At 39.3% G+C, this 57,671-nt stretch carries 54 protein-coding genes and 1 other annotated feature (2 of these 55 cut by a window edge); of the genes, 12 read left to right on the forward strand and 42 right to left on the reverse strand.

Annotated elements, in window-relative coordinates:
• Positions 1-339 carry the 5' end (the start) of a mechanosensitive ion channel family protein gene (locus QZR90_RS00455; RefSeq protein ID WP_295787475.1) on the reverse strand. The gene continues 588 nt to the left of window position 1, outside the view, so 339 of the gene's 927 nt are visible here — the first part of the coding sequence; its start codon is at positions 337-339; its stop codon lies off the left edge, out of view.
• A gap of 150 nt (positions 340-489) precedes the next feature.
• On the opposite strand from QZR90_RS00455, the gene QZR90_RS00460 reads away from it, so the two are divergent.
• Entirely contained in the window at positions 490-1,245 is a 756-nt protein-coding gene (locus QZR90_RS00460; protein ID WP_295787479.1) for an adenosylcobinamide amidohydrolase, read from the forward strand.
• A gap of 130 nt (positions 1,246-1,375) precedes the next feature.
• On the opposite strand, the gene QZR90_RS00465 is transcribed toward QZR90_RS00460, so the two are convergent.
• Positions 1,376-2,389, reverse strand: a complete 1,014-nt coding sequence (locus QZR90_RS00465) for an asparaginase (RefSeq protein WP_295787482.1) — start codon at positions 2,387-2,389, stop codon at positions 1,376-1,378.
• A 129-nt stretch (positions 2,390-2,518) separates the two neighbouring features.
• On the opposite strand from QZR90_RS00465, the gene QZR90_RS00470 reads away from it, so the two are divergent.
• Positions 2,519-3,955, forward strand: a complete 1,437-nt coding sequence (locus tag QZR90_RS00470) for an aminoacyl-histidine dipeptidase (protein WP_295787483.1) — start codon at positions 2,519-2,521, stop codon at positions 3,953-3,955.
• A gap of 239 nt (positions 3,956-4,194) precedes the next feature.
• On the opposite strand, the gene QZR90_RS00475 is transcribed toward QZR90_RS00470, so the two are convergent.
• Positions 4,195-4,713 (reverse strand): flavin reductase, encoded by a 519-nt coding sequence (locus tag QZR90_RS00475; protein ID WP_295787487.1) that lies wholly within the window; start codon positions 4,711-4,713, stop codon positions 4,195-4,197.
• A gap of 259 nt (positions 4,714-4,972) precedes the next feature.
• On the opposite strand from QZR90_RS00475, the gene QZR90_RS00480 reads away from it, so the two are divergent.
• Positions 4,973-5,362 carry a helix-turn-helix domain-containing protein gene (locus QZR90_RS00480; protein ID WP_295787490.1) on the forward strand — a complete coding sequence of 130 codons (390 nt, stop codon included), beginning with the start codon at positions 4,973-4,975 and terminating at the stop codon, positions 5,360-5,362.
• Positions 5,363-5,386: 24 nt separating this feature from the next.
• On the opposite strand, the gene QZR90_RS00485 is transcribed toward QZR90_RS00480, so the two are convergent.
• The gene (locus tag QZR90_RS00485) at positions 5,387-5,785 is read right to left on the reverse strand and encodes a MerR family transcriptional regulator (protein WP_295787492.1); all 399 of its coding nucleotides are present in this window, start codon (positions 5,783-5,785) and stop codon (positions 5,387-5,389) included.
• Positions 5,786-6,057: 272 nt separating this feature from the next.
• On the opposite strand from QZR90_RS00485, the gene QZR90_RS00490 reads away from it, so the two are divergent.
• The 5 genes from QZR90_RS00490 (at position 6,058) to QZR90_RS00510 (ending at position 11,447) form a co-directional block, all read left to right on the forward strand.
• Positions 6,058-6,885, forward strand: coding sequence for a MerR family transcriptional regulator (locus tag QZR90_RS00490; protein WP_295787495.1), 828 nt, complete (start codon positions 6,058-6,060; stop codon positions 6,883-6,885).
• Positions 6,886-7,090: 205 nt separating this feature from the next.
• Positions 7,091-8,569 carry a UbiD family decarboxylase gene (locus QZR90_RS00495; RefSeq protein WP_295787497.1) on the forward strand — a complete coding sequence of 493 codons (1,479 nt, stop codon included), beginning with the start codon at positions 7,091-7,093 and terminating at the stop codon, positions 8,567-8,569.
• Between the two features lie 202 nt (positions 8,570-8,771).
• The gene (locus QZR90_RS00500) at positions 8,772-10,157 is read left to right on the forward strand and encodes an SLC13 family permease (RefSeq protein WP_295787500.1); all 1,386 of its coding nucleotides are present in this window, start codon (positions 8,772-8,774) and stop codon (positions 10,155-10,157) included.
• Between the two features lie 209 nt (positions 10,158-10,366).
• Positions 10,367-10,927, forward strand: a complete 561-nt coding sequence (locus QZR90_RS00505; protein WP_295787503.1) for a UbiX family flavin prenyltransferase — start codon at positions 10,367-10,369, stop codon at positions 10,925-10,927.
• 4 nt (positions 10,928-10,931) lie between these two features.
• Positions 10,932-11,447, forward strand: a complete 516-nt coding sequence (locus tag QZR90_RS00510) for a hypothetical protein (RefSeq protein WP_295787507.1) — start codon at positions 10,932-10,934, stop codon at positions 11,445-11,447.
• Positions 11,448-11,814: 367 nt separating this feature from the next.
• Here the strand turns inward: QZR90_RS00510 and QZR90_RS00515 are convergent, their stop codons facing one another.
• The 19 genes from QZR90_RS00515 to QZR90_RS00605 form a co-directional block, all read right to left on the reverse strand.
• Positions 11,815-13,092, reverse strand: coding sequence for an O-acetylhomoserine aminocarboxypropyltransferase/cysteine synthase family protein (locus QZR90_RS00515; protein WP_295787510.1), 1,278 nt, complete (start codon positions 13,090-13,092; stop codon positions 11,815-11,817).
• 144 nt (positions 13,093-13,236) lie between these two features.
• Positions 13,237-14,175 carry a homoserine O-succinyltransferase gene (gene metA / locus QZR90_RS00520; RefSeq protein ID WP_295787513.1) on the reverse strand — a complete coding sequence of 313 codons (939 nt, stop codon included), beginning with the start codon at positions 14,173-14,175 and terminating at the stop codon, positions 13,237-13,239.
• Between the two features lie 282 nt (positions 14,176-14,457).
• Positions 14,458-14,723 (reverse strand) — a binding site (T-box leader).
• 529 nt (positions 14,724-15,252) lie between these two features.
• Entirely contained in the window at positions 15,253-15,666 is a 414-nt protein-coding gene (atpC, locus tag QZR90_RS00525) for an ATP synthase F1 subunit epsilon (RefSeq protein ID WP_295787520.1), read from the reverse strand.
• Between the two features lie 3 nt (positions 15,667-15,669).
• A complete protein-coding gene (atpD, locus tag QZR90_RS00530; protein ID WP_295787525.1) occupies positions 15,670-17,094 on the reverse strand; it encodes a F0F1 ATP synthase subunit beta in 1,425 nt (474 codons plus the stop codon).
• Between the two features lie 31 nt (positions 17,095-17,125).
• Positions 17,126-17,992, reverse strand: a complete 867-nt coding sequence (gene atpG, locus QZR90_RS00535) for an ATP synthase F1 subunit gamma (protein ID WP_295787530.1) — start codon at positions 17,990-17,992, stop codon at positions 17,126-17,128.
• Between the two features lie 3 nt (positions 17,993-17,995).
• A complete protein-coding gene (gene atpA / locus QZR90_RS00540) occupies positions 17,996-19,531 on the reverse strand; it encodes a F0F1 ATP synthase subunit alpha (protein ID WP_295787538.1) in 1,536 nt (511 codons plus the stop codon).
• Between the two features lie 2 nt (positions 19,532-19,533).
• Positions 19,534-20,100 carry an ATP synthase F1 subunit delta gene (gene atpH, locus QZR90_RS00545; protein WP_295787544.1) on the reverse strand — a complete coding sequence of 189 codons (567 nt, stop codon included), beginning with the start codon at positions 20,098-20,100 and terminating at the stop codon, positions 19,534-19,536.
• A gap of 4 nt (positions 20,101-20,104) precedes the next feature.
• Positions 20,105-20,596 carry a F0F1 ATP synthase subunit B gene (gene atpF / locus QZR90_RS00550; protein ID WP_295787550.1) on the reverse strand — a complete coding sequence of 164 codons (492 nt, stop codon included), beginning with the start codon at positions 20,594-20,596 and terminating at the stop codon, positions 20,105-20,107.
• A gap of 66 nt (positions 20,597-20,662) precedes the next feature.
• Positions 20,663-20,920, reverse strand: coding sequence for a F0F1 ATP synthase subunit C (atpE, locus tag QZR90_RS00555; RefSeq protein WP_295787554.1), 258 nt, complete (start codon positions 20,918-20,920; stop codon positions 20,663-20,665).
• 72 nt (positions 20,921-20,992) lie between these two features.
• Entirely contained in the window at positions 20,993-21,664 is a 672-nt protein-coding gene (gene atpB / locus QZR90_RS00560) for a F0F1 ATP synthase subunit A (RefSeq protein ID WP_295787560.1), read from the reverse strand.
• A gap of 173 nt (positions 21,665-21,837) precedes the next feature.
• On the reverse strand, positions 21,838-22,188 hold the full coding sequence (locus tag QZR90_RS00565) for a hypothetical protein (protein ID WP_295787565.1): 351 nt from the start codon (positions 22,186-22,188) through the stop codon (positions 21,838-21,840).
• A 63-nt stretch (positions 22,189-22,251) separates the two neighbouring features.
• Entirely contained in the window at positions 22,252-22,458 is a 207-nt protein-coding gene (locus QZR90_RS00570; protein WP_295787570.1) for an AtpZ/AtpI family protein, read from the reverse strand.
• A 586-nt stretch (positions 22,459-23,044) separates the two neighbouring features.
• Entirely contained in the window at positions 23,045-24,190 is a 1,146-nt protein-coding gene (gene wecB, locus QZR90_RS00575) for a non-hydrolyzing UDP-N-acetylglucosamine 2-epimerase (RefSeq protein ID WP_295787575.1), read from the reverse strand.
• A 47-nt stretch (positions 24,191-24,237) separates the two neighbouring features.
• The gene (locus tag QZR90_RS00580) at positions 24,238-25,293 is read right to left on the reverse strand and encodes a glycosyltransferase family 4 protein (RefSeq protein ID WP_295787578.1); all 1,056 of its coding nucleotides are present in this window, start codon (positions 25,291-25,293) and stop codon (positions 24,238-24,240) included.
• Between the two features lie 24 nt (positions 25,294-25,317).
• Positions 25,318-26,676: a PFL family protein gene (locus QZR90_RS00585; protein ID WP_295787585.1), complete on the reverse strand. Its 1,359-nt coding sequence runs from the start codon at positions 26,674-26,676 to the stop codon at positions 25,318-25,320.
• Positions 26,677-26,684: 8 nt separating this feature from the next.
• Positions 26,685-26,954: an ACT domain-containing protein gene (locus QZR90_RS00590; protein ID WP_295787589.1), complete on the reverse strand. Its 270-nt coding sequence runs from the start codon at positions 26,952-26,954 to the stop codon at positions 26,685-26,687.
• A 232-nt stretch (positions 26,955-27,186) separates the two neighbouring features.
• Positions 27,187-28,881 carry a phosphoglucomutase gene (locus QZR90_RS00595; protein WP_295787591.1) on the reverse strand — a complete coding sequence of 565 codons (1,695 nt, stop codon included), beginning with the start codon at positions 28,879-28,881 and terminating at the stop codon, positions 27,187-27,189.
• A 62-nt stretch (positions 28,882-28,943) separates the two neighbouring features.
• Entirely contained in the window at positions 28,944-30,047 is a 1,104-nt protein-coding gene (locus QZR90_RS00600) for a YitT family protein (RefSeq protein ID WP_295787594.1), read from the reverse strand.
• A 182-nt stretch (positions 30,048-30,229) separates the two neighbouring features.
• Entirely contained in the window at positions 30,230-31,201 is a 972-nt protein-coding gene (locus tag QZR90_RS00605; protein ID WP_295787597.1) for a YitT family protein, read from the reverse strand.
• A 206-nt stretch (positions 31,202-31,407) separates the two neighbouring features.
• Here QZR90_RS00605 and ispE point away from each other — a divergent pair, with 206 nt between their 5' ends.
• Both ispE and QZR90_RS00615 read left to right on the forward strand, forming a co-directional pair.
• On the forward strand, positions 31,408-32,292 hold the full coding sequence (gene ispE / locus QZR90_RS00610) for a 4-(cytidine 5'-diphospho)-2-C-methyl-D-erythritol kinase (RefSeq protein ID WP_295787599.1): 885 nt from the start codon (positions 31,408-31,410) through the stop codon (positions 32,290-32,292).
• Positions 32,292-32,984, forward strand: coding sequence for a GntR family transcriptional regulator (locus QZR90_RS00615; protein WP_295787604.1), 693 nt, complete (start codon positions 32,292-32,294; stop codon positions 32,982-32,984). Before ispE ends, QZR90_RS00615 begins: the two co-directional genes overlap by 1 nt.
• A gap of 218 nt (positions 32,985-33,202) precedes the next feature.
• Here the strand turns inward: QZR90_RS00615 and QZR90_RS00620 are convergent, their stop codons facing one another.
• The 4 genes from QZR90_RS00620 to dapF form a co-directional block, all read right to left on the reverse strand.
• Entirely contained in the window at positions 33,203-33,673 is a 471-nt protein-coding gene (locus tag QZR90_RS00620; RefSeq protein ID WP_295787606.1) for a pyridoxamine 5'-phosphate oxidase family protein, read from the reverse strand.
• A 194-nt stretch (positions 33,674-33,867) separates the two neighbouring features.
• The gene (locus QZR90_RS00625; RefSeq protein WP_295787609.1) at positions 33,868-34,128 is read right to left on the reverse strand and encodes an HPr family phosphocarrier protein; all 261 of its coding nucleotides are present in this window, start codon (positions 34,126-34,128) and stop codon (positions 33,868-33,870) included.
• Positions 34,129-34,230: 102 nt separating this feature from the next.
• Positions 34,231-35,970, reverse strand: a complete 1,740-nt coding sequence (ptsP, locus tag QZR90_RS00630) for a phosphoenolpyruvate--protein phosphotransferase (RefSeq protein ID WP_295787611.1) — start codon at positions 35,968-35,970, stop codon at positions 34,231-34,233.
• Between the two features lie 289 nt (positions 35,971-36,259).
• Entirely contained in the window at positions 36,260-37,090 is an 831-nt protein-coding gene (gene dapF / locus QZR90_RS00635; RefSeq protein ID WP_295787613.1) for a diaminopimelate epimerase, read from the reverse strand.
• A gap of 816 nt (positions 37,091-37,906) precedes the next feature.
• Here dapF and QZR90_RS00640 point away from each other — a divergent pair.
• Positions 37,907-39,529, forward strand: a complete 1,623-nt coding sequence (locus QZR90_RS00640; RefSeq protein ID WP_295787615.1) for an L-lactate permease — start codon at positions 37,907-37,909, stop codon at positions 39,527-39,529.
• A 445-nt stretch (positions 39,530-39,974) separates the two neighbouring features.
• On the opposite strand, the gene QZR90_RS00645 is transcribed toward QZR90_RS00640, so the two are convergent.
• The 6 genes from QZR90_RS00645 to QZR90_RS00670 form a co-directional block, all read right to left on the reverse strand.
• The gene (locus QZR90_RS00645; protein WP_295787618.1) at positions 39,975-40,439 is read right to left on the reverse strand and encodes a DUF523 domain-containing protein; all 465 of its coding nucleotides are present in this window, start codon (positions 40,437-40,439) and stop codon (positions 39,975-39,977) included.
• A gap of 26 nt (positions 40,440-40,465) precedes the next feature.
• Positions 40,466-41,371 carry an EamA family transporter gene (locus QZR90_RS00650; protein ID WP_295787623.1) on the reverse strand — a complete coding sequence of 302 codons (906 nt, stop codon included), beginning with the start codon at positions 41,369-41,371 and terminating at the stop codon, positions 40,466-40,468.
• 349 nt (positions 41,372-41,720) lie between these two features.
• A complete protein-coding gene (locus QZR90_RS00655; RefSeq protein WP_295787626.1) occupies positions 41,721-42,869 on the reverse strand; it encodes an amidohydrolase family protein in 1,149 nt (382 codons plus the stop codon).
• Between the two features lie 87 nt (positions 42,870-42,956).
• Positions 42,957-44,369: a DASS family sodium-coupled anion symporter gene (locus tag QZR90_RS00660; protein WP_295787630.1), complete on the reverse strand. Its 1,413-nt coding sequence runs from the start codon at positions 44,367-44,369 to the stop codon at positions 42,957-42,959.
• 29 nt (positions 44,370-44,398) lie between these two features.
• Positions 44,399-45,427 carry a hydroxyacid dehydrogenase gene (locus QZR90_RS00665; RefSeq protein WP_295787633.1) on the reverse strand — a complete coding sequence of 343 codons (1,029 nt, stop codon included), beginning with the start codon at positions 45,425-45,427 and terminating at the stop codon, positions 44,399-44,401.
• A 131-nt stretch (positions 45,428-45,558) separates the two neighbouring features.
• Positions 45,559-46,269, reverse strand: a complete 711-nt coding sequence (locus QZR90_RS00670; protein ID WP_295787639.1) for an RraA family protein — start codon at positions 46,267-46,269, stop codon at positions 45,559-45,561.
• A 248-nt stretch (positions 46,270-46,517) separates the two neighbouring features.
• Here QZR90_RS00670 and QZR90_RS00675 point away from each other — a divergent pair, with 248 nt between their 5' ends.
• Complete coding sequence (locus QZR90_RS00675) at positions 46,518-47,492, forward strand: LysR family transcriptional regulator (RefSeq protein ID WP_295787642.1); 975 nt, start codon at positions 46,518-46,520, stop codon at positions 47,490-47,492.
• 163 nt (positions 47,493-47,655) lie between these two features.
• On the opposite strand, the gene guaA is transcribed toward QZR90_RS00675, so the two are convergent.
• The 9 genes from guaA to QZR90_RS00720 all read right to left on the reverse strand — a co-directional run.
• Positions 47,656-49,191, reverse strand: coding sequence for a glutamine-hydrolyzing GMP synthase (guaA, locus tag QZR90_RS00680; RefSeq protein ID WP_295787646.1), 1,536 nt, complete (start codon positions 49,189-49,191; stop codon positions 47,656-47,658).
• Positions 49,192-49,295: 104 nt separating this feature from the next.
• Positions 49,296-50,504 carry an ABC transporter substrate-binding protein gene (locus QZR90_RS00685; RefSeq protein WP_295787649.1) on the reverse strand — a complete coding sequence of 403 codons (1,209 nt, stop codon included), beginning with the start codon at positions 50,502-50,504 and terminating at the stop codon, positions 49,296-49,298.
• Positions 50,501-51,310, reverse strand: a complete 810-nt coding sequence (locus QZR90_RS00690; RefSeq protein ID WP_295787651.1) for an ABC transporter ATP-binding protein — start codon at positions 51,308-51,310, stop codon at positions 50,501-50,503. Before QZR90_RS00690 ends, QZR90_RS00685 begins: the two co-directional genes overlap by 4 nt.
• 4 nt (positions 51,311-51,314) lie before the next feature.
• A complete protein-coding gene (locus QZR90_RS00695; protein ID WP_295787655.1) occupies positions 51,315-52,322 on the reverse strand; it encodes an iron ABC transporter permease in 1,008 nt (335 codons plus the stop codon).
• Positions 52,319-53,317, reverse strand: coding sequence for an iron ABC transporter permease (locus QZR90_RS00700; protein WP_295787658.1), 999 nt, complete (start codon positions 53,315-53,317; stop codon positions 52,319-52,321). The genes QZR90_RS00695 and QZR90_RS00700 overlap by 4 nt, the downstream gene beginning before the upstream one ends.
• Before the next feature lie 12 nt (positions 53,318-53,329).
• Positions 53,330-55,546 carry a TonB-dependent siderophore receptor gene (locus tag QZR90_RS00705; RefSeq protein ID WP_295787660.1) on the reverse strand — a complete coding sequence of 739 codons (2,217 nt, stop codon included), beginning with the start codon at positions 55,544-55,546 and terminating at the stop codon, positions 53,330-53,332.
• A gap of 162 nt (positions 55,547-55,708) precedes the next feature.
• Positions 55,709-56,659: a TonB-dependent siderophore receptor gene (locus QZR90_RS00710; RefSeq protein ID WP_295787664.1), complete on the reverse strand. Its 951-nt coding sequence runs from the start codon at positions 56,657-56,659 to the stop codon at positions 55,709-55,711.
• A 203-nt stretch (positions 56,660-56,862) separates the two neighbouring features.
• Entirely contained in the window at positions 56,863-57,621 is a 759-nt protein-coding gene (locus tag QZR90_RS00715) for a TonB family protein (protein ID WP_295787666.1), read from the reverse strand.
• Positions 57,622-57,630: 9 nt separating this feature from the next.
• A protein-coding gene (locus QZR90_RS00720) for a biopolymer transporter ExbD (RefSeq protein WP_295787668.1) crosses the window boundary here: on the reverse strand, positions 57,631-57,671 show its final stretch. Its footprint extends 364 nt past the window's final position; the window shows 41 of its 405 coding nt (coding positions 365-405); its start codon lies off the right edge, out of view; the stop codon is at positions 57,631-57,633.

Here is a 57,671-nt window from a genome sequence, read left to right on the forward strand (position 1 = left end):
ACCAAAGGCACCAAAAGCAGCTAATAAGGAGTTTGTCGGGAATCCAGCTGAGTTAAGCGCTGATAAAAGACCAATGGACATAACCCCATAATAGATAATCTGGCTTACAAAGGATATAACGGTATGATCATAGTTAGCACGTTGCATGACGCGGATAGAAAAATCGCGTATAAATCTTGCAATATACGTACCTATAATAAATATAACAATCCCCATGATAATACTTGGGCCATGGGCAATGAAAAAGTCTAAAATTTTATCTACATAAGTGGCACTATTAGCCACTTGTGTTTCCACCGCATTGGATACGGTGCCAGCGTCTACACTTGCTAATAACATAGTCTGTCTCCTTTACTCTTTCCAATACTTCTAGATGACAAAATAGAAAAAACAATTTATATTAAAAACATATACATCATTTTAGTATGAGTATATGTAACAAATACTCTTTTATAACTAATTATATATACATATACACAAGGAGCCTTTATGACAAAACGAAATTCCTTAAACCCTTATGCAGCACCTGACCAATTAATGGTCGGTGGCTATGTATCAACCACGCATTCAGCTTTAACAGTGGCCTTCGATGAAGTGCATTACAGTCTCAGCACTAGCCCACTAAATGGAGGCTTTCATCACACCCTCGCCTTGCGCAATCAACAGCTCAAATTTTATGTAGATAGCGAAAAGGAATTACCTGGTGGATCCGTAGCCAACTACTTAAGCCTCGAGTTTGAACAAGAAGATTATCCTATTAATTTTTGCACTGGCCTTATTACAAGTGCCTCTATGGACTGGCATGCATATGCCAAAGTGGAAGTGGACAATATCATAGTCGAAGCCATCGCTACAGCAGGCTACGACGAAACAGCTCATCGCGCAGGCGATGGCTATCATTATATTGAAACAGATGGCCACTTCGCACCATTACATACAATCAACCTCTTACTCTTTACCAATCAAGCCCTCACTGATGGTGCCATGACAAAAGCCCTCATAACAATTACAGAAGCGAAAACTGTGGCTTTAAGAAAAGCTCAAATTCGCAGCACCACCGGAGATCATATGGCTACTGGTACCGCTACAGATGGCGTCATCTTAACAATCGACACCAATGGACCTTTATTAACCGACACAGGTACGTTCTCCCAATTTGGCGACACCTTGGCCAAAGCAGTACGCCTCGCTATTAGCCGGGCCTTAGAAAATGGAGAACGTGCTAACTTAAGTACTAAAGCTTAAGTTAAAACACAAGTTGCCTCTCAGGACAAACCAATAGTGCAGCTTAAGCTATTAAAACACATAGTAAGCTAAGCCAATCATACGGCTTAAATCTTTCAAATCCTAAAAACTTAACATCTTAAAACGCAGCTTAATATGTATAAAAGAGTTCTTGCAATTCTTTTATATTATCAGTTTGACATAAGCCTAACATGAGTAAAATGCGCGCTTTTTGTGGCGTCAATGTGTCGCTCACTATAAATGGTGTCCCTAAGGACGACCCGGAGCTAACCATACCACTACCTGTGCGGGAGGCTCTCACAACAGGAATCTCTATATGACTTACTTTTTGATGAATCACTTCTGGTAAAATGCCATGGCCTAATCCGCCTAAGACCAATCCTTTAGGCTTTAGTGCTAACACACCATCCAATATCGCCGCCGGCATATCAGCATATAAAGTAAGACTTATGACTAATGGCAAATCACAAGCTTCATCAATAAGCTCATTCTCATGCCCTTTGCCCTCTTTTGCTACAGCAAATTGACTAGATGCGGTGTGCTTACGTAAGCTTTTATAATAAAATCTTGGTACACCTTCTTGAACAAAGCCCATGTGACCAAAGTAAGGACTCTCAAAAGTCTCTACCGCGGTTGTATGGGCTTTATGTACGTCACGAGCACAATCAATAGCACCATTAAGGACAACTAATACGCCTTGCTCCCAGGCCTCTTTAGATCGTGCAGTCTGTACGGCCTGTAATAAATTTAACGGCCCTTCTGCACTAATTGCGCTAGCCGGTCTCATGGAGCCCGTGCAAATAATTGGCTTATTGGTATGAACTGTAAGATGCAAGAAATACGCGGTCTCCTCCATCGTATCAGTGCCATGCGTAATCACTACACCATCCACATCAGGACGATCCACATAAGCCTGGACGAGCTGCGCCAAGCCCTGCCACCGCTTAACAGTCATATCGGAACTATCAATATTACAAAATTGTTTACTTTCAAAAGGACCATATTCAGCCAGTCCCGGAACGGATGTTACTAAGGACTCTACACTTAATTCGCCTGCATGATACCCAGTTAAATCATCTGCAGTGGCACTTTGCCCTGCAATAGTTCCACCAGTTCCTATAATAATTAATTTATTTGAATACATACAGCCTCCTCCTAACCTAAAAACTCTAATAAAATTATATCAAAGATGTATGTATTTTCACAAATCATAACAAATATGATAGTATAGAGACATGGAGTTTTTTACGTAAATTTTAAACGAGGTGTTAGTATGAGCAACAACAAAACGATTGCATACTTTGAACAAATGAATCAAATCCCACGTGGCTCTGGCAATGAACAAGCTGTCAGTGATTGGCTCGTCCAATTTGCCAAAGATCGTCAACTCGAAGTAGAGCAGGACGAAGCCTTAAATGTAATTATTCGCAAGCCAGCAACACCAGGTTATGAAAATAGACCTTCTGTTATTCTTCAAGGCCATATGGACATGGTTTGTGAAAAAAGTGATGCTTCTACACACGATTTCACAAAAGATCCTATTGAGCACATCATTGATGGCGATTGGCTTCACGCCAATGAAACTACCCTTGGTGCAGATAATGGCATTGCCGTAGCTATGGCACTGGCTATCTTAGATGACGAAACGGTGGCTCATGGTCCACTAGAATGTCTCTTCACAACATCTGAAGAAACTAGCATGGTAGGCGCTAATGCGATTAAAGAAGGTCAAGTAAAAGGCCAATATTTACTCAATATCGACACCGAAGAAGAAGGCGAATTCGTAGTCAGCTGTGCTGGTGGCTGTGGCGTAACTGTAGAGATTCCACGCCTTCGCGACAATCGCGATACACAATTCAACAAGGCATTAAAATTAAGCATTACAGGATTCTTAGGTGGTCACTCTGGTATTGAGATCAATAAAGAACGCGCTAATGGCAATCAAATCCTTGGACGCCTCCTCTACGAATTAGCCCTTCAATACAATTTCCAACTTGCTAATTTTGAAGGTGGCACGAAACACAATGCCATCCCTCGCGTAGGATCTGCTACGATTTTACTCAAAGAAGATGATGTAACAGCCGTAACCAATTGGATTAAAGCAAAAGTAAAACTATATCGCCACGAATATACACCGCAAGATGAAAATATTGACATTCTCATCAGTGATGCAGAACTATCTGACACAGTATATGGCGGTGATACTGCTGAATCCTTATTAACCTTCTTATACTTAGCACCTAATGGCGTATTCAGCATGAACCATTCGCTTGAAGGCTTAGTAGAAACAAGTAATAATATTGCCATCGTAAAAGAAACGGAACATACAATTAATGTATCTGTATCAATCCGCAGCTTATCCGATAGCTCTTTGGACTTCTTAGTGAAGAAATTCCAACTCTTAGCTAAAACATTAGGCCTGGCTGTAACTGTAGGGGAAGGCTATCCAGCTTGGGAATATGAACCAGGCAGCAAACTAGAAGAACAAGCCACTGCTATCTACGAACAAGTAACAGGGCAGAAACCACTCGTAACAGCAATTCACGCCGGTCTCGAATGCGGCCTTTTAAAATCTGTGATGCCAAATACAGAAATGATTAGCTTTGGCCCTAACATTACTCATGCTCATACACCACAAGAGCGTGTCAGCCTATCTTCTGTAGATCGCATCTATACCTATTTAGTGGCTTTACTAAAAGACTTAAAATAGAAATAGAAGTAGACCTACTCTTATATCCCTGCATGTACTGCAGTAATAAAGAGATATATACAGTAACTGAAGCGTATAATACAGTAACTGAAGCGTATAATAAATACAGTATGCGCTACAGGTCATTCAATCATAAATAAAGACCTAATATTATAAATTTACTAACATATTTACTAATACAAAAAGGCTATAACGAAGTGAAAATTAGTTCTCACTTGTTATAGCCTTTTTAATATTCTTTACTCTTTAACTAATACTTTTTGAATTTCACCTACATACATGTCGTGGAAGTCGCGTTCTGGATAAGTTTGTTCCATAATCTCTTTATCGATAAAGCCTTCCTCTACAATAGGAGCACGATAAATTTTTCGACAAATCAGAACTAAATCAGCTTCTTCAAAATAAGTGGTATCCATATCAAAACCTGGCGTTAATTCCATTTTGCCAACTTTATCTTCATCGCGACCAGAATGAGTACCAATATAAGCTAATTGACGCTTATATTCCTTGCCAAAGAAGGAAAGTGTAAAATACTCTTCACGGTCAACGAACTCTTTTGTATAACGCTGTGGGCGCACATACACAATAGCTGTTGGCAAGCCCTTATTATGAGCCCATAAAGCTCCTAAATGGCCCCAACTAGCGGTCATGGTATTAAAGCCACGCTCTTCATTGCCAGCTGTAATTAACAACCAATCATCAGAAATCATTGTCATAGGATTTAATTGCAATTCTTTTACTGAAATTTCTTTCATCATACTGTCCTTTCTCACTCAATCTAGTTTGCACCTTCTTTCAGGTGTGCGCATTTATTTTATAATTATATTGACTCTATCAAAATTGCCTCTAATTCTACTCTATACAAATAGAATATAATGGACACTATATTTGATAGGTATCCCGTCACATGCTATTATAAAATAGATACAATTAACTGAAAAGACGGCACATTTTTTTACTATAGGAACAAATTTGTTACAATTAAGCTCTATTGGGCCTTAAAGGGGGACATATATTTTGCGCAACTTATATCATCTCGCCATTGATGCAACACTTGAAATTTTAAGCGGTAAATGGAAGCTCTTAATTCTTTGCCATCTAGGAGACGGCACCTTACGAACAGGCGAACTAAAGCGACGCATGCCTGGCATATCACAACGCATGCTAACCCTACAATTACGCGATTTAGAAAAAGCAGGCATTATAAGTCGAACTGTTTACAATGAAGTACCACCACGGGTGGAGTATAGCTTAACAGAACGAGGTCTTAGTCTTCGCCACATTTTAGAAGACATGTCAGACTGGGGTGCCAATTTAATCGAAGCGCGCCGTGAAGCTGGTGAAACCATTGAAGTTATGGCCCCTTCAGATCACGGTCTAAGAGCTCATCCCAAAGAAAAGAAATAGCAGATAAAAATAGTCAGTCGCCCCTTATTTCTGATTTGCTTTCCAGTCCTCTACCAATTTAGCCGTAGCAGCATTACAGTCCTTATACACTATGTCGATTTTATAATCTAATACTTCCAAGCAAGCCTGAATTTCGGCTTGCTTTTCTAATAAGCTTTCCCTTGTTTCCACCAAAATCTCTCGCCGTGCAGCTTCAGTGCCAGTGCCTTGCAGCGCAAGCTTCACATATTCTACAATACCTTCTAAAGGTACACCTGCCTTTTTAAAGCAGAGGACAAATTCAATCCACTTGATGCTTACCTCATCAAAGTCACGAATCCCTGCAGCAGTACGCGGCACTTCAGGAATTAAGCCAATTCGCTCATAATAGCGCAAAGTATCAGTCGTAATATCAAATTTAGCAGCTACTTCTTTTATAGTCATATATATCCTCTTTCCTTTATTATGTGTTAAATATAGTCTATCTATTATACTCTTAGTATAAAGCTTTGAGTTAACTCTAAGTCAAGAGAACATAATAATAAAATACTACGCATAAATTTCAAGCGCCTATTGTCTATATAGCTACTATACAGTTGTATAATTACTATACAGCCTTTTAGTATTTCAATATATTACAATCTTTACTGTTTCTATGCAATTTTCTGTTCAGTTTTTATCATAACTTGTCCCGTAACTTTTACAGCGAGGTATATATGGAACATTTAATTTCAATCAGCGAAATGGCCAAACTTCACGGCATTTCAAGACAAACTTTAATCCATTATGATCGCATTGGCCTCTTTAAGCCCAATTACACGGATGAACGAGGCTACCGCTACTACAGCCGCAAACAAATTCCCTTCCTTCGAAAAATATGCTTTTTAAAAGCCATGGGAATTAGTCTAAAAGATATTACAGAGTACATCTATAAGAACAATATTGAAGATAGCTTAACACTTTTAAAAGCTCGTAAACGCGAAGTTATTAAGGAAATTGCAGCTCTCAATACTATGCGTGAACGACTGCAGCAGCAAATTAACTTATTTGAAGAAACCTTGGAAGTCAACGAAATGAATCTACACGATCCTTTTATTACCTATCGTGCAGAACGACAAATTATTTATGAACCCTATTTACAACCTATTAATAAGGAAAACCTTCACCTCACCTTGATGGCCTTATGGCGCGATATTTTTGCGCATCAACTCCTCCCTTCTGCCGGCTTTGGCTCCTATTTCCCAGAGGAAGCGGTTAAAGCTCATCGTCCCTTAGATAGTGCGTCTAGCTGTATTTTCGTGCCTGTAATGCCCGTTGAAGACTCTAATTCTACCATTTTACCAGCTGGAGAATATGCCTGCCTTTATAAATACGGCATGCCTTACGAAACTAAGTATATCGACCAATTATTACAGTGGATTGATGCCCAAGGATACGAACTTTGTGGTGATGTAATCGACACTTGCCTACTAGATACTACCTTTTACCAAAACGATGAAGATGTAGATTTTTGCCTCCTAGAAATGCCCATTAAGAAAAAATAATATATTCCTTACTACAACTCTAACTGACGCAAATTGCAATTTGCGTCAGTTTTTTTATCTATAAATTCATAAATAGCATAGCAAAAGCGCCTTGACTATATAGTAAGTATCGAGATTATGCTTAATTTGTGATCACAGGACTTCACTCTAGCTATTCTTACAGAGTTAGCCCTAGAGTATTTTATTGGTATAAGGAGGATTACTTATGAGTAATGAAGTTATCGACTTACGCTCTGCCTTAGAATTACTTAAGACATTGCCTAATCAATTAGTAGAAACCGATGTAGAAGTAGATCCATCAGCTGAACTAGCCTGTGTATATCGTCATGTAGGCGCTGCCGGTACTGTAGAAAGACCTACAAAACTTGGCCCTGCCATGATGTTTAATAATGTAAAAGGTCATCCTGATGCCAAAGTTGTCATTGGCGTCTTATCTGACCGTGCTCGCGTGGCTGCTTTACTTGGTACAACAGCAAATAAACTAGGCTTTTTACTTCGCGATTCCGTAAAAAATCCAATCCAACCAATTACGATTGATAATAGCCAGGCTAAATGCCAAGAAGTTGTCTATAAAGCTACTGACCCAGATTTTGATATTCGTAAAATTGTCCCAGCACCTACTAATACACCAGAAGATGCAGGCCCTTACATCACACTTGGCATGTGCTATGCATCTGATACAGAAACAGGTGAATCAGATGTAACAATTCACCGCCTCTGTTTACAATCTAAAGATGAAATCACCATGTTCTTCACCCCAGGTGCGCGTCATCTAGGTGCATTCCGTGAAAAGGCCGAAGCTCTTGGTAAACCACTGCCAATCTCCATCAGTATTGGCGTGGACCCAGCTATCGAAATTGGTGCATGTTTTGAACCACCAACTACGCCAATTGGCTACAATGAATTAGCTGTAGCTGGCGCTATTCGCGGCAAAGCCGTAGAACTAGCCCCTTGCCTTACAATTGACGAAAAATGTATTGCCAATGCAGAGTATGTTATTGAAGGCGAGCTCATTGTAGGCCAGCGCATGCGTGAAGATATTAACAGCAATACGGGCAAAGCTATGCCAGAATTCCCTGGCTATACTGGACCAGCTAATCCAGAAGTACCTATTATCAAAGTAAAATGTGTAACAACCCGTAAAAATCCAATTATGCAAACTTGCATAGGACCATCTGAAGAGCATGTTAATATGGCAGGTATTCCAACTGAAGCATCTATTATTGACATGGTTGAAAAAGCTATGCCAGGTCGCTTACTTAATGTATATGCAGCCCGTCCAGGTGGTGGTAAATTCTTAGCTATTATGCAATTTAAGAAAACCGTACCATCAGACGAAGGTCGTCAACGTCAAGCAGCCCTTCTTGCCTTCTCTGCCTTCTCAGAATTAAAACAAGTTATTTTAGTCGATGAAGATGTAGATATTTTTGATCTTAGTGATGTTATGTGGGCTATGATTACACGCATGCAAGGTGATATTGACATTATCAATATTCCAGGCGTTCGCTGTCATCCATTAGACCCTTCTAATGACCCAACTTGTAGCTATACAATTCGCGACCATGGTATTGCTTGTAAAACTATCTTCGATGCGACGGTTCCATTTAATCAGAAAGATCGCTTCCACCGTGCTAAATTTATGGAAGTGGACCCTACTAAATGGCTTCCTGATTTTAAGGCCTAAGCCAACCAAACAAGTTTCAACCTATACATACCAAATTGGTACAACAGTATACTCATAACTTTAAATTCTAGTACTGATTGCCCTTAGAGACTTCTTTAAGGGCAATCAACATACTCATGTAGATGAAACATGGGTACTAAAAATACATACTCTTAATAGCCACTTCGGCTAAGAAATTAACTATTAATCGAGGAGTGATTCCATGTCAAAACATAAACGACTCATCGGATTAATTACAGGTCTCTTATTAGGTCTCATTGTATATTTAATCCCTATTGCCGACCTCGCAGCCCCTGGCCATATTTGTCTCGCCTTATCGCTCATGACCGTTGTATTTTGGGCCTTTGGTGTAGCTCAACCAGGCTATGTATCCGGTCTTTACTTAGTTTTATTAGCTGTCTTAGATGTAGCCCCTAAAACACTCATTTTCTCCACCTGGAACACATCTATGATGTATCTCATCATCGGCGCCTATTTAATTGCCACCGCTGTAAAAGAATCAGGTCTAGGTGAACGCATTGCATATTGGTATATATCAAAATACGTAACTAATTTCAATAGCATTATTATTTCTATTTTCGTGCTCACCTTTATCCTATCACTCTTAATCCCACATCCATGGCCTCGTGCCTTTCTCATCATGTCAGTTATGGCCGTCGTAATAAAAAGTGCTAATATGCCCAAAGAAGATGCCATTAAAATTGGCTTCACCGTATTTACAGCGTCAATTCCTGTATCCATGATTTTCTTAACCGGTGATGCTTCAATCAATCCACTAGCAGCTCAATATGCGCAACCTGTAGAAGTAGGCTGGCTTATGTGGTTCGAAGTTATGGGCGTCCCTATGATTTTAACTAGCATTGTGACGATGCTTATGATTATGTTCATGTTCAAACCAACTCAACCGGTACAGATTAACCAAGCTGATATTACCCAAAAGCGTGCTGAAATTGGGCCTATGAAGGGTATAGAAAAACGTACAGCTTTTTGGGTGGTACTAGCCATCATTCTGTGGATGACAGACTCCATTCACGGCATTGATATTGGTTGGGTAACACTTTTTATTGCAGTCATGATGGCTATGCCTAAAATTGGTGATGTTCTTACACCTGCTAGTTGGAGTGCCGTCCCTGTACAAACCTTATTATTCTTAACTGCTGCTGTTGCTATTGGCCGCGTAGGGGCACAAACAGGAATGAATGCGTGGCTAGCACAAACCTTATTGCCGTCATTCGTACCAGAGAATATCTTCATTTTAGCTGCCTTTGTTACACTCATTGCCATTGTAATTCACTTGTGCTTTGGCAGTGTTATTGCCGTTATGGGTATTGTTATTCCTGCCATGTTAGCTTTTACCGAAGCCCTAGGCATCAATCCTATTATCCCTGTTATGGTTGCTTACACAGCCATCAACGCTCACTTTATCTTGCCATTCCACAATCTAGCTATCCTCGTTGGGGCGGGGGAAGAAAATGGCATGTATAGTGAAAAGGAATGTATCAAATTCGGTCTTCCTTATACACTTGTTCTCTTTATTATTACTTGCTTATTTGAAGTCCCTTGGTGGAAAGTTATCGGATTGTGGTAGTATAACCATACCCTTGATCTTAGATTGACATACTACTATTAGCGTTTGTCTAAAATAGCAGTTGCAAAGCTACTTATCTATTAATCATAGGTCTAAGTACTACTATCAAGCATAAACTAACTTTCTATTATTCAACTTAAAACAAAGGGCCCCATAAAGCATAAAAATGATTTCAAATCTATAATTTTGTATTTATTTTGGAGGTTATTATGCGTCTTATCGTTGGTATTTCCGGTGCTAGTGGTGTAATTTTAGGCTATCATATGCTCAAAGCATTAAAACTCATTCCCCACATAGAAACACATCTTATCATCACTGAAGGGGCGGCTCTTAATTTTTCTTGCGAAACAAATTTAACACTAGAAGACGTTAAAGCCGAAGCCGATGTAGTATATGCAAATAACAATTTAGGCGCCGCTATTTCTAGCGGTTCGTACAAAACTGATGGCATGGTCATCATCCCTTGCAGTATGAAAAGTCTATCTGGTATCGCCAATGGTTACGCTGATAATCTCCTCAATCGAGCTGCTGATGTTTGTTTAAAAGAAAATCGCAAAGTAGTTATCGTTCCACGAGAAATACCCTTAAGCCGTATTCATTTAAAAAACATGAGTACACTGGCTGAATATGGCGTCTCCATCGTGCCGCCATTGCTAACGTTTTACAACAATTCAAATTCTGTGGAAAAGCAAATCCAACATATTATTGGCAAAGTTCTTATGCAATTTGGAATAGACTATAAGGAATTCGTTCCTTGGGAAGGCATGTAATCTTATGAGCACAGTAAAGCAATTCTCAAATATCCAAGAACAAGTTTCAAGCCTATCAAAACAATCTGAGCTTACGCCTACGACTCCTACAACACCTTTAAAATCACTTATTACACAACACTTTAACTTTGGAGACGCCCCTTATCATATATATGGTACAGCCACTATTATAGGGGATGATCTAATCCTCGCTATAGGAGGCAGTGAGGGACCACACATCGGAGCCGTTGCGGTAGGAACACCTTGTACTAGCTGGACCCCAGGCAAAGAGCGCACAGCAACTGCCTCAATCATCTGTGTGCAAGGACATATGGATGATACCTTAGCACGTCAAGGCGCCTTGCAATTAGCAGCAGCTCTAAATACTACGGTTACAGTAACAACTGGCATCCATTTAGATGATGCTAGCCTTGAAGATATTAAAATCTTATCTAATAATTTTAACCAATTCATAGAGCAAGTTAAAACCTGGGCTCTAAGCCTCTCTCTATATCCGACTAAGAAAAAATTGCTCATTTAAACTAATTCATCCAGCGACCAAATTGCAGAAAAAATTTCTTAACTCATCTATATTTTAAAGATTCATTATTTTATATTTTTAAATTTCTAGCATTCTATATTTTTGTCCTTATTACACAACTCTTTAAAAATTTCCTATACAATATGTTTCCTATAAAGTTCCTATTACACTTTATTCCATTTAAAATTCCTATTACAATTTATTCCATTACAAAGCGAAACGGTAACCTATCCAACGACTAGGTTACCGTTTCTTACTATGTTAAGGAGAGTTTCGTATTAACTTAGAAAGTCTCTAGATTAATACCATCTATTAGTACCACCAATATTGTGGATAGGTATAAGGTGTTGTATGAGCTACGACCGTTTTATACGTGCTCCAAAGCTTGTGCCAAATCATCAATTAAATCCTCCACATTTTCAATCCCTACAGATACGCGAATCATATCTGGACTTACGCCAGCAGATTTCTGTTCTTCTTCATTTAGCTGTGCATGAGTTGTACTCGATGGATGAATTACTAAGGATTTAGCATCCCCCACATTGGCCAAATTAGAGAATATCTGTAATGCATCAACAAACTTAATGCCTTCTTCCTTACCGCCTTTTATGCCAAAAGTAAAGATAGAGCCAACGCCTTTTGGATAATATGTATCGGCTAAGGCTTTATATTTACTAGTTGCCAGCTCTGGATAATTAACCCAGGCTACTTTAGGATGATTTACTAAGAAATCAATAATTTTACGCGTATTTTCTACATGTCGTTCTACACGTAAGGACAAGGTCTCAATGCCTTGAAGAATCAACCAAGCAGCCAATGGAGTTAAGGCAGCTCCTGTATCGCGCAATAATTGAGCACGCACTTTCACAGTAAATGGAATTGGTAAATCGCCATATACTAAGCCATTATAATGTATATCTCCAGCAACAAAGTCAGGGTAGCGACCACTGGCTTTGTAATCAAATTGACCACTTTCCACAATAACACCTGCAATCGTAGTTCCATGACCACCTAAGAACTTAGTAGCGGAATGAACAACTACATCAGCACCATGTTCAAACGGACGAATCAAATATGGCGTGCCAAATGTATTATCAACAATAAGAATAATGCCATGCTTATGGGCAATATCAGCCACTGCTTTAATGTCGATTAAGTTAATATTGGGGTTGCCTATGGATTCAATGTAAATAGCCTTAGTCTTATCATCAATACCTGCTTCAAAAGCACTTAAATCATCAGGATCAACAAATTTAGTGGTAATACCAAAACGTGGTAAAGTAGCACTAAATAAATTATATGTACCACCATACAAAGTAGAGGCTGCCACAATATTATCACCTGTACCTGCTACATTTTGAATCGCATAAGTAATCGCCGCTGAGCCAGAGCCTACGGATAAGGCCCCAGCACCACCTTCAAGAGCGGCTACACGCTTTTCTAATACATCGTTTGTTGGGGTACCAAGACGAGAATAAATAGCCCCTGGATCGCGAAGTGCAAAACGGTCAGCAGCTTGCTGTGCATCTTTAAATACATAGCTAGTAGTTTGGTGAATTGGCACCGCACGTGCGCCTGTTTCGTCGATAACTTGACCTTCATGTAATTGAATTGTTTCGAATTTATACTGTTTGTTGTTGCTCATAATTAATCTCTCCTCTTTCTCAATAGGCTTCTCACACCTAATATCAATCTGTCTAGCCTCTCCGGATCTCTCAGGTCCCTCATTGAAGCATATATTTTTACCCTTTACTTCTCCCCCAACGTGTCCTTACGGATTACTACGATACTATGTAATTTGTGTCTTCATTTTTTGAATTTGTTCAATAATATATGGTGTTTCCTGATACACATAGTAATTTAACCAATTTGTAAATAATAAAGTACCTGTAGAGCGCCAGCGCACAATCGGCTCTTTAGTAGGATCGTCATCTGGATAATAATGTTCTGGTACATCAATCTCTAAGCCCAAGGCTACATCACGTTCATATTCTCGCTGCAAAGTGTCACGGTCATATTCAGAATGGCCAAATACAAAAATATGCTTATTGTCCAAGCTTCTCACCACTGAAGCTCCCGTCTGCTTAGAATCAGCTAAAATTTCTAAATTTTCATTAGCTCTAATTAACTCACTACTCACCGTTGTATGTCTTGAATGAGGCATATAGAAAACCTCATCCATCCCCCTAAGAATCATGGGCCGTGAATTATGTACCTCATTTTCAAAAACTCCAAAGAGTTTCTTTGGTAGCAATTCCTTATCAATACCAAAGTGATAATAAATACCAGCCTGCGCCCCCCAACAGATATATAAAGTAGAGTACACATTAGTTTTGCTCCACTCCATAATTTCTACGAGCTCTGGCCAATAGTTTACTTTCTCAAAAGGCATTAACTCTACAGGTGCCCCGGTTATAATCATGCCATCAAAAAACTCTGATTTTATATCCTCAAAGGTTCTGTAAAATGATGTCAAATGCTCCTCTGATGTATTAAGGGCTTTATGGCTTGCCATGTGCAGTAAGGTAATGTTTAATTGTAATGGCGTATTACTTAAGGCTCTTAATAATTGTGTTTCCGTCGTTTCCTTAGTAGGCATCAAATTGACTATTAAGATTTTTAAAGGCCGTATATCCTGTGACTCCGCTCTTACAGAGTCCATAACAAATATATTTTCCTTTGCCAGTTTTGCAATCGCCGGTAAATCCTTTACCACTGTAATAGGCATTCCATCACCTCCCAATTCCCTTATATATCACTACTCGTTCATCCCAAATCTCTTTTTTCTCAAGTTGTTTTTATAACTTTCAGTCTTTTTCTCCTGTCCTTTTGGTTTATTATTCTTCTCATACCTTTTTAATTTTCTATTGCTCAAATTCTTTTTTGAATTCTTCCTTTTTCTACTCTCCCTTTTTCTGCTCTCCCTTTTTTCTCAACCCCTATGGCCTCAATCTTCTACCTATCGCCTCCTAATTTGCTATATAAAAAAACGTCCTCACTCATCAGTATGAACAAGGACGCTGTATAAACGTGTTACCACCTTGATTTAAGTATATTTCACAATATACTCCTCAACCAGTACGACTTATGAATATAAATGACTCCATAAGTTTATACTGTGGCATTATAACGGTTGCATCCGCCGAGACTAAAGCTTGCGCATTCCACCTCGGTTACTCCAAGACCATTTTCATCGCATTCCCTTGCATCCCCTTTCACCTTACGGGACTCTCTGTAGCAGTTTCCTGCGAATACTTATCTCTTCATCGTCTTTACTGTATGCTATTATCAAACCATCACACTATGTGAGCTTTGCTTGAACTGCACTAGTTGATTTACTTGATGTAGTAACTATACCAATGTGACCTTCAAGTGTCAACACTCATTTTACTTCATTCCACTCACAAAAGACTTGAAAACTATCGTAAATAATATAGTACCATTTTTACAAAAGACTCTATTTTTAACTTAAAACACTGTATTAAAGGCATTCTTTCTTCAGTTGAATCTTGAAATACTCTTCATAGGTATAGGCATAAACTATAACAACTGATTAAGAACAACTATATTCATGTACTCTCACTAAGAACAAAACCTAATAAATTCACCAAGCACAAAATTCAATAAATTGGCAAAACAAAAAGGACTGCACAATGCAGTCCTTTCTTTATGTCCATTGACTTTTATAGTAAATTCACTACTAATAATTCGTCGTTCTCCCCATCACCTAAAGAGATCACAAGTTACAGACACGCCTATTAATCAACTAGCCTCCATAAAAAAGCTAATTAATTCAGTCGCTGTCTTATACTTTATGTTTTGCCTCAATACGCAAGAGAGCGCGTTCTAAAGCTAAGCGTGCGCGATCAAAGTCTACATCTTCATGATGACTTTTTAAACGCTCTTCCGCTCTTTCTTTAGCCCGTTCAGCACGATCTACATCAATTTCACTAGGCAGTTCACAATTTGGTGTAACAATGTTAATTTCATCTGGCTTTACATCCATAAAACCACCAAAATTAGCAAAGAACAATTGCTCCCCTTCTACAGTATCAATGCGAAGTAGGCCCATGTCTAAAGCAGCAACTAAATTGGCATGTCTTGGTAAAATCCCAAGCTCCCCATCTTTAGTGCGTACTACAACGAATTTAGCATCGCCAGAGAATATGGTGCTATCAGGAGTAATCACATTTAAATGGATTTTGCTTTCGCTACTCATGAATTATTCCCCCTTCTCCAACAATTCCTTTCCTTTAGCAACGGCTTCATCAATGGTACCAACCATGTAGAAAGCATTTTCAGGTAAATTATCATGTTTACCTTCAAGGATTTCTTTGAAACCACGTAAAGTTTCTTTTAATGGTACATACTTACCAGGGGAACCAGTAAATACTTCAGCTACGAAGAATGGTTGACTCAAGAAACGTTGAATTTTACGTGCACGAGCAACTGTTAATTTATCATCTTCAGATAATTCTTCCATACCAAGGATGGCGATGATGTCTTGTAAATCTTTGTATTTTTGAAGTACTTCTTGTACGCCACGAGCAATTTTGTAATGTTCTTCACCAAGTACTAATGGGTCAAGAATACGGCTTGTGGAGTCAAGTGGATCCACCGCTGGGTAAATACCGATTTCAGCGATTGAACGAGACAATACTGTAGTTGCATCCAAGTGAGCAAATGTTGCCGCTGGTGCTGGGTCAGTTAAGTCATCGGCAGGTACGTATACAGCTTGTACAGATGTAATGGAACCTTCTTTTGTAGAAGTAATACGCTCTTGCAATGCCCCTACGTCATTAGCCAAGGTTGGTTGATAACCTACGGCAGATGGCATACGGCCAAGCAAAGCGGATACTTCAGAACCAGCCTGAATGAAACGGAAAATATTATCTACGAATAACAACACGTCTTGCTTTTGAACATCACGGAAGTATTCCGCCATAGTAAGACCTGTTAAGGCTACACGCATACGAGCTCCTGGTGGCTCATTCATCTGACCATATACTAAGGCAGTCTTAGAAATAACGCCAGATTCCTTCATTTCGTTCCAAAGGTCATTACCTTCACGAGTACGTTCACCTACACCGGAGAATACGGAGTAACCACCATGTTCTGTAGCGATATTATGGATTAATTCCATGATCAATACCGTTTTACCTACGCCGGCACCACCGAACAAACCGATTTTACCACCTTTTACATAAGGGGCAATAAGGTCAACGACTTTAATCCCTGTTTCAAGGATAGTTGTTTCTGGTGCTAAATCGTCAAACTTAGGCGCTGGACGATGAATTGGCCATTGTTCATCTGCTTTTACAGGTGTGTCATCATGGTCAACAGTTTCACCAAGTACGTTGAAAATACGGCCAAGTACGCCATCACCTACTGGAACAGAAATAGCTGCGCCAGTATCAACAGCATCCATACCACGAGTAAGGCCATCAGTGGAGCTCATCGCTACGGCACGTACGGTATCATCACCTAAGTGCTGCATAACTTCAACTACAATGACTTCTTCCTTACCTTGGTCATCGACTTTTTTAATGTTAATTGCGTTGTAAATAGCTGGTAAGTTCCCCGCCGTGAAGAGAATATCAACTACCGGTCCAATAACCTGTACAACTTTACCAATATTATTACTCATTTAAGAGGTCTCTCCTCCTTTATAGTTCTACCTATTGCAAGGCATTCGCGCCGCCGACAATTTCAGAAATTTCATTCGTAATGCCAGCTTGACGTAATTTATTGTATTCCAAATTAAGGGTACTAATCAATTCACCTGCATTGTCCGTTGCGGAGGTCATTGCCGTCATTCGAGCACCAAGCTCACTAGCGGAGGCCTGCAACAATGCATTGTATACTGTAATCTCTAAATACTTAGGCAAGAGCTCACTATAAATAGCTTGTGCGCTAGGTTCATAATAATATAACTCTTGCATTTTTGAATCATCTTGCTCTGGGCTTGTAACTGGCAATAAGTCTACACTTTGCACTGTTTGTGTTAAGGAGTTAACAAAGTGAGTGTATACCATTACTACCTTATCTACTTTGCCTTCTAAGAAAAGCTTAGTAGCATCATTTACAATACGCTGTGCATGGCTATATTCTGGTTTATCAGAGAAGCCATAGTAGGACTCAGTAATCGGATATTTTTGATGAGTTAAATAATCCATTGGTTTACGGCCTACAGTAATAGCTTCGTAATTAGCTCGATCCTCAGATTCAACAAGTCGAGTAAAGTATTTAGTTAGGTTACTAGTATATGCACCGGCTAGGCCTTTATCAGCACCTATAATAATGTAAGCGGTGCGCTGTACTTCTCTTACTTCCATAAGAGGGTATGCAGCTAATTCAGCAGCATCCAAGCTACCTGCTACATTATTTAAGATTTGGCCTAACTTTTCTGCATAAGGCTCCGTAGATTTTGCTTTTGTCTGTGCACGGCGCAATCGGGCAGAGGCTACCATTTTCATGGCCTTAGTAATCTGCTGCGTATTTCGTATACTTTTTATACGCTTACGTAAATCCTGTGCACTGGCCATTAACTACGCCTCCTCTGAAATCAAGTGATGGGTATCCCCAAATGACTCGATACATTCCTTAATCGCTTGTTTTAATTTTTCTTCTGTTGCTTCTTCTAATTTCTTAGCAGTGGCAATATCAGTCAAAATATCACTATGATTGCTGTGAATATAGCGTAATAAAGCATCTTGGAATTCAGATACATCAGCTACTTCAATAGATGCTAAGTATCCATTAATACCTGCATATAAGCAAACAACTTGTTCTTCAACTTTTAAAGGAGAATATTGTGGCTGTTTTAACATTTCAGTTAAGCGTTCACCACGATCAAGTTGAGCTTTAGTGGATTTATCTAAGTCAGAACCGAATTGAGCGAATGCCGCCAATTCACGATACTGTGCAAGGTCAAGACGAAGTTTACCAGCAACTTGTTTCATCGCTTTAATCTGAGCACTACCACCTACACGAGATACGGAAAGACCTACGTCAACCGCTGGTCGAACACCAGAGTAGAACATATCTGTACCAAGGAAAATCTGGCCATCAGTGATGGAGATTACGTTCGTTGGAATATAAGCAGATACGTCACCAGCTTGTGTTTCGATGATAGGAAGTGCTGTAATAGAACCGCCACCCAATTCATCAGATAATTTAGCAGCGCGTTCAAGTAGACGGGAATGTAAGTAGAATACGTCCCCTGGATACGCTTCACGTCCTGGTGGACGACGAAGCAATAGACTCATCGCACGATAAGCAGCCGCTTGCTTAGTCAAATCATCATATACGCAAAGTACATGTTTACCTTGGTACATAAAATGTTCGCCCATAGCAACGCCAGAATATGGCGCTAAGTACTGCATTGGTGCACCTTCAGAAGCACCAGCAGATACGACGATGGTGTAATCCATAGCGCCTGCTTCTTCTAATTTTTGTACTACACGAGCTACGGTGGATTCTTTTTGACCAATAGCTACATAGATACAAATTACATCTTGCCCCTTTTGGTTCAAGATTGTATCGATAGCAATGGCAGATTTACCAGTACCGCGGTCACCGATGATAAGCTCACGTTGGCCACGACCAATTGGTACCATTGCGTCAATTGCTTTTAAACCTGTTTGTAATGGTTCAAATACAGATTTGCGGTCCGCAATACCTGGTGCAGGGAATTCCACTGGACGGTGGCCTTCAGGTTTAATATCACCTTTGCCATCGATAGGTTGTCCCAAGGCATTAACTACGCGACCAATAAGTTCATCACCTACTGGAACCTGCATGATACGACCTGTACGACGTACTTGGTCGCCTTCTTTAATTAAGAAGTCATTACCTAAAAGTACAGCACCAACATTGTCTAATTCAAGGTTGAGAACCATACCATATACGCCATGAGGTAATTCTAATAATTCGCCCGCCATGGCTTTTTCAAGACCGTAAATGTGTGCAATGCCGTCCCCTACTTCGAGAACTTTGCCCACATCATCAACGTTAAGTTCCACATTATAGTCCTGAATCTGCTGTTTAATTATGGCAGTAATTTCTTCAGGCTTCATTTTCATACTTAACCATTCACCCCAATCTCAGTTGCACCTGTTGTAAGCAAGTGTTTCTTCAAATCTTCTAAACGACGCGTTACACTAGCGTCAATACGAGTATCGCCAATTTGAAGAATAATGCCACCTACAATCGTAGGATCCACTTTAATATCAAAAATGTACTGTTTGCCTGTAACAGCTTTTAACTTGTCAGCTAAGCTACTATAAATTTCATCAGGCATTGGTTCGCTCACTATTACTGTAGCAGCGAAAATGCCGCGAGCTTCACGAGCTTTAATAATAAACTCTTTAATAGTAGACACAATATAGCGCATACGACCACGAGTGACCATGACCAACAAAAAGTTAAGAGCCAAGGCACTGATGGACTGACCAAAGATTTTAGTCAATACATCACATTTTGCTTGTGTTTCTAAGGCTGGGTACAATAAAAATTCGCCGAGTTCCGGCTGCGTATCCATAACATCCTTTACATAGGAAAGATCTTTTTCAATTTCTTCGAGAATGTTGCCTTCTTGTGCCAATTCAAAGATAGCGGTACTGTATTTATCTGTTACAATGTCTACACTCATACCATCACCCTATCGCTTTACTATCAAGCTTTTCAATTGCTTCTTTAATCAAATCCATATTAGCTTGACTATCAAGATTTTTGGCTACAATTTTACCAGCAACAGCTACGGAAAGAGTAATCATATCTTCGCGTATCTGTTGTAATGCTTTTGCTCGTTCCCGTTCAATATCGCGGCGAGCTTCTTCTTTTTCGCGTACTAATTGTTCTCTTAATTCATTAATTTGAGCCTGTGTATTAGCTTCTGCTTTTTTATTGGCTGCTTCTACAATAGCTTGCGCTTCTTTACGAGCATTACTTAACTGTTCTTCATACTCTTTTTTAGTCGCTTCAGCAGACTCTAAAGTCGCTTGTGCATTAGCCAATTCGCCTTCGATTTTGCTGCGGCGCGCTTCCATTACTTGTTGCAATGGTTTAAAAGCATATTTAGCTAAAATAGCCACTAAAATAAAGAAGTTAATAAATTGAACAATCAATGTACCGTTTACTTCTACCAACGGCGTTACCCCCTCTTAAAAATGGTTTATAACTTGCCCATCGCAATGTTCATTTTAAACAAGGGATTATAATTTACCTACTACAACGTCAGTGAATACAAGTACGATTGCAATAACGACAGCAATGATTGGAATAGATTCGATCAAACCGATGGAGATGAATAGATTAGTCATAAGTTTACCAGCCATTTCTGGTTGACGAGTCATACCTTCAAATGCTTTACGAACTGCAAGAGCATCACCAAATGCTGCTGCTAACGCTGCTAAACCAGCTACTAAACATGCACTGAATACACTTACTGACAATACAATTGCTTTTTCCATAATAAAATTCCTCCTAAAAATCTTTTTACATACAATTTAAACGGAATAAACTCTTTTGTTTGCTACATAGGATTAATGTTCATCAGCCACAGCCATGCCTAGATAAGCAGTGGTCAAAATTGTAAATACAAAGGCCTGAACAATACCAACAAAAAGGCTGAAAACGAGCCAAATAATCGGTGTTAAATAAGGGGCTAAGCTATTTAATAACTCCAATACGATTTCCCCGGCTATAATATTACCAAATAGACGGAAGCTAAGTGTTACTGGTTTTGAAATTTCTTCCATAAGGTGGAAGATAACGAAAACCACGAATGGTTGGAAAAAATGTTTCAGATAACCAACACCCTTAACACGTAAACCAATTAACCAAATACTTACTGAACTAGCTATCGCTAAGCCAAGCGTCGTATTCAAGTCACTAGTTGGAGATACTAGAATATGGGGACTTGGAATTAAGCCTAATTCGTTACTTATAAAAATAAAGAAAAAGAACGTAAATAACAATGAGCTAAACTTATTAAAATGTTCCCCTAAGGAGCCTTTTAATTGATCGCCAATAATCTCAAGCACCATTTCCACGCCATTTTGTAGGCCCGTAGGAACCATCTTGCGCTGTCTTGTAGCAAAGAACGCAATAATCAAAATAATTGCCATGGTAAGCCAAGTCATATACAATGTGTCCATGTTAAATGACAGCCCCCACATCTGAACGACATGATGAGTCCCTGCATGCATTTCCATAATATTCACCTCCTTCCGTCTATTGTTTTCTATCTGAAGGTAATAATATTCTTCTCATATTTCAAAAAAGATAGACCTTTTGTGATTAGCCTGCGCTTTAGCAAGACCCATCTTACTTTGAAATGTCAAACTGTTCGCTTCTTGGAGTAGGCCTGCACCAAAGCCTTAATAACTTAACCTTTAAGTACAGCATGTCGCTCTTCAAGAATGCGGGAGCGTATATGTTCATAGAAGGAAAATGGTTTCCAAATGAATATACCGCCCAAGTATGCAATATAATGAAATTCTATAAAAATTATATCTGCTAATACAGTAGCAATCGCCACAACACCAAATCGGATAAACATGCCAATTTTTGTTGAATTTGCTGCTGCAACTGGGTTCTTCTTGGCATCTTTAATGACTAATACCGCTAACACTACCATATAAATGATATTAGTTAAGCATCCCCAAATCCAGCCAAGAATATAATGTTCTAACTCTACAATCTCTAACAATAATGTTACTACCAATGCTGCTACCACTGTGTGCAGTAGCATCCTCTTAACAAACGTCAAAAATTGTACGAAGGCAATACTCCTCCTTAGTCACTTCACTACGCGCAGGTACAAAGAATAAAGACCTCCTATACCTCCTGTTAAGCTGCCTATGAGAGTGAACCAAGGTGATGTATCTAAGATACGATCAAGCCCCACACCAATCGCCAGACATCCTAATATAGACACGAGCAAGCTAAAGCCTGCTGACATGGCTACATTCAATGCCTTTAAAGTCGTCCGATCTATGGGTTTCATTAAGATCACCTGCTCTTTGATGAATTAAACAGACAACACAAGGTATAAAAAGTCAGTTCTTGTCACATATGAATGTCTTAAAATAGAGCCAAACCTACTGCTTTACTTTAACACTTATTAAATTATAGCATTTTTCGCACTTATATCACCAATGCAACTATAACATGTATACTTTTACCTTGAATTGTGTACATCAATTTAACAAATAATATTCAAAACCTTGAATATATGCATGTTTACATGACTTATAAAGTGATTATACAAAATTTTTTTGCACTTTACAACAGATTTTTGTCCTTTGTAAAAATACCCAACTATTCCAAAAAGTAATATATAAAATGAATTCTCATCACATTTTAGAATAACTTGACGTAAATGAATATAATCTCCGCCCTCTTTCCGTATAAGCTTAAAATATATCCAAAGTTAGCATATTTTCTATATTTTAAATATTTATGTAGTATTTCCGGAAAATTTCACAGCCTAGAAAAACAAATTACCCCCTGTAACTCTCATCAGGAGCTACAGGGGGCTTTTCTTCTCATTCAATTGTTATCAAATTGTTAATTATACTAGCTAAAGCAAACTAATAGCCAAAGCGGCTAGGCCTCTTGCCACTTTCTAAGAACTCGTATCGCAAGGCTTCAATAATGCGCTGTGAAGCGATACCATCGCCATAAGGATTTATGGAATTAGCCATCGCTTCATACGCATCAGCATCAGCTAACAAGCGGTAAGCTGTAGTATATACCGTCTCTTCATCAGTGCCTACTAACTTAACAGTACCTGCTGTGACTGCTTCTGGTCGCTCCGTTGTATTGCGAAGAACAAGCACAGGCTTACCTAAAGCTGGCGCCTCCTCCTGAATGCCGCCGGAGTCAGTAAGCAACAAATAAGACCGCGCCATCAAATTAGCAAAAGGTTCATATTCTAATGGATCAATTAAGTGAACTCGTTCAACTTCACCTAACTCTTCTTTTACAATTTGACGCACTTTAGGATTGCGATGCACTGGGAATACCACTTCAATATCATCAAAAGCGTCTACCAAACGACGAATCGCCTTATAGACTTGTCGCATTGGCTCGCCCAAGTTTTCGCGGCGATGTGTAGTAACAAGCACTACGCGACGACTTTCATAATCTAAATTATTTAGTAACTCTTCATCAAAATGATAGTCCTCTTTTACAGTAGTTTGCAACGCATCAATAACTGTATTGCCAGTCACATATAAATGAGCAGAACTAATATTTTCCTTCATTAGATTTTTTTCTGCACTGGAGGTCGGCGCAAAATGATAGGATGCTAAAGAACCAGTCAATTTGCGATTCATTTCTTCTGGGAATGGAGAGTAAATATTACCTGTACGCAAGCCCGCTTCCACGTGACCTACAGGAATTTCTTGATAAAAGGCTGCTAATGCACCAGCAAAGGTCGTAGTCGTATCGCCATGAACTAAGACCACATCAGGCTTAGCATCAGACAATACATCGCGAAGCCCTAGCAAGGACTTGCTCGTTACATCATATAAAGTTTGACCTTGACACATAATATTTAAATCATATTGTGGTGTAATATCAAATAAATTGAGCACTTGATCAAGCATCTCCCGATGCTGTGCTGTTACTGTAACGATAGCCTCCATATCTGGAGCTGCTTCTAGAGCTTTAACAACAGGTGCCATTTTAATGGCCTCTGGTCGCGTTCCAAAAATCGTCATTACCTTTAACATAGAATCCTCCCGCGCACACCTTCGCTCTGGCCAATTAACTCAATTGATTAATTTTGCCGATTAGAAGTGGCTGCCTTTTCTTTATTAATTGCCTCATCTTTGGCAATCATTCCTAATTTAGTTGCTATAAATACGCATACACATAGGATAGCTAATACTAGTGCTACCCCAATAAGCCAATTTACTTTTGCTAATAAAATTGCTACATAGCCTAAGGCTGCTGTCACCGCATACATTAAGAGCACCGCTTGCTTTTGAGACAAGCCTAATGCTAATAATCTATGGTGCACATGACCTTTATCTGGTTTAAATACAGGACGTCCATTAATTTTACGACGTATAATAGCAAAGGTCGTATCTAGAATAGGCAAGCCCAAAACAATAATAGGCACTACCAATGAAATAGTAGCTGCTGTTTTAACTGCGCCCATAACGGAAATAGCCGCCATTGTATATCCTAAAAGCATACTACCTGTATCGCCCATGAAAATCTTAGCAGGATTAAAATTATATTTCAAAAAGCCTCCCGCTGCGCCCGCTAAAGCTAGAGCAATGCAAGCTAAATCAACTTGCCCCATTTGCCATAATACAGTAAATATAGCCAAACAGGAAATAAATGAAATCCCTGCAGCGAGACCATCTAAGCCATCAATTAAATTAACAATATTTGTAAATCCTACAATCCAAAAAATTGTCAAGGGTATGCCAAAATAGCCCAAGTACAATAAATGTCCCCATGGATTAGTAATAAACTCCACTTGATTCCCAAACAGTACAATCATGCTAGCCGCTAAAATTTGACCACAAAGTTTAGTCTTAGGGCCTATCTGTTTTACATCATCCCAAATGCCAACGCCCACTAGAATAACGGATCCAATGATAAGACCCAAAATAGCCTTTACATCTTGTACTGTATATAACACGGATAAGATATAACCAATAAAAATGGCCAATCCCCCCATGCGAGGCATCATACCATGATGCACTTTGCGCGCATCGGGCTTATCAACTGCCCCGATTTGTATCGCCAACCGTTTAATTAGCGGTGTAATCGCAAACGTAATAACACAAGCTATTACAAATGCCCACACGTACACCGTCATTCTCGCACCTCCTCGTGCTAGCTCTTAGTTTGTTAGACTGCGTATTGGAGCAGGAATTCGCCCGCCCCGTTTAATAAACTCTTCAGCACTGAATGGACTGACTTCAATAATCGGGCAATAACCCAATAAACCACCGAACTCAACCATCTCACCAACAGTCTTACCAGGAACTGGAACCAACCGCACTGCTGTAGTCTTATTATTTATCATCCCAATAGCTGCTTCATCAGCAATAATCGCTGAAATAGTCGCTGCTGAAGTATCGCCTGGAACAGCAATCATGTCAAGGCCTACGGAGCAAACACAAGTCATTGCTTCCAGTTTATCTAAACTCAAACTGCCTACAGCAACTGCATCAATCATACCGCGGTCTTCACTTACAGGAATAAAAGCGCCACTTAAGCCACCCACATGGGATGAAGCCATAAGTCCACCTTTCTTTACAGCATCATTTAGCAAAGCTAAAGCTGCTGTAGTACCATGAGCACCACAAGACGTAATGCCCATTTCTTCTAATACATGCGCTACTGAATCGCCCACTGCTGGCGTTGGAGCCAAAGACAAATCAATAATGCCAAATTTCTTATTTAAGCGACGAGACGCTTCTTGTGCTACGAGCTGACCTACGCGAGTAATTTTAAAGGCAGTGCGTTTAATCGTCTCTGCCACTTCATCAAAAGATTTACCGCGTACAGCCTCCAAGGCATGTTTTACAACGCCTGGACCACTAACGCCTACACTAATAGTCGTATCGCCTTCTGTAACACCATGGAAGGCCCCAGCCATAAATGGATTGTCTTCCACAGGATTACAAAATATAACAAGCTTAGCACAGCCTAAGGCATCTTGATGTGCTGTTAATGCTGCTGTTTCTTTAACAATCTCGCCCATCTGTGCCACTGCATCCATGTTAATACCAGCTTTAGTAGAGCCTATCCCTACGGAACTACATACAATATCAGTAGTTGCTAGGGCTTCTGGTATAGATGCAATTAAACGGCGGTCACCTTCCGTATAGCCCTTGCTCACTAAAGCAGAAAAGCCACCAATAAAATTGACCCCTACAGTCTTTGCCGCTCTATCTAAGGCCTTGGCAACCGACACATAGTTAGTCAAATCACTGCCTGCAGCCACCAAAGAAATCGGTGTTACAGCGACGCGCTTATTTATAATAGGCACGCCAAATTCGCGTTCAATAGCTTCCCCTGTGGCTACTAAATGCTCGGCCTCCTTAGTAATATGGTCATAAATGCGATTGCAAAGAGTCTTGCCATCCACTGCTGTACAACCTAGTAAACTAATGCCCATTGTAATCGTTCGAACATCTAGTTTATTATCGTGAATCATGCGATTCGTTTCTAAAATATTATCAATACTTAGCATGAAAACACCTACCCTACGCGATGCATGCTAACAAAAATATCAGCATGTTGTGCTTGAATCTGTACGCCTAAGGATTCTCCTTCACCAGCTAATTCTTGTTGAACAAGAGCTAATGAATTCTTGTCATCGGTTTCGCACATCATAATCATATTAAACATACCATCTAATATGGTCTGGTTAATAGATACAATATTTACCTCATTTTTAGCTAACACAGCTGCTACGCGCGCAATAATCCCTACGCGGTCTACACCCACTACGGTTACTACAATTTTCATATACTTCACCTTTTCTCTCTTTGCCTACAAAACCGATAGGTGTTTTTATACCTACTGCTTAATTTAGAGATTCTTAAATAATAAAATATTATAGCATTTTTAGACCGCTACTGTATAGCATTTTTACGCTACACTGCACAGCTGTCCGCTTCATAATTGACCTTTAACAGGTTAGATTATTCCGCTTTAAACCTTAACAGTTTTACTAATCTGGCAAGCAATCATAGCTATATTAGCTAATCGCTTCATCCACTAATTTTTGCCCTTCCACAAGTAACTCCTCTACAGCAGCTTCACCATTAAAGCTTTCTGCATAGATTTTGTATAAGTCCTCAGTACCTGATGGACGGGCCACCAAGAAACTAGATTTTGTGCCTACACGGACACCACCAATCGGGTAATCATTGTATAAGGAGGTAGTACGAATCGATTCAATAGGCTCACCGCCCAATTCAGTAGCTTTCACATTAGATGCTTGTAGAGCACTCAACTTTTCCTTGCTTTCTTTAGAGCAAGCCGCATCAAAGCGCTTAAACACTGGTGCCCCATAGGTGCGTGTCAATTCTTCATAATGAGCTTCAGGGCTTTTTCCTGTAACCGCTAAAATTTCTAGTGCTAATAGAGCCATAACCATGCCATCTTTGTCAGTAGTCCAAACTGAACCATCTTTCATCAAGAATGATGCGCCTGCACTTTCTTCCCCACCAATGCCGATAGTTTCCTCAAATAAAAGGGAGGAGAAATATTTAAATCCTACTGGCACTTCATATACAGGAATCCCCTGGGCTTCACAGTAACGATTCACTAAATTAGTAACAACAGCTGTTTTCCCAAAGCCTTTTCCTTCCCAAGGACGAGTCTTAAATAGATACGCCCCTGCTACAGTTAAGAAATGATTTGGTGGAATAAGTCCATCAGCTGTAACGATGCCATAACGATCATAATCAGGATCATTGCCCACAGCCATATCATAGGAGCCAATTTGAGCAATCACATCCGCCATGGCATACGCAGAGGAGCAATCCATGCGAATCGCGCCATCATGGTCATAGGTCATAAAGCTAAAGGTTGGATCGTATTCACTATTTATAATAGTAAGCCCTAAATCATAGGTTTCACTAATAGCTTTCCAGTAATTAGCGCCGCTGCCTCCTAGAGCATTGACCAATACTTTTAACTTAGCTTTTTTAATGGCTTCAAAATTAATAACGCCATCTAATTCTTTAACATATTGTCCTTTAAAATCATAGGCCCAACGCAAATGCGGGTCAGCCTTAGCTTTACTGATTTTCTTAATCCCTTGACCTTCTTTAGCAATATATTCATTAGCCCGCGTTTCAATCCACTTAGTCACCGCTGTATCAGCAGGACCGCCATTTGTAGGATTATATTTGATGCCCCCCTGATCTGGAGGATTATGAGAAGGCGTAATGACAATGCCATCAGCATAGCCCTTATTACCTAAATGCCCTGCATATTGTACTGCATTATTCGCTTCTAATCCTTTAGCATCTTGCAATGTTTTATCAATAATTTGATTATACCGAATGATGGCTCTCGACACACTTGGTGTCGGTACAAAGTCCTCTCCTTCATCAACAGCAGCTACCACACCATTGCCTGCTAATACTTCAAGCACAGTATGCAGTGCTGGCGTAGATAATGCATGTGTATCATGACCTACAAAACATACACCAGTAGCTCCAAATTCTTTTCGGCCATCACAAATAGCCTGTGTAATAGCAGCCACATGCAATTCATTAAAACTACGTTCCAAGGATTTACCACGATGACCAGATGTACCAAAGGAAATGCGTTCCCCCTTCACCTCAGGGCGAGGCACTAAATTATAATACGCCTCAGTTAATGTAGCCACATGAATACAATCTTCAGGACGCACCTTTTTACCTGCTAACTCACTAATCATCAATGTTCCTCCTACTACTTAATATATTCTCTCTTCTGAAATAATTATTGCTTAGGTTTCCATCAGCGATTTGTCTGATTACGACGATTGCGTATTCGAGCAGACCGACTTGGACTTGTAGGTCTGTTACCAGCCATTTTATGTATCATAGTACGCGCCCCCACATCAGCCACAGTATGAACGCCTGCGTCAACTTGACCGCTTTCTGCTAAGGCAAGTGCTGTTGGCAGCGCCTGTGCCTGTGCATCTACTAAGTCAGCTTGCTCACGCGCTTCGCGCGCTTTATCAACTAAGGCTTTATCAGACTTAAATGTAAAGCCTTGCCCAATGACTTCTGCCACATCGCTAATCATAAGAAAAGCTGAAGGATCTTCTCTTTGAATGGCCTCTTTTAATTTACTCACCTGCATGAGCCCTACTACCACTAGAATAACTTGTTTCTGTTGATGTGTATAGGCACCTTCACCATTTAAAATAGTGGCGCCACGACCAATTTTATGTAAAATAAGATTACAAATTTTATCAGACTCACGCGACACAATAAAAATAGCTTTGCGCTGTGAAAATCCTACAATTACCTTATTGGTTAAAAATGCAGAAATATAACTACTAATCATAGTAATGGCGGCTGAGTCCACACTGATAATAAAGGCAGCTACTACTAAAATCATCATATTAATAGATAATAAAACACTGCCTATTTGCATACCATAATATTTGCGAATAATCAATGCAATTGGGTCTAAGCCCCCTGTATTGCCGCCAGCACGATATACGATACCAAGCCCTACGCCACTAAAAATACCACCTAAAATAGAACCTACTACAGGGTCTCCAGATAAATTATAGGCCGATAAAAAGTGAAGTTGGTCAATAAAATAGGATGACACAGCGGTCCCAAAGACAGTCATAAACACATGCCAACCGCCTAGCCAACGATAGGCAGCATATACTATAGGTATATTTAAAATTAAGTTCATAACCCCAATAGGAATACCCGTAATATAGTACTGAATCAAGGCAATCCCGCTAATACCGCCACTTACCAGTTTATGGGGCACTAAAAAAGCATCAATACCAATAGAGAACATGATAGTTCCCAATACAACCTTAATTAATGAGAAAATCTTAATCTTCCACTCTTCTGACGTCCATCGTAAAGTCATAGGGCCTCCTTTAATTGGCTCTTACAAACTAACTCAACACGCTCAATCTCTTCTGTCTTGCGAACTATCTCCCCGGTACTGCCAACTGCTCTAAATGTTTATATCCTTATAACCTAATAAGCTTCTAATAAGCGCCTCCTTAAACTGCAGAATTCTATTTTACTGTAACGGCGCTCCCAACGCTATTTCACTTCAATGGAGCGCTCCACTTCAATAGACTCCTCTACGGATTGACTTGTAATTTTAGGTTGGCTATTTAAATCAGCCTTTTCCAATATATCTTTTACTACTTCAGGGCGCACATTAGGGGCTACAGGCATAGTAAAACCTTGACCTATCACCTCAGCCGCATCAGTAATAATCATAAATGCATTAGGATCTTCTTTTTCTACATTATCCTTTAACTTAGCCACTTGCATAAGTCCTACGACAACCATGACAACCTGTCTCTGCTGATGTGTATAGGCCCCTTCGCCATGTAAAATAGTCGCCCCTCGCCCCATATTATTTATAATTAATTCGCAAATTTCATTGGGCTTACAAGAAATAATAAAGGCTGCTTTTCGTTGGTTAAATCCTACTACTACTTTGTTTGTTACCATGCCCATAGCATAAATACTAATCAAGGTAACAGCGGCTGATTCCACACTGACTACTATAGCGGCAGCAAATAAAATTAATACATTAATACCAAAAATAATACTGCCCATTTGTAGACCATAATATTTTCGTATGATTAACGCAATAGGGTCTAAACCACCTGTATTGCCACCAGCGCGATACACTACACCTAAACCAAGACCACAGAATATACCTCCTAATAGAGACCCTATAATAGGATCTGTAGTCAAATGATAGGACTCCATAAAAGTCAGAGCATTAATACACAGGGAAATTACAATAGTCCCAAATATCGTAATCCCCACATGCCAACGACCGAGCCAACGATAGGCGGCATATAAAATAGGGATATTCAATAGCAAGTTCAAAGTACCTACTTGAATACCAGTCAAATAATATAGCATCAACGCTACGCCGCTGAGACTACCACTTACTAATTTATGAGGCACAATAAATGCATCAATCCCTATGGCAAAAATTATGGAACCAATCGTTGTCATTATTAATGCATATATTGTTCGCTTCCACTGCATGGATAGGTCCTCCTAAAATTGAAATTTCTCTTCTAATAGCTTATAATTTTAAATAGCTTAAACTTGTTCGTATACAATATACAGATACTATATACGTCCATCTTAACCCAAGCGTTATATAATTTCAACTAGGAAAGCAAGTAAAACGAAAGCAGTTTATATAGTCCTAATAGATACACTCAATTACAACGATAAAGGAGACCCTTATGGAGCAATTAAGTTTCAGTAAAATCAACATCGGCCTCGCTATTTTAGACAAACGAGAAGATGGATATCATAATATTGATACTGTATTCCAATCCATCTATCTTGGTGATTCCATCTATTTTGCGAAACATCACTCTGTGGTATTCTCTGGCATGGCCCCTGACTTGCCACCATATATGCAAAATATGATTCCCTATGATGATACAAATTTAGCTATGAAAGCCTTGCGCGCAGTTCAAAAATATACTGGTTGTCAGTCCGGTGGCGCCATTCATCTCATGAAGCGCGTCCCTCCTGCTGCCGGCCTTGGCGGCGGCAGTGCTGATGCAGCAGCCATGTTATTAGGTCTAAATAAATTCTGGGATCTTCGCCTCACTGAAGCCGAACTTATGTCACTAGCTGATGAACTAGGCTCTGATGTGCCATTTTTAATGAAGGGCGGTACCGCTCGTGGTACGGGACGCGGCGAAATTCTTGAGTACTTACCAACTGGCGAGCCCCACTGGCTTCTCGTAGTAAAGCCAGAGCTCTCTGTTTCAACAGCCGATGCGTATGCACGCTTTAATGGCCAATCCAAGGTGACTAGCCATACCATTGATAAAGTAGTAGAAGCGGTAAAAGAGCATCGCATCCGCGAAGCTATGGAGATTAGCGGCAACACCTTTGAAGAACTTCTCTTCCCACTTCATCCAGAACTACAAGAATGCAAAGACTTTTTCATTCAACGAGGCTATACTACTATCATGACCGGTAGCGGCCCTTCAATGATTGTATATTTACCAACAGCCCGTGAAGCCTTGTCCCTTCAAGAAGAAATCAAAAACCAAGGGCATACATGGCTTTCACTTATCACCAAAACCCATGGTAAGGAGGCTTTAAAATAATGTCAAAAGATTTAGGTCGTTTACAACCCATTTCACTGACTTCGTATAAACCTTTACGCGAAGTCGTTTGTGAATCTTTGCGACAAGCTATTCGCGATGGCGTATTCAAACCAGGCGAACGGCTTATGGAAATCCCACTTGCAGAAGAACTTGGCGTAAGCCGCACACCAGTGCGCGAAGCCATTAGAAAATTAGAGCTTGAAGGTTTCGTCGTTATGATTCCTCATCGCGGCACCTATGTAGCTGACATCTCTTTAAAAGATATTGCCCAAGTATTTGAAATTCGCTCTGCCTTAGAAGAGCTTGCGGCGGTTCTTGCAGCAGAACGCATTACGCCAGATGAAATTGAATATTTAGAGCGGATGCTAGTAGAAATCGGCAATTACATGGAAGAAAAAGACATCGACAAAGTGGTAGAAGCCGATATTAACTTCCACGAAGTACTCTACAAGGCATCTCGCAATGAGCGCTTAGTAGAAATCATTCATAATCTGCGCGAACAAACCTTACGCTTCCGCACCATGTCTATGAACCAGCCAGGGCGACTTGCCAAAACTTGGGAAGAGCATCGTTTACTTGTAGAAGCTATTGCAGAGCGTAATGCAGAACAAGCCCGTGAAATTGCACGTATGCACATGGAGCATTCTGAGCAAGCATTATTAAAAGGTCTTCATATTGATCACAAAGCCTAATTTAGATTTAGATTTAGATTTGGATTTAGATTCATAATTCAGTTCGTAGTTAGATTCACAATTAAATACTCAAACAAAAACCATGTCTCTACATACGCCGTCTAATCTAGACGCCACTGAAGAGACATGGTTTTTTTTACCACTAAAGATAAGTTTTCCTTGAGAAAGATACTTTTCTGAAAGAGACATGTTGTTCTTTAGTGAGAACACTTTTTTAACTATAATTGAGCTTTACAACTAAGTTCCGTGCTCACTAATTTTATAACTGCCACCCCTTTTAACATAGCTGGCTCATAATCCCATTTATATTGCCCTGTATATTGCTCCATAATCAAATTTAAGGCATGTTCCTTTTCTACCATCTCCTCGACTAAGCTAGCTTTAGCTTCCCCAATGATACTAAAGAAAGTAGAGGAAAAATCACAAGCAATATCTGCTGGCATAAGTTTCTGACCTCCATCGAGCTCATAGGCAGCATAACCAGTGGCTTTAACTAAATCCACCTTGCGACCTACTGGTGCACCATGGCAATAAAATACATCTTCTCCATTCACTTCTTCATAAGCAAAGTGAAGTGGCACAATGTAAATGCGCTCTCCATCGCGAAGTCCAAGGCGAATGGCCTTACAACTCTTAATCAACTTTACAACTTCCTGTTTGTCTGTAACTGCTCGATCATGACGACGCATAGCAATTCCTCCTTCAAAACTTAGTACACCTAAACCCTAAATAGCCTAATCTCTAAGGCGCTATATTCACAAAAAGCATTTTATGCATATCTTCTAAGACCTAATGATATGCACAAAATGCTTTTGCATTTCTACCCGGTGGCAGATTACTATATGTATTTGTTTAGCTTTCTTAAAAAGCGACTTATGAAAACTTAGTCTTTGTGAGTTGTTAAAAACTCAGCTAATGCTGCTACTGCTTCTGCTTCATCAGCGCCTTCTGCAGAGATAAGCACTTCTGCACCTTTAGTAGCACCAAGAGTTAACACAGTTAAAATAGATTTAGCATCAGCTTTTTTCTCACCGATGGAAACTGTAATTTTAGAAGCAAACTTAGCCGCTAATTGCGTAAACAAAGTTGCTGGACGAGCATGTAAACCGGATTCGTTAGTAATAATAACCTTTTTTTCTGTCATAAGTCATTCCATCCTTCCGAAATATAAGAATATTTGTATATTCTGAGTATACTGTTTATTTTAGTATAGGTAACTAATTTTGGCAATAAATAGTTTTTTAAATTACAGGGTAATACCTTTTTCTTCCAATGTAGCACGGGCATAATCAGAGATTTCTTTTGCCGTACTCATTTGCAATGCTTTCGCTGCCATGAGCTTACATTCTTCTACCGTTACGCTCCGCACAATGTCTTTAATCACTGGAATCGAAGAGGCACTCATACTGAACTCATCAAGGCCTAAACCAATTAAAATCATAGTCGCCAATGGATCCGCAGCCATTTCACCACACATTCCTGTAATGTGATTTACTTTATGGCTTGCGTCAATGGTATTTTTTATAAGTCGCAATACAGCTGGATGAAGCGGTTGATACAAATGACCAATCTTTTCATTCATGCGGTCTACAGCCAGTGTGTATTGACATAAATCATTGGTACCAATACTAAAGAAATCTACATGAGGTGCAAACAAATCAGCTGCTACAGCCACAGAAGGAATTTCCACCATAATACCTACTTCTAAGTCCTCATTAAAGGCAATTCTTTCAGCGCGAAGTTCTGCTTTAGCCTCTTCTAATACAGCATTAGCGGCTTTAACTTCTTCAATAGAAGCAATCATAGGATACATAATTTGTACCCCGCCAAAGGCACTAGCACGAAGAATCGCTCGCAACTGAGTTTTAAAAATATCTGTCCGGTCAAGACTAATGCGAATCGCTCGATAACCTAAGAATGGATTGAGCTCATTTGGCAATTGCAAGCATTTTAATTCTTTATCGCCCCCAATATCCATGGTGCGAATAATTACTGGATTGCCATGTAAGCGTTCCGCCACTTTTTTATATACTTCAAATTGCTCATCTTCAGTAGGTAACGCATCATTTTTCATATATAAAAATTCAGTTCTAAATAAGCCAATCCCTTCAGCACCTAAATGACAAGCATGACTAGCATCTTCTGCTTTCCCTACATTGCCAAATAGTAAAATTTCCTTACCATCCTTAGTTACAGATGGTAAATCAGCAGATTGTTTTAATTCTTGTAAATGAGCTCGATAGGCCTTTGCTTCTTCCGCATATTTCGTAAACTCTTCCTCTGATGGGGCTAATAGCACTTCACCCTCAGTGCCACGCACAACTGCTTTAGTGCCATTTACGAAAGAGTCTATAGGCCCAACCCCCATAACAGCTGGAATCTCAAGGGTTCTCGCCATAATAGCAGCGTGACTCGTAGGACCACCACTAGAAGTTACAATCCCTTGCACCACTGTCTTATCTAAAGAGGCTGTATCAGATGGAGTTAAGTCATCGGCTACTAAAATAACTTCACCAGTAAGATGAGCTAAACCACGTGGACTCATGCCAAGTAAATTGCGAAGTAAGCGATCGCCAATATCCTTGATATCTGCGCCGCGCTCCCTCATATAAGGATCATCCATAGCTAAGAACATATCAGCAAATGTATTGATTTGTTGCTCTGTAGCTGCTGCGGCAGACACATGACCACTAGTAATTAAAGATTTTATTCCATCACTTAAGGACGGATCTTGCACAATTAATGTATGAGCTTCAAATATAGCCGCTTCTGCATCACCCATAGTAGTTCTTGCACGCTCTTTGATAGATTCTAATTGCTGAACAGTCGTTTCCACGGCTGCCTCTAATGCGGCTACTTCACGTTCGACTTCACTTTCCTCAATCGTTGTATTTGGCACAACAATTGCTTCTTGTTTGTATACATATACAACACCTGCACCAACGCCACGAGCGCCTGAAATTCCTGTGAGTTTTTCCTGTGTCATAAGCTACCTCCGCACCCTTCACGAGTGCTCAATAAAATCACCTAGTTATTACATTTACCAACTTCACTCAATCCTTAGTATCCTTAATCTTTACTTCTTATATTAACCCTTAATAGAGCTTGTAGCATAAAGTAGCGAAAGTATAGAACATTTCTAAAGGACCATCTCCTAATAAAAGATATATTCTAAAAGATCTCTATCAGACGCTTAATGCTAACTAACCTCTATTAACAGTTTAATGCTAAACACTCTTTATCAAACGCTTAGGCTTAATCCAAGCTAGTGCCTGTTAAAAGTCTAACTCTGTTTCAAATACTTCTGCTGCAGGCCCTGTCATAAATACAGTACCATCTGCTTCATAACGAATACGCAAAGTGCCAAGATATACGTCTACATCTACTTCGCGATTAGTCAAACCATTTTCATGCGCCATAATGACACTAGCACAGCAGCCAGTGCCACAAGCTAAGGTGGCTCCTGCGCCGCGTTCCCAAGTGCGCACTTTAATATGATTTTTATCTACGACTTCCACAAAATTCACATTAGTACCGCGAGGGAATAACTCATGTTTCTCAAGCTTTGGCCCTAAAGTAGTTAATGGAACAGCCGTTACATCATCCACAAATACTTCTGTATGCGGCACACCCATAAGAACAGAGCTTACTTCATATACTTGTTCTTCTACCTTTACAGACACATTTTGTACCTTTGGTAAGTCCACGTTCATTGGAATTTGAGCAGCTTCAAAAACAGGCTTACCCATATCAACTGTAACTAATGTTACCTTACCATCTTCCACCGTCAAACTAGGCTTCATAATGCCCGCTAAGGTTTCAATCGTAAAGGACTCTTTAGTAATAACGCCGCGTTCATAAACATATTTAGCAAAACAACGAATTCCATTACCACACATTTCAGCCTCGCTGCCATCTGCATTAATAATGCGCATGCGCGTATCCGCTATAGTGGATGGTACAACAACCATGATGCCATCAGCCCCAATACCTGTATGGCGATCACATAAACGCACTGCAAGGTCAGAAAAATCTTTATTGGCACCAGCTTCGTCAATAAATACGACAAAGTCATTGCCAAGACCATGCATTTTAGTGTATCTCATATATATTTCTCCTTTTTCTTATGCATTAAAACTTACTTTTTATTATATCACACTACATATATATTTTATAAGAAAGAGAATCCTCTGACACGGGACATAATACGTGCGGCCGTGTGTTTTCAAGTAGGTAAAAATACATTATTTACATTAACTACTATTTCTATCCAAAATGAGAGGCATCACATCACCATGATTTTACCTAATTTCGAAAAGGGTCTTTATGAGTCCCATGCATACTCATGCATCCAACTCATATAGATTACATTTACACATCAATATATTCATTTAACACATACATGACCTTAAGAGTCAAAATTCATTTTTTATATACTACCACACTATTCTGCCTCTATTTTTCGAGTTTTCAATTGATTATCATTATAACCCAAATGTTTAAAATACCGGTATTATGGGAAGTTTAAAGAAATTTCATGCATTCAATTATTCATTTAAGTTATAAATACCTGAGTAAAATTCACAAAAATCGATATTTGATACTAGACATTTAACATATTTATGTTACTATTGAATAAGAGATATCTAGAATGGTAATAATACCAGTTGAGTAAACTTTACAGAGCGCTTTTTTCTCTAAAGTCTACCACTCGTCACTAGTGCAAAATTAGACTATTTTTACTATTGCATATAGTGATAACTTTGACACATACTATCTTTGAAAGGGGGCTACAGCTAATCTAGCAATACAGCGTATTGCACGTAACTTTAATAAAGTCTCAACTGTTACTATTTAACTAGTAGTCCATATTTGTCCCGGTAACATTACCATTGAGAGTTTGAAAATGAAAGGATGATCTCATGATTACAACATTATTTGCCTTATTGCCACTGTTGTGGCTCATTGTGGCTTTGGCTATTCTAAAAGTCCCAGCCTGGAAAGCCTGTGGTATCGCGGCTATCGGTACCTACATTATCGCTATTTGGCACTTTGATAGAGCCCCTGGCGTAATGTTCTCTGGCGCCTTAGAAGGCGTGGCGCTCGCTATTTGGCCAATTCTTTTAGTTATTACAGCAGCTATCTTTACTTACAATTTAGTAGTTCATACTAAAGCTATGGATACGATTAAAACTTTGCTATCATCCGTTACTTCTGATATGCGTATCCTCGCTTTACTGCTTGCATGGGGCTTTGGTGCCTTCATGGAAGGTATGGCTGGCTTTGGTACAGCCGTAGCAATTCCAGCAGCTATGATGGTAGCTGTAGGTTTTAATCCATTAAAATCGATTCTTGCTTGCTTAGTAGCTAACTCTGTACCAACTACATTTGGTTCAATCGCTATTCCAACTACGACTTTGGCTTCTTTAACTGGCCTTGACCCTATTCATCTTGGCACATTTATTTCTGCTCAATTATTTATTTTAAATATTGTAGCTCCATTTTTCGTAGTAGGTATTATTGGCGGCGGCTTTAAAGCTCTTAAAGGCGTATTTACTATTACCTTATTAGCAGGTCTTGCACTTGCTATCCCAGAGCTTATCATCAATATGACAGCTGGCCCTGAACTCTCCGTAATGGTTCCTTCCATTATCATCATGGGCGTTATCATCCTAGGTGCTAAATTCTTACCAGTAGATGATCCTGATTACAAAGTAGAAACAACTACTGAAAAAATTACTGGCTCACAAGCTTTTGTGGCAGCTATGCCATTCTTATTAATCGTAGTTCTCTTGATTTTAACATCAAAACTTGTACCAGCTATTAATGCACCATTGGCTGCTATTAAAACAGCTGTGCCAATCTACACTGGCGAAGGAGCTAAACCATATACCTTTACGTGGATTGCCACTCCTGGTATTATGATTTTCATTGCTGCCTTCATCGGTGGCGCTGTTCAAAAAGCCGGTTTTGGCGAAATGTTCGGCGTGCTTGGCAAAACTATGAAGAATCTAAAATTCACTTATATTACGATTATCTCCGTAGTTGTAACAGCAAAATTAATGACCTATGCAGGTTTAACTTCTGAAATCGCAAGTACATTAGTTGCTGCAACCGGTTCCTTCTACCCAGCATTCGCACCACTAGTAGGGGCTCTAGGGGCCTTCATTACTGGTTCTGGTACTAATGCTAACGTATTATTTGGACCACTTCAATTAGCTGCGGCTCACGACTTAAACCCAAGCTTTACTGAGCTTCCACTTTGGTTAGCAGGGATTAACTCCGGTGCTGCCGGCATTGGTAAAATGTTCTCCCCTCAAAGTATCGCCATCGCTATCGGCGCTGTAGCACCAGCACTTGATTCCTTCATCGAAAGCAACAAAGTAGAAGAAGGCAAGGCTAGCGAACTTCGCGAGAGCATCAAAGCGAATGTAATTATGGTATCTGTATTAAAATACTTCCTAATCTTCATCGTAGCTGATGGACTTATCGCCTATTTCGGTATGTCCTTCATCAATGTAATTATGGGATTACTGGGAAAATAATGCCCCTATAAATCAGACCATATAAATCAAAGTAATTGTGGGTACTCAAATTTATGAGCACCCATATTCATAAATTTATAAGTAATCGATAAATACAATCAACTACTTATAAAATACTTTATATAACAACCTAGCAAAAAAGACCCGTTGAACTTATTTACGCGCAGTACACGCAAGCAATCGCTTGTCCCTACATGGCTGAAAAGTTACAATCGGGTCTTTTTTATTTTTTCTAAATACTCTTTAATACTCTTTAATCCCCTTTATACAAAAACCTAAAGCCTCATACCAAAGCCCTATACATATATCTCCACGCATTACTAATTTTAACCATAAGATGCTTATGGTTTTGTATCTAACACTTTACACTTATACCTTTATATCCCAATTTTCTAACTTTATACCAAAACCCTTATAGTTTTATATCTAACACACTATACATAAATCAGTATCTTAAGTCCTCTATATCGAGGACTTTTATTTTATGTTCCTTTAATAATATGGCAAAAATCCCTGAGCCTTTTATACGTTTCCCTGCAAAAGTACCATCATAAATTTCGTTAACCCCACAGGAAGGACTACGGGACTGAAGAATCGCCAACTCAACTCCTTCATCAAGAGCTATCTGAAGAGCAATTTTAGCGCCTAAACGAAACTCTTGATCTACAGATTGCCCCTCTCGATTGATTACAATACCATTTACTATTTCAGCCGGCACACGTGATGTGGGCAAACCACCTAATTCTTCTGGGCAAACTGGTATCACTTGAATCGAATCCTGGGGATGACTATGCTTTATCTGGTCAAGAAAATCTGCTAGTTTCTGGCTATAATTATGACCACCATTATATTTACAATGTTCACCTAATAAACAAGCACTACAAAGTATCTTCCTTTTCACAGCCTTCATATTACCTCCCTCTATCTAACAGGCAGTTACACCATTTTCTTCTTCACAGTTATACCGTTAGCGATTAATAATCCCATGATAATAATAAGCCCTCCAAGCCATTGCACCAAAGTTAAATGCTCGTCTAAAACAAACTCGGCCGTAATAAGCCCTACTACTGGCACTAATAGAGACAATGGCGCCACCTTATGTGCTGGATATTTGGCTAGTAGCATACTCCATAAGCCGTAGCCCATAATCGTCGCTAAAAATGCAAGATATAGTACCGAGAAAATAGCCGCGCCCGAAATACTCTCAAAAGCAAGTAAAGCTAACTGTTCCTTTTCTAAATAAAATGACCCTAACAGCATTGGAATGGGCGGAATTAAACTAGACCATACAATTAAGCTCAACATATTTAACGGCTTATTTTCCGCTATCGCATTCATAGATAGTTTACGTACTGCAATATTAGACAATCCCCAAAATGCAGCCCCTAGCAAAGTCAATAAAAATGCACTTAAAGGAATATGAGTACTACCAGCCAAACCGGTAATACCACTTATGCACACTAAACCTACAGCCGCTACTACTAAGCCTAATACTTGCCTCATCTTAATATGCTCTTTAAAAAGAATGGCCATAAATACTATAGTAAAAAATGCTTGCCCCTGTAACACTACCGAAGCCACGCCAGCTGGCATTCCTATGTGAATGGCATAAAATAAGCAAGAAAATTGTCCAACCCCAACAAATAAGCCATAGGCTAAAAACCAAGACAACTTAACATGAGGGCGTTTTACAAATAAAATAGCCGGAAATGCTGCAAATATATAGCGTAAAGCCACTAAAAGTAGAGGCGGAATCTCATTTACACCCCATTTAATAGCAGCAAAGTTAAATCCCCATACAAGAATAATGAGTAATGCTAGTATTATATCTCGTAATTTCATGAAAAATCAGATCCTCCCAAATTCATTGCCAGAGCTAATCTAAATTCTATTTATAAAGATGTCCCCCCAAATAATAACAAAAAATTAATAAAGACATTATATCATACCAAGCCCCACTAGATTTTATTATATACTAAAAATAGTGCGACTTGCGGATATTAGAATATCTACAAATCGCACTATTTTTTAGGATATATTTTATTATAAATATTTTATACACCCTATATTAAAATATAAACAATGTAAACCTTTAGTTAAGTTAAGTTAGATTAAGATAGTAGAATTATTTTAAAAGATATTAATGTAATCCTAATAAATAATAGGAGGACATTGTCTATATTTTTAACAGTTAATTAAAGCTCTCCTCATATAAGTATCGAGAATTACAGTATACAATCTGCCCCTGTTTAATAGTCATTTGTGGCTCTAGTACTTTATTTGATTTAAACTCAGTTCCTTTCCAATCTCTATAAGTTTGAGTAAAATCAATCCAATCAAAAATTGCTACATCAGCCATAGCATCAGGAGATAAACATCCTATTTCGCCTTCCATCTTCATTAATTTTGCAGGATTTTCTGTAGCCATCTTAACAACTTGCTCCATAGGTATTCCCATTGAAATATATCGTGACATAAGATTTGGTAAAGAAAATATAGGTCTACGATACATACTACCTAATACTAAATCAGTACTACACATGTCCGCTATAAATCCTTGCTTCATGGCACCTAACATAATATCATAATCCCCATGTTTGCGTCCTTCTGCAGTATCAAAGATGATTCCTCGTTTTCTAGCTTCTAAAACACAAGGATATAACTTGCCATTCTCATCTAAGATTGTATTTTTAACCCCTTGATAGACATGTTCAAATATATCTCCAGGTCTCAACATATCCAGTACCTCTTCTGTAGAAACCGGAATATTAGTACAATGAACCTCTACTGGGCAACCTACAGTTTCTGCAATTTCAATAGTCTTACGTAATGGTTCAATTCCTAATCCTTCAGCCAAATCTTCACTTTGCCGAATTTTTAACCCTAATAAATTGTCGCTATATTCTTTAAACATGCGTCGAATCTTTTCTGGGTTAAAATACTTAGGGTTAATATTTTCATGATGACTAGTAGTTACTAGCCCCGCAGATGCAACATATAAAAAACTTTTTATAGTAACTTGACTTCGTGAGATAACAGAATTTTTAAATAATTGATAATTAGCTACACCAGCAGAAAAATCAATAGCTGCAGTTACACCTGTAGGTAAATATGCCGTATCTGCAGGAATCCCAATCTCAGTTCCTTCAAAAAACATATGAGCATGCGCATCAATTAACCCAGGGAAAACTAACTTGCCAGTTGCATCAATAACATGTTTTGCAGCCTCTCCATCTTCATAAGGGACAATTCGGCCATTATAAATCGCAATATCTTTTATTTTATTAATCTTATTATATGGATCAATTACATGTCCATTCTTAATTAATAAATCAAGCATTGTACTACTCCTATCACTTTATGCTCTTACCTTTTTATAAATAAAAGCTTATTAGATTTAAAATACAAATATAGCTTAAATCGTTATTTAAAATAAACCTATTAACGCCCAGTAAGGAATACCAATAATAGCATAAATTAAGAGTGCAAACACAACCATAGAAGTTCCGACTTTCCAGAAATCACTTTGCGATACATAACCAGATGCAAATGCAATCAAGCCAGCCCCATTTCCATAGTGAGTCAGCATAGCTCCATAACTAGCAAATACTGCTAATAATAGGGCTACTACAGTTAAATTGGCTTGCGTAGTTGCGGCAATAGCAAATAATACTGGATAAAATGAAGCTACAAAAGCACTATTCGATACAAAGAAATAACGAACAGCAAGACTTACCAATAGAATAATTACCGTAACAATAGTCCCATCTACAGCAGAAATATTTAATACGTCTCCCAATACAGTAGCCAACCATTTGTAAAATCCAGCAGATGCTAAGGATGCTGCTACACCATAAAAAGCACCATACCACAAGAAAATGCTCCAAGCACCTTTTGCGCCAATTACATCATTCCAATTCAATATGCCTGTCAACAAAACTAATGCTAAGAATAAAAATCCTACAACTTGCATATTCAAATATACAAAATTTAAACTAGACCCAAACATCCACCCTAATACAGCTAAAACAAAGAGAACACATAGAACCTTTTCATTGCGACTCATAGGCCCCAATTCTTCAAGGCCTTTCTTAGCTAACGGTTTAATATCTGACAAAGACTTCAAAGTTGGAGGATATAATTTATAAATAACAAGCGGTGCCAAGAATAAGAACAGACCACCTGGTACAACTGTCGCCATAAACCATGTTCCCCACGATAAATGTATTCCTAGCATCTCATTAAGCAAAGATACCGTAATTGCATTGGTAGCCATCCCTGTTAAAAATAATGCTGACGTGCCTTGTGAACTTGCATACATCAAAGTAGTTAAATATCCACCAAGCTTTCTAGGATCTTTGTTAGGTTCAGAGCCTACACCTTCAGCAATACTTTGAAAAATTGGATAGATAATTGTAGTACGAGCTGCATTAGAACCTGTAGCAGGACTTAAAATTAAGTCTGTCAATACTAAAATATAGCCTAAGCCTAACGAACTACTCCCTGACTTTAATAGCATCTGATAAGCAACACGTTTACCTAACCCAGTTTTAACAAAAGCTGTACAAACGATAGTAACAATAGCAATAAACCAAGTCATGCTACTACCAAAGCCAGACAACAGCACATTCGTTTTAATGAATAAAGCCATAATCCCTAAAATAATTAGAGTTATGATTGGTTCGGCAAAGGGCTTTAATACAAGCCCTGCCAACAAACCTAAATATAGTGATACTAAATGCCACGTTTCAGGCTTTAAGCCTTCAGGCGTTGGAATATTCCAAAAAGCTACTATCACGATGGCAATAAATCCAAGTTTTAATAGTTTACTAACGTTCATACACACCTCTATATAGAATCACTTAAGCCTTAAAAATCAAACATACCTGCTGGTTTTGAGTCTGTTTTCTTAATATCGTCATAAGTCTTAGCTGTAGCATAGTCAATATCATTAATCGGCCAAGTAGGTTTCTTACCTTGAAACACTTCCACTACTCCCATAGCAGAGAAATAGGATGCTCGATGTGCTGCCTCTTGAGTATTACCACCAATATGAGGATAAATAATTACATTATCTAGTGTTAATAATGGGTTTTTAGGGTCAACAGGCTCTTGTCGAATCGCATCTAAGCCTGCACCAGCAATAACACCATTCTTACAAGCATTATATAAAGCTTCTTCATCAACGCAAGCACCGCGTGCTGTATTTATTAAGAATGCGGTTGGCTTCATCATCGCTAAAGTCTTTTCGTTTACCATATTCTTAGTAATCGGTGTATTAGGCGTGTGTAAAGATACGTAGTCACTTTCTTTGAAAATACGGTCTAAATCACGAACAACTTCTACGCCATCTGGAAAATCAGCTGCGGGTTTATATGGGTCATAAGCTAGAACATTCATTTCCATTCCTAAACAACGTTTTGCTAATCGACTACCAATATTGCCACAACCAATAAGACCTATTGTTTTTCCATTTAAAGTGTTTTTCTTAATTTTTAGTTTTGCTTTATAAAAATCATCAACCCAAGTCTTTCTTAAATTAATTACATTGCGACTACATTCTAAAATCAATAATAGGGCTGTTTCTGCAACTGACGTACTATTTGCAACTGGCGCATACAACGCTTGTACGTTATTATCATGGCAAGCTTTTACATCAAGCGCATCAAATCCTGCACCATGTCGAACAATTACTTTTAAATTAGGATTTGCTTCAATTACTTCACGAGTAATTGGAGTAATCCGAACAATCATTGCATCTGGTTTATGTTCAATCATATCAGCTAAAACATCTGCTGTTTCAAACCCTCGACCACGAATTAACTCTATACCAGAATCTATTAATAATTGGGTGCCTTCTTCCATAATTTCCTGTGGTAATAAAACTTTCCAAGCCATAATCGTTTCTCCTCTCATTTAAAAAAGTTAGGTAATATTATAATTAAGTAAAAAATCTATTTATAGCAAATTATCATTTATATCCTAAATATTGTTATTTTCTTAATTCAGGCCTATAAATCCAGCTATAATTACGCTTTATATACATCATCAATAACTTCAAAATTCTTTGCTTCTAGTGTCCGGTCAACCCAGCTGCGGTCGATTGTCCCATTTAGAGTTTTTTGTAGTTTTGCATCATCATTAGCATGATATTTTTTAGCTAATTCTAAAATAGTTGACGCATCATTTTTAGGAATCACAATAATTCCATCTGGGTCAGCTAGTACAATATCACCTGGGTTAATACTTACTCCACCACAGGCAATAGATACATTTACTTCACCAGGACCTTCTTTATATGGCCCCCCTGGAGTTGTCCCAGTACAATATACCGGAAAATCCCATTTTCCAATTTCATCGATATCCCGAATTGGACCATCAATAATAATGCCTGCTATTTTCTTTACTCGGTATAGATATGCCATCATAACTTCACCAATCAATGATCGCGTATCGTCTTCTTCATTGGATACTACAATTACATCACCTTCGGAGCAATAATTTAATGCTGCATGAAGAGCTAAATTATCTCCGGCTCTACATTTCACAGTAAATGCTGGGCCTGCCATAATCTGCGCCTTTGGAGAACTGACCAATTTAATCCGCGGATTCATAGCACAATTACGTTCCATACAATCCCCAACATTAGATGCTGGTAATAATTTAAATTCTTCAACCACGGCTTGTTCTGGAAGCTCACGTTTTAAATAAATTCTTTTTCCTAATGACATCTCTAACATTCCTTTCTCCAATAACTTTTTTACGCTCCAAACCATAACTATAACTCATAACAACGTTGCTTTTAATTTATGATGTTATTGTAGTATGTATGAGCAACAAAAACAAACATTGTATTTTATTAATTTCAACAAATTTATTTTGTTATCTATTCATGAAATGATACAATAATATAAAATACTATTAATCTTAGAGAAAATCAGTGTTATAAACTAGTTCAATACTTTATCATTTTATACAAGGAGGATTTATGAATCTAATATCCTATTACTACTTTATTGAAATAGCCAAAGATTTACATATTACTAGAACTGCCGAACGCCTATTTATTTCACAACAAAATCTAAGTAATCACCTAGCTAGATTAGAATCTCATTATGGAATAGAGCTGTTAACAAGACGTCCTAAGCTTCAGCTAACCTATGCTGGAGAAATAGTACTATCTTTTGCTAAAAACTTAGTTAATCGAGAAAAAGAATTGACATCAATAATTCAAGATATAAAAAAAGAAGCCGAAGGTACTTTGCGTGTTGGTGGAAGCCCTATCCGAATATCTCAATCCTTACCCGCTATATTGCCATTCTTCTCACAGAAATATCCTAAAGTATCTGTTTCCATTTTAGATAAGAACTCAAATTTTTTAGAAGATTTAATTTTAAAATTTGAACTTGATCTTGCCATTGTTATGGATCCTCAAGATTCACCTTTACTAGATAATACTCTACTAATAAAAGATCAAATCTATCTCTGCTGTGATGACACTCTTTTAAAAAAATATTATCCTAATAGTTTTGAAGATATAAAAAAACGCTCCATTAATGGAGCTCAAATAGAAGATTTTATTAAAATACCTTTCTCTATATTAAATAATAGATTAGGTCACGAAATAGATAATTGCTTTAGAGAAAAAAATTTGTCCCCTAATATTTATTCTACTAGCACCTATACTCAAGTAAGCACAAGCATTGCCGCACAAGGCAATGCAGCCGCATTTGCGTCCCACATAGGACTAATCGCCACATTTCCAACACTCCCTAAAAATTTAAATGTTTTCCCTTTATTCTATAAAAACAAACCACTAATAAAAGATATATGTTTAATACATCACAACGATAAATACCTGCCTTCATATGGACATTATTTCAAAACACTCTTATTAGAATATTTTCAAAAGTTAAAAACTGTTACATTAGCACAGTCTGCAAATGATATAAATAAATTTTAAAGATACTATTTATATTAATTACTCGCTCCATATAATAGCCACTTACAATAACTTTCTGCACTTTCTTTTTCATAGACTCTAATAAAAAAGTCCGTGTTAGTCTTTACTTGCTCTTTTTCTTTATAAGAAAAGCGCAAAAGCTAACACGGACTTTTATTTTATCTTATTCCCACTCAATAGTAGCTGGTGGTTTAGATGTAATATCGTATACGATACGATTAATATGTTGTACTTCATTTACGATACGAACCGAAATTTTATCGAGCACTTCATACGGAATGCGAGCCCAATCGGCTGTCATGAAGTCAGTTGTAGTTACACCGCGAAGTGCGAGCGTGTAATCATAGGTACGGAAGTCGCCCATAACACCGACTGTACGAGTGCTTGTAAGTACAGCAAAGTATTGATTAATGGAACGATCAAGTTTCGCTTTAGCAATTTCTTCACGGAAGATAGCATCTGCATCGCGAAGAATATCGAGTTTTTCACGAGTAATTTCACCCATAACACGAATAGCTAAGCCAGGACCTGGGAATGGTTGACGCCATACAAGATAGTCGGCTAAACCAAGTTCAGCACCCAATTCGCGCACTTCATCTTTAAATAAATTGCGAAGTGGTTCAATAAGACCTTTGAAATCAACAACGGCTGGTAAACCACCTACATTGTGATGACTCTTAATTACGGCTGCATCACCAGCACCAGATTCAATTACGTCAGGATAAATTGTACCTTGTGCTAAGAAATCAACAGACCCAATTTTGCGGCCTTCATCTTCAAACACACGGATAAATTCTTCACCAATAATTTTACGTTTTTGTTCAGGTTCTTCAACGCCTGCTAAACGGCCTAAGAAACGATCAGCCGCATCAACGCGGATAAAGTGCATCCCTGAATCTTTAAAGGCTGCTTCTACTTCGTCACCTTCATTTTTACGCATTAAACCATGGTCAACGAAGATACAAGTTAATTGTTCACCTACAGCTTTGGAGATAAGCGCTGCTGCTACAGAGCTATCTACACCGCCAGATAAAGCTAATAATACTTTGCCATCGCCCACTTTGTTGCGGATTTCTTCAATCGCTACTTTAGCATAGTTAGCCATTGTCCATTCGCCATGGCAACCACACACTTCAAATAAGAAGTTGTGAATCATTTCTTTACCATGCTCACTGTGAAGCACTTCTGGATGGTATTGCATAGCATATAATTTGCGTTCCACATCTTGCATCGCTGCTACTGGGCAATTATCAGTGTGACCAACCACTTCAAAACCTTCTGGTACAGCCGCTACATAGTCTACATGACTCATCCAAACAATTTCATTTTCACTTAAACCTTTGAAAAGTGGAGAGTTTGTATTTACTTTTACAGGTGTCTTACCAAACTCACGAGCCTCAGCAGACTCTACTTTACCGCCTAAAGTATGCGCCATAAGTTGCATACCATAGCAAAGGCCTAACACAGGAATTCCAAGTTCAAATACTTCTTTTTCAATGCGTGGAGAATTTTCTTCGTACACGCTATTAGGGCCACCAGTGAAAATAACCCCCATAGGGCGCAACTCTTTAATTTTTTCTACCGCTTTATTGTAAGGATAGACTTCACAATACACGTGATTTTCACGTACACGACGAGCAATTAACTGATTGTATTGCCCACCAAAATCCACTACAATGACAAGTTCCTTTTGATCCATTATGTCCTCCATGATTGCTGATGATTCATAAAAAGATTTATTACATATTTTTACACTCTATTATACCATAGAAACACAAGCTAAAAAAATAGGGCTATACAGCCCTATTCACTATGCTCTGAAATATTTGAGAAATATGTAACTAAATCGTCCATAGCTCGCTCTTTAGCAATAATACCATGCGCATTCCACACCAAGGGATCAACATTTAAAATATGTCCCTTGCGCACTGCGGGAATGAACTGCCATAAAGGATCTTCCTTTAGCTCTTCATAGCGCTTTTCTGCAGCCGCCGTATTGCCTGAACTACTCGGCCCATAGCCACTGCTTACAACTAAATACTCAGCCTTAAGCTCTGGTAACATTTCTAGAGAAATCACACTAGATTCAGTACCATTTTGAGAAACAGCTAAAGGATCTGGCTCTATATTTAATAATTCATACATAAATCGACTAATGTCATTTGATTGATATGGATAGAGCCGCACTTCTTTCTTCAAGATTCGTAGCAAAGCCACTGGTGAATCACCGATAGCAGTCTTAATAGCTAAACGAGATTGTTTTACATGCTCATAATAGGCCTTCAAGCGCGCCTCAGCCTGCGCTTCACGATGCAAAATGCGGCCTAGTGCCAATAAAGTGACTTCTGTTTTCTGCAAATTCAAAGCCCCTACAGGAGCGATTTTACTTAATGCATTATACGTGTTGCGATCAAAAGAGTCTCGCAGCAAAATAAGGTCTGGCTTCAATGCTTGAACTTGCTCTAAATTGATAGCTTTAATATCTTCATTAATACTAATTGTCGCTACACCTTGCGCCTCTAACTCATCATGGAGATAAAAGCTAGGCGTATTATAGGCTCCCACCATGGGAGCACCTAGGGCTATCATAGGGTCTTCCAATCGAATGACAACCACGCGCTGTGGGTTCTCTGGCAACACAGTAGTCCCGTACTTATGCTTTAATATAAGCTGTCCTTGGTCCTCTGTAAACAATTTCCCCATATCGTTTTTAATCATTGCATAGCGTGTGTCTAACTCCTTATCAATAGCTTCTGGCGTATCAGCACGCGCTACATTAACATCAAACAAAGGCTTCGCCGTAGCCGCCTTTTTAAGCGGCGACTTTACTTGCCAGTCCGGCATAGCACAACCACTAGTTAATACAGTCATTCCTGTAAGCATCATAACCGCTACACTCATCAAAGTCTTCTTAGACTGGCAACGCCCTGTTTCTCTTCTTATAAAAGTTTGGCACAGGCGGCACGTCGAGGTTACGCTAGTCCTAAGTATCTTCCACCGAGGGTTCATCATAGGTCGCCTCCCACATACTGTGGAATGCAAAATGGCAGACTTGTCATAGGGTCACGCATAATCATTGCCGTAATATTAAATACTTCCTGAAGCATTTCATTTGTAAATACTTCCTCGGAGGTCCCTTGAAAGCGCACGGTGCCCTCTTTCATAGCAATAATATGGTCTGCAAAACGCGCCGCTTGATTCAGTTCGTGAAGCACCATAATCACAGTCTTATTAAATTCGGTATTTAAATAATCTACCAATTGCAAAACTTCTAATTGATGAGCAATATCTAAGAAGCTCGTCGGCTCATCGAGGAATAATATATCTGTATCTTGCGCCACTGCCATGGCAATCCAGGCGCGCTGTCTTTGTCCATCGGAGAGGCGGTGAATGGGCCGTTCTGCCAATTCTTCTAAATGAGTAATCTTCATGGCCCAATTCACATAGTCTCGGTCTTCTTTGCTAGCTTTTGAAAATACACCATGTTTATATGGCGCCCTGCCATAGGAAATAAGCTCTCGCACCGTAAGTCCCTCTGGTGCGGTTGGATGTTGGGGCAAAATCGCTACCTTCTTAGCAAGTTCATGAGTAGGCACGGCATAAATAGACTGTCCATCTACGTATACATCACCAGCCATAGGCTTTATGATGCGACAAATAGTCTTTAACAAGGTTGATTTACCGCATCCATTGGAGCCTATAAGGGTGGTTATTTTACCGCGCGGGATAGCCAAGTTTAAATTATCTATAATCACTTTTTTATCATAGCCAGTGCGCAGATTTTCAATGATAATATCAGTTTTACTATGATCGCTCATATAACTACCCCCGTTTCCGCGCTAAAATAAATAAGAAATATGGAGCCCCCACTAGAGCCACAACAATGCCTACTAACATTTCACCAGGGGCCATCACAACTCGGCCAATCCAATCAGCAGTCACTAATAGCCAGCCACCAATCAACGCCGTCAAAGGCAATACATAAGTGCAATCAGCTCCCACTAAACGCCGTGCAATATGAGGCGCTACAAGCCCTATAAAACCAATGCTCCCACCTACCGCAACACAGGTGGCGGCGAGTACTACACCAGCGCCTAAAAAGAGTAATCGACTGCGATTAATACTAACGCCTAAACCGATAGCCGTTTCATCGCGCAAAGCTAATACATTCAAAGTAATCCGCTTTAAGTACACCACTGTAAATATAAGCCCTAGTACAATGAAAAGCACCATCACATGTGCCCAGCTTGATCCGGAAATGCTCCCAATAAGCCATGCATTAACTTGGCGAAATTGCTCCGCTGATAAGGCTACAATAAAAAGCATTTGCAATGCATGTATACCGGCAGTTAAAGTAATACCACTCAATACTAGTGAATAATTTCCTTCTGATGCCCCCTGAACCAATGACAAACCATAAATACTACCCGAAGCCAACAAGGCGCCCACAATAGCAACCAAAGGTAAGACCCAAATAGGTAAGCCCTGGTTATCTGGCAAGGCATAAATTAGCAGCATTACAGCTAAACCGGCACCAGCATTAACGCCCAATAAACCAGGCCCTGCCAATTCATTGCGGGTAATTTGCTGAAACAATGCACCTGCAATACCTAGGCCCATACCGATTAATACGGCCAGAACTGCGCGGACCAAACGAAAGTCAAAGACAATTACATTTTCGTCCGCACTGCCACCACCGAGTAATACAACAAATAAGCGACTATTAGAAAAATAAGTAAATCCCGTGCTAATATGCAGAAAAAAGAATGCCGATAAAAGCAATAAAAACAAAGCACTATAAAAAATAAATTTCTTTTTATGCGTACTCATCTGCGTCGCCCCTTTCTATTTGCTAAATACAAGAAGAAAGGTACGCCAATCATAGCTGTCACAGCCCCTAAAGGCGCTTCATGAGGCGGTGCAATAGAGCGCGCTACTAAGTCGGCAAGAACTACTAAAATAGCGCCCAGTAATGCTGTAATAGGAATTAACTTTCGATAATCAATGCCTACCATTTTACGCCCCATATGAGGTGTTATAAGCCCCACAAAACCAATGGGACCCGCCACAGCTACCGCAGAGCCACAAAGCAAGAGTACAGCCACACTGGCAAGCAAACGAGTGCGCATCATATGACCGCCCAAACCGATGGCCATTTCCTCGCCGAAATTGAGTAGTGTCACTGACTTTGACAAATAAATCGCCAATACTAAGCCCACTATAGTCCAAGGCCACAAAAGTAATACTTGCGACATGCGAACGCCACTAATGCCCCCTGCCGTCCAATAACTAAGCTCTTGCGCCACATCAAAATAGACTACCAAGGCTTGTGTTATGGCCAATAATACAGCGCTCACAGCTGTCCCCGCTAAGGCTAAGAACACTGGTGACATCTTAGCACCGCTGCGATTCGCCAATGCCATGATGATCAAAGTGGCCACAGCAGCACCTATAAAAGCAAATATAATGGTCATATTAAGGCTCGCCTCTGGCATTATAATCATAGACAAAGCTAAGCCTAAAGCGGCCCCAGAGTTAACTCCCATGATGGAAGGACTCGCCATGGGGTTATTTGTTACACCTTGCATTAAGCATCCTGCTACGGCAAAACTAATGCCACAAGCAATAGCTAGCAACAAACGGGGCCAACGCAAAGTTTGAACTAATAATTCTTCTATTTGTGTTGGGTCATAGGCTGTCAATGCTTTCCAAATAATAGGCCAACTAATGGAGCGGGCTCCTACACTAAGGGAGAAGCCCGACACAATGACTAAGATAACTAATAGCAAGAACCCTAACACCCCTGGCCGTCTATACCAATTCATGGAGTACTCCTATTAGAAATCAGCTGTTACAGAAAGTGCAAATGTACGGCCAGTGCCTAAGTATACGGCATTTTCAAGAGCACGCCATCTTACTGTATCTAATACATTGTACACATTGGCACGCACTGTCATCGGCGTATTATGCCAATTAAATTTGTAGCGCGCCCCTAAATCCCAACGAACCCAAGCTGGTGTGCCTAAAGTATTCGTCGCATTAATATACGCGGAGCCATTATAAGTTAATTTCGTAGTTAAGGTTAACCCTTCCACGCTCTTCAAATCATGCTCTAAACCTAGTACAGCACTATAGCGCGGCACAGCAGCTACACGATTGCCTTCATTAGTGCCACCTTCCGTAGTTGTATACTTAGCATCGATGAAAGTAAAACCGCCTAACCAGCGTGTGCCTTCTGTAGGCTCACCAAAGAAGCTGACTTCAATGCCGCGATTGCGTTGTTCCCCATCTACGCTATACGTATTAGTTACACTATTCTCAATCAAGCTTGGCTTAGTCAATTGGAAGGCACTAACTGTAGTAGCAAATTTACCAAAGTCAAATTTAGCCCCTACTTCATATTGCTTAGTTTTATATGGTGCAAATACTTCACCATAATTACTTGCATTTGTATCAGTTACTGTTTCACCAGCTGATAAACCTTGAATGTAGTTAGCATACACAGATGTCTTGTCATTTAGCTTATGAACAATAGCAAAACCTGGTGAGAACGCCGTTTCATCATAACTAGTAACACCAGTTAAGTTATTATTCTTATAGCTATAGGTATCTGTTTTTACACTTTGTAATCGACCGCCTACCATAAATTGCCATTTCTTATCCTTTGTGGAAATGACATCGCTAATGGCAATACTCTTTAGGCTATTTTTATCATTAAGTGGCAAATAAGAAATATCATCATCAATATAGGCATCAAAACTTGGACTATATACGCTAGTAACGCCAGTACCTACTAAATCAATATTGCGATTGTTCATGTATCGCTTATAGTCAATGCGGGACGCACCAATGCTAATTTCGTGATCTAAGGAATTAGTTTCTATCTTACCTTTCACACCTAATTCAGCCGTAATGCCCTTATTTAATTGTCCATTATGTTTGTACGCAATCTTAGAGCTACCAGTAGCATTGGATAAAGTAAAGGTATTATACAAATAATCCATAGATGTACTGCGCATGCCAAATGCTGCATAAGCAGTCCAATCGTCATTTAAATCGTATTCACCTTTCCACAAACCATACTTTTCAGTAATACGGCGATATGTACCAGGTGCACCAAATTTAGTATCCTCGCCTACATCAGGAAGGGCCGTTAATTTAGCCGCCACTTTTTCTGAAATGCTTACACGATATTGTGGATTTTCTATGTCATTGTACACATAACCTAAATCGAGCGAGGTGCGCCAACGTTCTCCTTTAGCATCTAAGCCTAAAGACACTGTGCTGGCACTATTGGACTCATCTTTATAAGTCGTTTCTTGCTTACCGCGATTTAAAACAGTTAAGCTTACGCCATATTTTCCATCATTAAAACGGCGCGCCATATCGAGTTGTTGTGAGAATTGATGGCCTGTGCCATAGCTCAAAGTCACTTGGTTAACTGGTGTATCACCAGCTCGTTTAGGCACAAAATTAATAACCCCACCAACTGTATCATTTGGTGCCATGCCGCTGAGCATAGCGCTTGGACCTTTCAAAATTTCTACGCGGTCAAGGCCTTCTACACCAGTATAGAATCGCGGTGCAATGCCATATACGCCATTAAATTGCACATCTTGTTGCGTAGTTTTAAAACCGCGAATATTCCATGCATTGGAGGCACCAGATAAAGTTTGATCACTAACGGAGGCATCATTAGAAGCAACATCAATAATATTAGTGGCTTGTTGATTCGCAATCGTTTCTGCCGTAATGCCAGTCACATTGAATGGAGTATCTAGGAAATCCTTCTTACCTAGCATCCCAATGGAGTTAACACGCGAAACTTGACCACCTGCATACGTCTCTTCTGTTGTAGCTGACTCAGCCGCAGGCTTTGGAGCCTCCACATTAGTTACGATAACTTCACCCAAGTCATACACTTCGCTATCAGCAGCTTGCACGCCAGGCCCCCAAGTAGCAACTGTCCACACACCACCTAATACTAATGCACACATAATTTGTGCTCTCAAGCGTTTACTACGCCACATGCTGTTGTTCATATTGTAATTCACAATACGTCTCCTCTCTTCACACAACAATTTGGTACTTATATTTACCTATTAGTTTTATAAAAAACACACGGCCCCTTAGAGCCGTGTGTTTCTTTGTAATACCTTCAATCAATTAATTTTTAATTCTACATCTTTCGGTTTTAGCTTTGAAACTGTAATCCATTAGAATTTATGCTCCACGCCCACCACATAATGGCGTTCCGGCATAGCATAGGATCCAATGGTTGTAGATGGCTCTACTTCATAATCTTCATTAGTTAAGTTAAATGCTTGCGCATAAATCTTAGTGGAATCATTGAGCTTATAGTTAACATTAAGATCCCATACTAAATAGGAGGAATCAGAATATTTTGCCTCAGAACGGCCGGTCACATATTGAAGAATATTATTTACAGACCAACGATTCTTGTCATATGAAACCTCTAAGCTATAGCGATTAGGATTGCGATTATCTGTATAATTCACATAACCGCTACCTGTATCTTGTTTAACTTGTAAGTAACTATAGGCCGCTTTTACACGCCATGCATCAGTTAACTTATAAGTGGCACTTAAATTAAGGCCTTGGCGTTTTTCTCGATTCACATTTTCATAATAGCCAGGAATATAACTATTATTCGGACCATCATAGCCGTTTACCCAAGATAGGGCATTTTTTAAACGGCTCTTAAATACGCTAGCAGATAGTGTTAATTTTTCATTTACATCACTATCAATACCTAGGGTTACAGTCTGAGATTTCTCCTGGTCTAAATCAGGATTACCACGCCAGAATTCAGTGGCTGCATAAAGCATTTTAAGGGTTGGGTTATTTACTGCTTGCCCCCAAGATACATAGGCATGAGTATGATCATTTAGCTTTTTATTTAAGCCAATATGGGAGGCAAAGTCGCCACCAAAGGTATCGTGATGTTCATAACGTGTACCAAAATTAGCTGTCCAGCCATTGCCTAATTCCCATTTGTCTTCCACATAAATGGCCTTGCTAATCATCGATTTATCAAAGGCTACGCCATTATTTTCTTCTTTAATATGCTCCTGATTGTAAGTCACACCACTGATTAGTGTATGATCACCTATATGCCAAGTTTTCTGACCTTCTAAGCCATCCATAGATAAGTCATGGCCATAGGAGCTAGCAGAGGCACCAGAGCCAAAGCAGCCTTACTCACATACTGACCCATATACTTATGAGACTTTTTCATCGAAACCTCCATAAAGGGGGCTAACCTACACCCACACGAAATAAACACACACAGAAAACAACACGATTTGGCAATACTTATTCCCTAAAAATCTATAAAATTAATCTAACATTAATTTCTAAATGTAATGCGCCCTTCTGATACCACTGGGGTACCATTTACAGTTTTTGGACTGTAAGCACTAGACCGTGCTCGCGCTGCTGCGGCCCGGTCGTAAGCGCTATCGCCGCTGGATTGCTCTACATAGGCTTCTACAGCACGTCCTGACTCATTCACCACAACATGAATAACTACGGTGCCAGAATACCCTCTTAGCGAACGATTTCCTAAAAATTCTAACGGCTCTACTACAGTTTGAGAACCACCTGTTCCCTCGCCACCGTCACCACTACCACCAGCTTCACTACCATCACCAGAGCCAGAGCCGCTACCTTCAGCGGAGCCTTCTGCACTACCACCAACTCCAGCACCACCGGAGTAAGCCGCATCTACACTGCTATTTAAAGCACTTGGCGTAGGCTGTACTGGCGTAGGCTGAGGTTTAGGTTGCTCAATCATATCTTTGATAGGCACACCATTTTGAATACTTTGTACTTCTTCCTGAGTTAATGGTGGTGGTGCCTGCACCGCGGATTTAGCCGGTGCAGCAATTTTAGGACCACCTGTATCAGGACCGTCACCTAAAATACTAATCTCTACTGGGGTCTTATCAATCTCAAGGTCAGGCTTTTGCGTAAATGACCAAATCAGCCCGCCTACTAATAGACAGTTAACCACCAAAGACGTAGTAATCGCCATTTTCCAGCGATTTTTATAAATGTGAGCAAATGGCGAAGTAACATGCTGGTCACGCACTGCTGTATCTTCCATTCACATCACCTACTTACTTTCTGTTGCCACTGCAATTTTCGTTAATTGCA

Origin of the sequence: uncultured Veillonella sp. (genome assembly GCF_900545795.1) — a bacterium.
Lineage (GTDB): Bacteria > Bacillota > Negativicutes > Veillonellales > Veillonellaceae > Veillonella_A.

Coding starts and splice junctions, on each gene's coding strand:
- QZR90_RS00460 (WP_295787479.1), top strand. CDS start 490: ATGACAAAACGAAATTCCTTAAACCCTTATGCAGCACCTGACCAATTA.
- QZR90_RS00465 (WP_295787482.1), bottom strand. CDS start 2,389: ATGTATTCAAATAAATTAATTATTATAGGAACTGGTGGAACTATTGCA.
- QZR90_RS00470 (WP_295787483.1), top strand. CDS start 2,519: ATGAGCAACAACAAAACGATTGCATACTTTGAACAAATGAATCAAATC.
- QZR90_RS00475 (WP_295787487.1), bottom strand. CDS start 4,713: ATGATGAAAGAAATTTCAGTAAAAGAATTGCAATTAAATCCTATGACA.
- QZR90_RS00485 (WP_295787492.1), bottom strand. CDS start 5,785: ATGACTATAAAAGAAGTAGCTGCTAAATTTGATATTACGACTGATACT.
- QZR90_RS00490 (WP_295787495.1), top strand. CDS start 6,058: ATGGAACATTTAATTTCAATCAGCGAAATGGCCAAACTTCACGGCATT.
- QZR90_RS00495 (WP_295787497.1), top strand. CDS start 7,091: ATGAGTAATGAAGTTATCGACTTACGCTCTGCCTTAGAATTACTTAAG.
- QZR90_RS00500 (WP_295787500.1), top strand. CDS start 8,772: ATGTCAAAACATAAACGACTCATCGGATTAATTACAGGTCTCTTATTA.
- QZR90_RS00505 (WP_295787503.1), top strand. CDS start 10,367: ATGCGTCTTATCGTTGGTATTTCCGGTGCTAGTGGTGTAATTTTAGGC.
- QZR90_RS00510 (WP_295787507.1), top strand. CDS start 10,932: ATGAGCACAGTAAAGCAATTCTCAAATATCCAAGAACAAGTTTCAAGC.
- QZR90_RS00515 (WP_295787510.1), bottom strand. CDS start 13,092: ATGAGCAACAACAAACAGTATAAATTCGAAACAATTCAATTACATGAA.
- metA (WP_295787513.1), bottom strand. CDS start 14,175: ATGCCTATTACAGTGGTAAAGGATTTACCGGCGATTGCAAAACTGGCA.
- atpC (WP_295787520.1), bottom strand. CDS start 15,666: ATGAGTAGCGAAAGCAAAATCCATTTAAATGTGATTACTCCTGATAGC.
- atpD (WP_295787525.1), bottom strand. CDS start 17,094: ATGAGTAATAATATTGGTAAAGTTGTACAGGTTATTGGACCGGTAGTT.
- atpG (WP_295787530.1), bottom strand. CDS start 17,992: ATGGCCAGTGCACAGGATTTACGTAAGCGTATAAAAAGTATACGAAAT.
- atpA (WP_295787538.1), bottom strand. CDS start 19,531: ATGAAAATGAAGCCTGAAGAAATTACTGCCATAATTAAACAGCAGATT.
- atpH (WP_295787544.1), bottom strand. CDS start 20,100: ATGAGTGTAGACATTGTAACAGATAAATACAGTACCGCTATCTTTGAA.
- atpE (WP_295787554.1), bottom strand. CDS start 20,920: ATGGAAAAAGCAATTGTATTGTCAGTAAGTGTATTCAGTGCATGTTTA.
- atpB (WP_295787560.1), bottom strand. CDS start 21,664: ATGGAAATGCATGCAGGGACTCATCATGTCGTTCAGATGTGGGGGCTG.
- QZR90_RS00570 (WP_295787570.1), bottom strand. CDS start 22,458: ATGAAACCCATAGATCGGACGACTTTAAAGGCATTGAATGTAGCCATG.
- wecB (WP_295787575.1), bottom strand. CDS start 24,190: ATGTTAAAGGTAATGACGATTTTTGGAACGCGACCAGAGGCCATTAAA.
- QZR90_RS00580 (WP_295787578.1), bottom strand. CDS start 25,293: ATGACGGTGTACGTGTGGGCATTTGTAATAGCTTGTGTTATTACGTTT.
- QZR90_RS00585 (WP_295787585.1), bottom strand. CDS start 26,676: ATGCTAAGTATTGATAATATTTTAGAAACGAATCGCATGATTCACGAT.
- QZR90_RS00590 (WP_295787589.1), bottom strand. CDS start 26,954: ATGAAAATTGTAGTAACCGTAGTGGGTGTAGACCGCGTAGGGATTATT.
- QZR90_RS00595 (WP_295787591.1), bottom strand. CDS start 28,881: ATGATTAGTGAGTTAGCAGGTAAAAAGGTGCGTCCTGAAGATTGTATT.
- QZR90_RS00600 (WP_295787594.1), bottom strand. CDS start 30,047: ATGACTTTACGATGGACGTCAGAAGAGTGGAAGATTAAGATTTTCTCA.
- QZR90_RS00605 (WP_295787597.1), bottom strand. CDS start 31,201: ATGCAGTGGAAGCGAACAATATATGCATTAATAATGACAACGATTGGT.
- ispE (WP_295787599.1), top strand. CDS start 31,408: ATGGAGCAATTAAGTTTCAGTAAAATCAACATCGGCCTCGCTATTTTA.
- QZR90_RS00615 (WP_295787604.1), top strand. CDS start 32,292: ATGTCAAAAGATTTAGGTCGTTTACAACCCATTTCACTGACTTCGTAT.
- QZR90_RS00620 (WP_295787606.1), bottom strand. CDS start 33,673: ATGCGTCGTCATGATCGAGCAGTTACAGACAAACAGGAAGTTGTAAAG.
- QZR90_RS00625 (WP_295787609.1), bottom strand. CDS start 34,128: ATGACAGAAAAAAAGGTTATTATTACTAACGAATCCGGTTTACATGCT.
- ptsP (WP_295787611.1), bottom strand. CDS start 35,970: ATGACACAGGAAAAACTCACAGGAATTTCAGGCGCTCGTGGCGTTGGT.
- dapF (WP_295787613.1), bottom strand. CDS start 37,090: ATGAGATACACTAAAATGCATGGTCTTGGCAATGACTTTGTCGTATTT.
- QZR90_RS00640 (WP_295787615.1), top strand. CDS start 37,907: ATGATTACAACATTATTTGCCTTATTGCCACTGTTGTGGCTCATTGTG.
- QZR90_RS00645 (WP_295787618.1), bottom strand. CDS start 40,439: ATGAAGGCTGTGAAAAGGAAGATACTTTGTAGTGCTTGTTTATTAGGT.
- QZR90_RS00650 (WP_295787623.1), bottom strand. CDS start 41,371: ATGAAATTACGAGATATAATACTAGCATTACTCATTATTCTTGTATGG.
- QZR90_RS00655 (WP_295787626.1), bottom strand. CDS start 42,869: ATGCTTGATTTATTAATTAAGAATGGACATGTAATTGATCCATATAAT.
- QZR90_RS00660 (WP_295787630.1), bottom strand. CDS start 44,369: ATGAACGTTAGTAAACTATTAAAACTTGGATTTATTGCCATCGTGATA.
- QZR90_RS00665 (WP_295787633.1), bottom strand. CDS start 45,427: ATGGCTTGGAAAGTTTTATTACCACAGGAAATTATGGAAGAAGGCACC.
- QZR90_RS00670 (WP_295787639.1), bottom strand. CDS start 46,269: ATGTTAGAGATGTCATTAGGAAAAAGAATTTATTTAAAACGTGAGCTT.
- QZR90_RS00675 (WP_295787642.1), top strand. CDS start 46,518: ATGAATCTAATATCCTATTACTACTTTATTGAAATAGCCAAAGATTTA.
- guaA (WP_295787646.1), bottom strand. CDS start 49,191: ATGGATCAAAAGGAACTTGTCATTGTAGTGGATTTTGGTGGGCAATAC.
- QZR90_RS00685 (WP_295787649.1), bottom strand. CDS start 50,504: ATGATGAACCCTCGGTGGAAGATACTTAGGACTAGCGTAACCTCGACG.
- QZR90_RS00690 (WP_295787651.1), bottom strand. CDS start 51,310: ATGAGCGATCATAGTAAAACTGATATTATCATTGAAAATCTGCGCACT.
- QZR90_RS00695 (WP_295787655.1), bottom strand. CDS start 52,322: ATGAGTACGCATAAAAAGAAATTTATTTTTTATAGTGCTTTGTTTTTA.
- QZR90_RS00700 (WP_295787658.1), bottom strand. CDS start 53,317: ATGAATTGGTATAGACGGCCAGGGGTGTTAGGGTTCTTGCTATTAGTT.
- QZR90_RS00710 (WP_295787664.1), bottom strand. CDS start 56,659: ATGGATGGCTTAGAAGGTCAGAAAACTTGGCATATAGGTGATCATACA.
- QZR90_RS00715 (WP_295787666.1), bottom strand. CDS start 57,621: ATGGAAGATACAGCAGTGCGTGACCAGCATGTTACTTCGCCATTTGCT.